This window comes from Liquorilactobacillus aquaticus DSM 21051, assembly GCF_001436755.1.
GTDB classification, from domain to species: Bacteria; Bacillota; Bacilli; order Lactobacillales; family Lactobacillaceae; genus Liquorilactobacillus; species Liquorilactobacillus aquaticus.
Genome location: NZ_AYZD01000033.1, coordinates 1,044 through 58,714, shown reverse-complemented (window position 1 = coordinate 58,714; position 57,671 = coordinate 1,044). Strand labels below are relative to the sequence as shown.

45 protein-coding genes (1 of these 45 only partly in view) are annotated in these 57,671 nt (G+C 35.9%); 3 read left to right on the top strand and 42 right to left on the bottom strand.

Annotated features, from left to right (window positions below; translation table 11 throughout):
- The 15 genes from FC19_RS09875 to FC19_RS09810 form a co-directional block, all read right to left on the bottom strand.
- Window positions 1-635: the start of a TIGR03766 family XrtG-associated glycosyltransferase gene (locus tag FC19_RS09875; RefSeq protein WP_268872822.1), read on the bottom strand. Its footprint begins 916 nt before the window's first position; only the first 635 of its 1,551 coding nucleotides appear in the window; its start codon is at window positions 633-635; its stop codon lies beyond the left edge, outside the window.
- Between the two features lie 38 nt (window positions 636-673).
- Window positions 674-1,045, bottom strand: coding sequence for a 6-carboxytetrahydropterin synthase (locus FC19_RS09870; RefSeq protein WP_057876783.1), 372 nt, complete (start codon window positions 1,043-1,045; stop codon window positions 674-676).
- 3 nt (window positions 1,046-1,048) lie between these two features.
- Window positions 1,049-2,386 carry a TIGR03111 family XrtG-associated glycosyltransferase gene (locus FC19_RS09865; protein ID WP_057876782.1) on the bottom strand — a complete coding sequence of 446 codons (1,338 nt, stop codon included), beginning with the start codon at window positions 2,384-2,386 and terminating at the stop codon, window positions 1,049-1,051.
- The gene (xrtG, locus tag FC19_RS09860) at window positions 2,383-3,003 is read right to left on the bottom strand and encodes an exosortase family protein XrtG (protein ID WP_057876781.1); all 621 of its coding nucleotides are present in this window, start codon (window positions 3,001-3,003) and stop codon (window positions 2,383-2,385) included. The genes FC19_RS09865 and xrtG overlap by 4 nt, the downstream gene beginning before the upstream one ends.
- On the bottom strand, window positions 3,000-4,322 hold the full coding sequence (locus FC19_RS09855; protein ID WP_057876780.1) for a Firmicu-CTERM sorting domain-containing protein: 1,323 nt from the start codon (window positions 4,320-4,322) through the stop codon (window positions 3,000-3,002). The genes xrtG and FC19_RS09855 overlap by 4 nt, the downstream gene beginning before the upstream one ends.
- A gap of 649 nt (window positions 4,323-4,971) precedes the next feature.
- The gene (locus FC19_RS09850) at window positions 4,972-9,180 is read right to left on the bottom strand and encodes a KxYKxGKxW signal peptide domain-containing protein (RefSeq protein WP_057876779.1); all 4,209 of its coding nucleotides are present in this window, start codon (window positions 9,178-9,180) and stop codon (window positions 4,972-4,974) included.
- Between the two features lie 244 nt (window positions 9,181-9,424).
- Entirely contained in the window at window positions 9,425-9,598 is a 174-nt protein-coding gene (locus tag FC19_RS11550) for a hypothetical protein (protein WP_157061316.1), read from the bottom strand.
- A gap of 23 nt (window positions 9,599-9,621) precedes the next feature.
- A complete protein-coding gene (gtfB, locus tag FC19_RS09845) occupies window positions 9,622-10,953 on the bottom strand; it encodes an accessory Sec system glycosylation chaperone GtfB (protein WP_057876778.1) in 1,332 nt (443 codons plus the stop codon).
- 3 nt (window positions 10,954-10,956) lie between these two features.
- The gene (gene gtfA, locus FC19_RS09840; RefSeq protein ID WP_057876777.1) at window positions 10,957-12,462 is read right to left on the bottom strand and encodes an accessory Sec system glycosyltransferase GtfA; all 1,506 of its coding nucleotides are present in this window, start codon (window positions 12,460-12,462) and stop codon (window positions 10,957-10,959) included.
- Window positions 12,463-12,477: 15 nt separating this feature from the next.
- A complete protein-coding gene (gene secA2 / locus FC19_RS09835; RefSeq protein ID WP_235809371.1) occupies window positions 12,478-14,838 on the bottom strand; it encodes an accessory Sec system translocase SecA2 in 2,361 nt (786 codons plus the stop codon).
- Window positions 14,839-14,851: 13 nt separating this feature from the next.
- On the bottom strand, window positions 14,852-15,736 hold the full coding sequence (gene asp3, locus FC19_RS09830) for an accessory Sec system protein Asp3 (RefSeq protein ID WP_057876775.1): 885 nt from the start codon (window positions 15,734-15,736) through the stop codon (window positions 14,852-14,854).
- Window positions 15,737-15,738: 2 nt separating this feature from the next.
- A complete protein-coding gene (gene asp2, locus FC19_RS09825) occupies window positions 15,739-17,280 on the bottom strand; it encodes an accessory Sec system protein Asp2 (RefSeq protein ID WP_083488433.1) in 1,542 nt (513 codons plus the stop codon).
- On the bottom strand, window positions 17,261-18,862 hold the full coding sequence (gene asp1, locus FC19_RS09820; protein WP_057876774.1) for an accessory Sec system protein Asp1: 1,602 nt from the start codon (window positions 18,860-18,862) through the stop codon (window positions 17,261-17,263). Before asp1 (FC19_RS09820) ends, asp2 (FC19_RS09825) begins: the two co-directional genes overlap by 20 nt.
- A 25-nt stretch (window positions 18,863-18,887) precedes the next feature.
- Window positions 18,888-20,123 (bottom strand): accessory Sec system protein translocase subunit SecY2, encoded by a 1,236-nt coding sequence (secY2, locus tag FC19_RS09815; RefSeq protein WP_057876773.1) that lies wholly within the window; start codon window positions 20,121-20,123, stop codon window positions 18,888-18,890.
- A 27-nt stretch (window positions 20,124-20,150) separates the two neighbouring features.
- Entirely contained in the window at window positions 20,151-21,161 is a 1,011-nt protein-coding gene (locus FC19_RS09810; RefSeq protein WP_057876772.1) for a sugar transferase, read from the bottom strand.
- A 504-nt stretch (window positions 21,162-21,665) separates the two neighbouring features.
- On the opposite strand from FC19_RS09810, the gene FC19_RS09805 reads away from it, so the two are divergent.
- Window positions 21,666-21,998: a bacteriocin immunity protein gene (locus FC19_RS09805; RefSeq protein ID WP_057876771.1), complete on the top strand. Its 333-nt coding sequence runs from the start codon at window positions 21,666-21,668 to the stop codon at window positions 21,996-21,998.
- Between the two features lie 148 nt (window positions 21,999-22,146).
- On the opposite strand, the gene FC19_RS09800 is transcribed toward FC19_RS09805, so the two are convergent.
- From FC19_RS09800 to FC19_RS09730, 15 genes are all read right to left on the bottom strand, one after another.
- Window positions 22,147-22,599, bottom strand: a complete 453-nt coding sequence (locus FC19_RS09800) for a cupin domain-containing protein (protein WP_057876770.1) — start codon at window positions 22,597-22,599, stop codon at window positions 22,147-22,149.
- A gap of 287 nt (window positions 22,600-22,886) precedes the next feature.
- Window positions 22,887-25,517 (bottom strand): glycoside hydrolase family 38 N-terminal domain-containing protein, encoded by a 2,631-nt coding sequence (locus tag FC19_RS09795; RefSeq protein WP_057876769.1) that lies wholly within the window; start codon window positions 25,515-25,517, stop codon window positions 22,887-22,889.
- Between the two features lie 20 nt (window positions 25,518-25,537).
- On the bottom strand, window positions 25,538-26,575 hold the full coding sequence (locus tag FC19_RS09790) for a PTS fructose transporter subunit IIC (RefSeq protein WP_057876768.1): 1,038 nt from the start codon (window positions 26,573-26,575) through the stop codon (window positions 25,538-25,540).
- Window positions 26,576-26,578: 3 nt separating this feature from the next.
- Window positions 26,579-26,893, bottom strand: coding sequence for a PTS fructose transporter subunit IIB (locus FC19_RS09785; protein ID WP_057876767.1), 315 nt, complete (start codon window positions 26,891-26,893; stop codon window positions 26,579-26,581).
- Window positions 26,894-26,895: 2 nt separating this feature from the next.
- Window positions 26,896-27,360 (bottom strand): PTS sugar transporter subunit IIA, encoded by a 465-nt coding sequence (locus tag FC19_RS09780; protein WP_057876766.1) that lies wholly within the window; start codon window positions 27,358-27,360, stop codon window positions 26,896-26,898.
- Between the two features lie 15 nt (window positions 27,361-27,375).
- Window positions 27,376-29,241, bottom strand: a complete 1,866-nt coding sequence (locus FC19_RS09775) for a BglG family transcription antiterminator (RefSeq protein ID WP_157061314.1) — start codon at window positions 29,239-29,241, stop codon at window positions 27,376-27,378.
- A 318-nt stretch (window positions 29,242-29,559) separates the two neighbouring features.
- Window positions 29,560-30,942, bottom strand: a complete 1,383-nt coding sequence (locus FC19_RS09770) for a TcaA 3rd/4th domain-containing protein (RefSeq protein ID WP_420805507.1) — start codon at window positions 30,940-30,942, stop codon at window positions 29,560-29,562.
- A 451-nt stretch (window positions 30,943-31,393) separates the two neighbouring features.
- On the bottom strand, window positions 31,394-32,308 hold the full coding sequence (locus FC19_RS09765; protein ID WP_057876764.1) for a uroporphyrinogen decarboxylase family protein: 915 nt from the start codon (window positions 32,306-32,308) through the stop codon (window positions 31,394-31,396).
- Between the two features lie 158 nt (window positions 32,309-32,466).
- On the bottom strand, window positions 32,467-33,321 hold the full coding sequence (locus FC19_RS09760; protein WP_057876763.1) for a transporter substrate-binding domain-containing protein: 855 nt from the start codon (window positions 33,319-33,321) through the stop codon (window positions 32,467-32,469).
- A gap of 17 nt (window positions 33,322-33,338) precedes the next feature.
- Window positions 33,339-34,049, bottom strand: a complete 711-nt coding sequence (locus tag FC19_RS09755; RefSeq protein WP_057876762.1) for an amino acid ABC transporter permease — start codon at window positions 34,047-34,049, stop codon at window positions 33,339-33,341.
- 12 nt (window positions 34,050-34,061) lie between these two features.
- Window positions 34,062-34,733 (bottom strand): amino acid ABC transporter permease, encoded by a 672-nt coding sequence (locus FC19_RS09750; protein WP_057876761.1) that lies wholly within the window; start codon window positions 34,731-34,733, stop codon window positions 34,062-34,064.
- A gap of 35 nt (window positions 34,734-34,768) precedes the next feature.
- Window positions 34,769-35,512: an amino acid ABC transporter ATP-binding protein gene (locus FC19_RS09745; RefSeq protein WP_057876760.1), complete on the bottom strand. Its 744-nt coding sequence runs from the start codon at window positions 35,510-35,512 to the stop codon at window positions 34,769-34,771.
- Between the two features lie 1,123 nt (window positions 35,513-36,635).
- A complete protein-coding gene (locus FC19_RS09740) occupies window positions 36,636-37,979 on the bottom strand; it encodes a M20/M25/M40 family metallo-hydrolase (protein WP_057876759.1) in 1,344 nt (447 codons plus the stop codon).
- A gap of 12 nt (window positions 37,980-37,991) precedes the next feature.
- Entirely contained in the window at window positions 37,992-39,191 is a 1,200-nt protein-coding gene (locus FC19_RS09735; protein ID WP_057876758.1) for a metal-dependent hydrolase family protein, read from the bottom strand.
- Window positions 39,192-39,237: 46 nt separating this feature from the next.
- Window positions 39,238-40,437 carry a metal-dependent hydrolase family protein gene (locus FC19_RS09730; RefSeq protein WP_057876757.1) on the bottom strand — a complete coding sequence of 400 codons (1,200 nt, stop codon included), beginning with the start codon at window positions 40,435-40,437 and terminating at the stop codon, window positions 39,238-39,240.
- A 209-nt stretch (window positions 40,438-40,646) separates the two neighbouring features.
- Here FC19_RS09730 and FC19_RS09725 point away from each other — a divergent pair, with 209 nt between their 5' ends.
- Window positions 40,647-41,822, top strand: a complete 1,176-nt coding sequence (locus FC19_RS09725) for a hypothetical protein (RefSeq protein WP_057876756.1) — start codon at window positions 40,647-40,649, stop codon at window positions 41,820-41,822.
- 495 nt (window positions 41,823-42,317) lie between these two features.
- Here FC19_RS09725 and FC19_RS09720 read toward each other — a convergent pair whose 3' ends face one another.
- The 12 genes from FC19_RS09720 to FC19_RS11725 all read right to left on the bottom strand — a co-directional run bounded on the left by FC19_RS09720 (window position 42,318) and on the right by FC19_RS11725 (window position 56,836).
- A complete protein-coding gene (locus FC19_RS09720) occupies window positions 42,318-43,742 on the bottom strand; it encodes a zinc ribbon domain-containing protein (RefSeq protein ID WP_057876755.1) in 1,425 nt (474 codons plus the stop codon).
- Window position 43,743: 1 nt separating this feature from the next.
- Window positions 43,744-44,643, bottom strand: coding sequence for a zinc ribbon domain-containing protein (locus FC19_RS09715; protein WP_057876754.1), 900 nt, complete (start codon window positions 44,641-44,643; stop codon window positions 43,744-43,746).
- A 610-nt stretch (window positions 44,644-45,253) separates the two neighbouring features.
- On the bottom strand, window positions 45,254-46,210 hold the full coding sequence (locus tag FC19_RS09710; protein WP_057876753.1) for a hypothetical protein: 957 nt from the start codon (window positions 46,208-46,210) through the stop codon (window positions 45,254-45,256).
- A complete protein-coding gene (locus FC19_RS09705; RefSeq protein ID WP_057876752.1) occupies window positions 46,210-46,404 on the bottom strand; it encodes a hypothetical protein in 195 nt (64 codons plus the stop codon). The genes FC19_RS09710 and FC19_RS09705 overlap by 1 nt, the downstream gene beginning before the upstream one ends.
- Before the next feature lie 20 nt (window positions 46,405-46,424).
- Complete coding sequence (locus FC19_RS09700) at window positions 46,425-47,282, bottom strand: hypothetical protein (RefSeq protein WP_057876751.1); 858 nt, start codon at window positions 47,280-47,282, stop codon at window positions 46,425-46,427.
- Window positions 47,254-48,714, bottom strand: coding sequence for a glycosyltransferase (locus FC19_RS09695; RefSeq protein WP_057876880.1), 1,461 nt, complete (start codon window positions 48,712-48,714; stop codon window positions 47,254-47,256). The genes FC19_RS09700 and FC19_RS09695 overlap by 29 nt, the downstream gene beginning before the upstream one ends.
- Before the next feature lie 10 nt (window positions 48,715-48,724).
- Window positions 48,725-49,501 (bottom strand): accessory Sec system protein Asp3, encoded by a 777-nt coding sequence (gene asp3, locus FC19_RS09690; RefSeq protein ID WP_057876750.1) that lies wholly within the window; start codon window positions 49,499-49,501, stop codon window positions 48,725-48,727.
- Window positions 49,494-51,065 carry an accessory Sec system protein Asp2 gene (gene asp2, locus FC19_RS09685; protein ID WP_057876749.1) on the bottom strand — a complete coding sequence of 524 codons (1,572 nt, stop codon included), beginning with the start codon at window positions 51,063-51,065 and terminating at the stop codon, window positions 49,494-49,496. The genes asp3 (FC19_RS09690) and asp2 (FC19_RS09685) overlap by 8 nt, the downstream gene beginning before the upstream one ends.
- Before the next feature lie 16 nt (window positions 51,066-51,081).
- A complete protein-coding gene (gene asp1, locus FC19_RS09680; RefSeq protein ID WP_057876748.1) occupies window positions 51,082-52,638 on the bottom strand; it encodes an accessory Sec system protein Asp1 in 1,557 nt (518 codons plus the stop codon).
- A gap of 20 nt (window positions 52,639-52,658) precedes the next feature.
- Window positions 52,659-53,861 carry an accessory Sec system protein translocase subunit SecY2 gene (gene secY2, locus FC19_RS09675; protein ID WP_057876747.1) on the bottom strand — a complete coding sequence of 401 codons (1,203 nt, stop codon included), beginning with the start codon at window positions 53,859-53,861 and terminating at the stop codon, window positions 52,659-52,661.
- A 25-nt stretch (window positions 53,862-53,886) separates the two neighbouring features.
- Window positions 53,887-56,229 (bottom strand): accessory Sec system translocase SecA2, encoded by a 2,343-nt coding sequence (gene secA2, locus FC19_RS09670; RefSeq protein WP_235809370.1) that lies wholly within the window; start codon window positions 56,227-56,229, stop codon window positions 53,887-53,889.
- Window positions 56,230-56,620: 391 nt separating this feature from the next.
- Window positions 56,621-56,836 carry an LPXTG cell wall anchor domain-containing protein gene (locus FC19_RS11725; protein WP_201782331.1) on the bottom strand — a complete coding sequence of 72 codons (216 nt, stop codon included), beginning with the start codon at window positions 56,834-56,836 and terminating at the stop codon, window positions 56,621-56,623.
- Between FC19_RS11725 and FC19_RS11720 the strand changes: the two genes are divergently transcribed.
- A partial coding sequence (locus FC19_RS11720; protein ID WP_420805509.1) for a hypothetical protein occupies window positions 56,751-57,671 on the top strand: 921 nt, incomplete at its 3' end. The two genes, FC19_RS11725 and FC19_RS11720, sit on opposite strands and share 86 nt — an antisense overlap.

Here is a 57,671-nt window from a genome sequence, read left to right as displayed (position 1 = left end):
AGATAGCCCGAAACGATCGGGAGGACCCATGTATCTGTATAAGGTACAATAATCATGGGAAAAACCAACAGCCAACCGACATGGAGATAAATAGCCGTAGCCAACCTTGAACGGTCAACAATTGCGACACTTATAAGATTAAAAAGCATTGATAGATCAACAAACAACAACGTCAATAAATCAAAGAAAAGCCATGTTTTTGATGCGAACAGTTGAACAAAAAAATTCTGCAGCAGCAATAAAGGCAAGTTATTGTAGTTGATACTGTAATACGCCTTGATCTCCACACTGGTTCGATCAGTTAACGCCTGATGGATTGCTCCTGCATCGAAACCGATTGCTGGATGGACGGTTAAAACAAAGAAAACTTGTCCGCAAATGACCAGCAAAAGTAAAATAGTCGCAGTTTTGAGGCGCTGCTTTATGAAAAGATAATACATGAACCGATTGACTTTCTTGAAAGTCTTGAAACAAATTACAATCGCTCCTAATATGATCAACCATACTGTCGTGAAAAAAGTTGTCCCAGCCCCAGTAATTTGATTATCACCTAAAATAATATTTGATGAAGTCAACGCAAAAAAGAATGTTAGCAAAATAAAAAAGCTGAACAAAATTAAAGTGCCTGAATTCATTATTTTGAAGATGCGCTTAAACATTTTATCACCATTTTCTAGTCACTGATTGTAATACAATACGTCCGGGTAGGCGACTCACTAACCTCAAGCCGCGTCAATTGGACATCCAACTGCTCTAAAGCATGTGTAATCAAACGATACAACCACAACGTAACATTTTCAACAGTTGGATTGCGCTCCTTGAAATCTTCCAAGGTATTTAAAAAGCCCCCAGAAATATTTTCAAATACTCCGTTCAAAGCTTTTTCAATATCACTGAAAATCACTGTTTGCTCGCTTTGGCTACTGAGTTCGCAAATAACCTCCCAAGTGTGCGTATGCTTTTGACCAGTCCCATTCTCCCATCGAATCGCATGGCTCGCATTAAAGTATGATTTTATTCTGTAACTGTAATTGAGTTGTGACATAAACTACCTCCATTTATTTTTTATCGTTTTTATGTCTTCTAAAAACTGGCGATACAGCTTCACTATTTCCTGTTTAAAACGAATCGTATTCCAACTAGACCTTCTTGTCATACTATTCAGAGTACCGATCAATCTGAACCATGAACAGATGAAATTGTAAAATGGGAGTGTGAAAACGACCCACCATGACGCTCTGAAAAAGGCTCGCTCCTCAGTAAATCCTCTTAGAAGCAGCAGAACACAGATGTAGTTCAATAAGCTGACACCGATATAAAGAAAATAGATGAGCAAATAAGACATTAAAAGAATGACCCATGAATAACCTAGAAAAAGCAAAACAATACTGGCGGCTGACCAGATAAGCTTAGGAAACAAAAAAGTATGATCTAACATCATCCGACGGACAAGAAAACTTCTGAAAAATGATTTTAGTTTCAAATCCGATTCGTTTTTATCTACAACCTCTAACTCACCCGTTTGCCAACGTTGTCTTTGGATATAGAGGTCATCCAAACTGTCGATAGGCTCAATATAGAAGATCGCATCTGAACAAATAGCCACTTTGCTCTTTAATCTGTCACGCATTTGAAAAGTCATGTCAGTATCTTCACCGATTGTCCCTGTATTATACAGAAAGGTTTGAAGCAGATCATTTTTACGAAAAGCTGAAAAAGCTCCTGACATGGTAAATAATCGATTGCTACGTGATTCAATTATTCTGCCTGAAAGAAATGCTTGCGCATATTCAAAATATTCATTTCGCTGCAGCAGCCGTAGACTCCTTTTTTTAGAAGATCTAATCAGCTCTTTTTGCGGTAAAATCGTTCCTGTAAGTGCCGCTAATTTCGAGTCATTTTCGAACCGCAAGACCATATTCATTAAAGCATTCTTTTCAAGAACTCCATCACTGTCAATGTTGATAATATAGGTGCCAATACTGCTATAGATTGCTGAGTTCAAAGCTTTAGCCTTGCCTTGTTCAGTTCGGATCAAGCGGAGATTCAAATTGGGAAATTCATTTTGTGCTCGTTCATAGACTGCAAAACTGTTATCTGTACTTTGATTATCTGCCAAAATAATTTGAACTAAATTACTTGGATATGATGAGTCATTAACTGAGCGAATACAGTCATACAAAGTTGCTTCTGAATTATATACAGGGATAATCAACGAAATTACCGGTAGCTTTTCAGGAACTTTCAACTTGACCGGATGCCAATGCTGAACAATCAACCAGATACTCGAAAAGAAAGCCGGTAAAACTTCAACAACTACGGGAATCAGTGCCCAAGTAATCCAAAATCCCATTTTAAAAAAAGTTAAATCTAACCAGTAGCTCACTTCGATATTCTTCCTTTCTTTACTAGACGCTGTACCCATTTTTTACAAGTGAAATACATATTGTGCGAAAGTTGAGAAGAGGTAAATACTAGATAATATAATGCGATTACTAACGCATAGAAGACAAATCGTCCAATCAGCGAATGCGCGATGAAAAACGATTGTCCACCATTAAAATGCACAATAATAATGATCAGCAGCAGACGGATCACATTGGCTAAGTAAATCCAGAGAACCCCCAAAAGAGAAAAGAAAAGTTTTTCATACCGACTATAGATGGGGAAGAAAAAGACCAAACTTAAAAAAGCCAGAGTTTCAATTACGCCCGAGCATTCATAGTCAATTGACATGTTTACCGGCGAGCTTGAATTGAAAATACTGATAATGCTGTATTTCGGCAATGTGCTGCTCATCTGTGTCAGACTCCCGATCCAACCGACGCCTTTCATAACTGCCTGAGTAAAAAACCAAATCCAATAACGATTGCTGAGCGTTATCAAGACAAAGAAGAGTCCCACACTACCCCAGATGAAAGAAAATGCAGAAAGCTGTGTTCTCTTAAGCAAAGACAGGACATAAACCCAGATGACTATCCCGATAATTAAGTAAACACTCATTTAGCTTTCTTCCCCCTAGTTCTATTTTTAAATACGCCGAATTTATAGACGGAAAAAGCTGCAATCAAAAGTCCGGTTCCGGCTAAAATAAGCGGTTTGGTACTACCTCCGGCGACATTCACTTGTCCTGTCCACAAGTTCCGATTCGCTAACGCAATCGTTTGACCTGAAGTATTTGAGCTTGACTTCAATGCGCTGAATGGGACTGCGCATTCTAAAACATATGCTTCTCCCTCCACCGTTGATCCGTCTCCCATCTTCTGTGAGATCTTTTTCTTCGTAACTCCAACTTGATCGTTTAGTGTCACATATGAATTGTCCTTAGCATTATATATTCCAAGTTTCACTAATTTGGTCTGTCCTTCGTCCAGATTAACAGTACTATTTCCGTTAAAGTCAAGATAATAAGTAACGTTACCGACTGTCAGTTCATACCCTGCCGGCTGAAATGTGACGTATCCTCCAGATAACACCGGATGCATTTCAATGTAGAAATAAATATCCTTATCATCAGCTAACAGTGATACGTTTTTAATGTTGTCATTATCGCCTGTAATCTGCATCGCCGATTTCGTTTTATCATCCCAATCAGTAAAACTTCCATCGATTACGACGCCCAAGTTATTTGATTGATTATTCGGATTTGCTTGGGAGGATGATGACGACACTGAGCTCTGCGACCCAGAAGTCGCTTCTGAGCTGCTTGATGAAACTGAAGATGAACTGCTTGACTCTGTAGTACTAGATGAACTACTTGAACTGGCTGAACTTGAATCTGCGTTTGAACTCGAAGAGCTCGAGCTAGACTGAAATGTTGTCCCCGTTACAGTCTGCGAGCCTAAACTCGAATTCGCCAATGTCGTTTCATCAGCCTTTGCCGAAGAAACACCTAACTTTGATAGCGACAATGTGAACTCACCTGTCTGTTTTGAACCATCCTTTTTAATAATTCCTGTCCCAACATCTCCAAGTGATTGCCAGCTGTTGTTCATATCTCTAGCAGTAATCGTCACTTGCGAATCAGAACTGCTAAATGCCAGATTATAAGATTTGCTTCCAACTTTCAAAGTGTAATTTTGTGTTGGAATTGACATATCAGAATTGCCGCCGTTATCGATATAAACCCATAAATCTTCATTACCAACCTCTACGGCCCAATTACCCATATGATAGTAACCAACTTTTGATTTATTAACACCATCCCAATCAGTAAACTGCCCATCAATTTTAATATCTGCCTGATTGTCTGCACGGGCGCATTTAACTGAGAACCCTAAAACGCTCAAGATAGTCAGAGCTATTAAAATCCACTTTTTCATCATCATTCTCCTTTTCACGTTTGTACAACTTTTTTATAAATCCTTAATTTTGTAAATCTATCTTAAAATGAACATTAAATTATTAAAAGAAATAGTTATACTTAAATATATTTCATTTTTGTGAAAATAATGAACTTTATTTTCACCACGTCTAAAAGATACTAGCATACTTTAGAATTTTTTGAAAGTAATCACTTGCTCTCTATCCCTGGATCAGCTAACTTGCATCATTCAGTTCTTTTTAAAAACGATTAATATATAACACTAATATCAAGAATTAGAGATTGCATTTTTGAATACCTCATTCTCACAATAAGCACCACTAAAAAAAAACGACCCATGTTCTTAATGCACACAAACTCAGTTAATCTTTCATTGCTTCATATGCCTTAAAATATAGATTTTCACACTATATACATCAATATTTTACCCATTATAAAATAATGCCTCGCAACTTGGTAATAATATGTTTGTGTAGAGGGTAGATGCGCTTCAAAAACATAGTTAAAAATGAGTAAAAAAAGAACCTAATTCATTTTTGAATTAGGTTTAAAGTATTTGTTGCTCTGTCTGCTGCATGGAAAAATAACAGTAGTAACGTTTAAACTTTATATCTTTTTTTATCTAGGTTCTTTATTAGTTACTTTGACTAGTCTTTCCTTTTTTTAGCCTTCATACCTAACAACGCAGTAGCTGACAAGACAGCTACTCCAAGAGATACAGCATCATCAGATGTTGAATCACCTGTTTGAGGAAGTTTATCTTTTTTTGTCGCCTTGGTATGTTTTTGATTTAATGAGCCTGAATTTACCGCTGAACCGTTTGTACTATTATCGAAGGACTCACCAGTACCGCTTGTACTATTTTGATCTGATTCGCTTGAAGCAGTTCCATCCGTGCTCGTTGAAGCAGATTCGCTTGTACTTGTTGAAGCGGACTCGCTTGTACTTGCTGATGCGGATTCACTCGTACTTGTTGATGCAGAATTACTCATACTTGCTGAAGCCGAACCACTCATACTTGTTGATGCTGACTCACTTGTACTTGTTGAGGCCGATTCACTCGCACTTGTCGAAGCCGACTCACTCGTGCTTGCGGAAGCAGACTCACTGGCACTCGTTGAGGCTGATTCACTGCCACTCGTTGAAGCGGACTCACTGGTACTCGTTGAGGCTGATTGACTCATACTTGCTGAAGCCGAACCACTCATACTTGTTGATGCTGACTCACTTGTACTTGTTGAGGCCGATTCACTCGTGCTTGATGAAGCCGACTCGCTTGCACTTGATGAAGCGGACTCACTGGCACTCGTTGAGGCCGATTCACTCGCACTTGTCGAGGCCGAACCACTCATACTTGTCGAAGCTGACTCACTGGCACTCGTTGAAGCAGATTGACTCGCACTTGCTGAAGCGGACTCACTTGTACTTGATGAAGCAGATTGACTCGTGCTTGTCGAGGCCGATTCACTCGCACTTGTCGAAGCAGACTCACTCGTACTTGTTGAAGCCGAACCACTCATACTTGTTGAGACCGACTCACTCGTACTTGTTGAAGCAGATTCACTCGCACTTGTCGAAGCTGACTCACTTGTACTTGCTGATGCGGATTCACTCGTGCTTGTTGAAGCAGAATTACTCATACTTGTTGAAGCAGATTCACTCGTACTTGCTGAAGCCGAACCACTCGTGCTTGTCGAGGCCGATTGACTCGCACTTGTCGAAGCGGACTCGCTGGTACTTGTTGAAGCGGACTCGCTGGCACTCGTTGAAGCAGATTCACTCGCACTTGTCGAAGCCGACTCGCTGGCACTCGTTGAAGCAGACTCACTCGTACTTGCTGAAGCAGATTCACTCGCACTTGTCGAAGCAGATTCACTCGTACTTGCTGAAGCAGACTCACTCGCACTTGTCGAGGCCGAACCACTCATACTTGTCGAAGCTGACTCGCTGGCACTCGTTGAGGCTGATTCACTCGTACTTGTTGAAGCAGAATTACTCATACTTGTCGAGGCGGACTCACTGGCACTCGTTGAGGCTGATTCACTCGTACTTGTTGAAGCAGATTGACTCGCACTTGTTGAAGCAGAATTACTCATACTTGTCGAAGCTGACTCGCTGGTACTTGTTGAAGCAGAATTACTCATACTTGTCGATGCGGACTCGCTGGCACTTGTTGAAGCAGATTCACTCGCACTTGTCGAGGCCGAACCACTCATACTTGTCGAGGCGGACTCACTCGTACTTGTTGAAGCAGATTCACTCGCACTTGTCGAAGCTGACTCGCTGGCACTCGTTGAGGCTGATTCACTCGTACTTGTTGAAGCAGATTGACTCGCACTTGTTGAAGCCGAACCACTCATACTTGTTGAGACCGACTCACTCGTACTTGATGAAGCAGACTCGCTGGTACTTGTTGAAGCAGATTGACTCGCACTTGTCGAAGCTGACTCACTTGTACTTGCTGATGCGGATTCACTCGCACTTGTCGAAGCTGACTCACTCATACTTGTCGAAGCCGACTCACTGGTACTTGATGAAGCAGACTCACTCATACTTGTCGAAGCGGACTCGCTTGTACTTGCTGAAGTGGATTCACTGCCACTCGTTGAAGCTGATTGACTCGCACTTGTCGAGGCCGAACCACTCATACTTGTTGAAGCAGATTGACTCGTGCTTGTTGAAGCAGAATTACTCATACTTGTCGAACCTGACTCACTTGTACTTGTTGAGGCACTTTGACTGGAAGATTGCGACTGACTGACACTCACAGGATCCTTCTTAAGGGTTATGATAGTGTCCTTACCTAGTTTAGCTGGAACTCTGCCATTTTTTATGTCGGTCATATTAACAGTATTACCATCAGCATCCTCCGCGGTCATAATATAGCCTGGCTTGTCTTTGACAGATGGATAATATGCTTTTGATGCATCAGTTGTATCGTTAACGTACTGTTCTTGGCTAATTATAGTTCCATTTTCATCCTTAACTATCAGATTGCCTAATTTATGGTATTGATATTGAATATCCTGTGTTTGTTTGACATAAGGATTGACAATAGTATATGTTGACCCACTATGGCCTTTATAGGTAGTACTTCCAGATACTGGCACAGACACAGTTTTTGCCAGATATTCTATACCACCGTTCGAATATCTATCATAAATTTCGACCTGCATTGTTCCATTCGCGTCAGTTTGAGTATAAACAACTCTTACGTAACCATCATGATAATTCTTTTCATATTTGGCGTCAATTTTCCCAAATTGTGACATTTTACCATTACCATTTTGATTCGTATCACTTGTATAATAGCCAGTAACAACTTTACCGGCTGAAGTTGTGTAGTCTTGACCTGTCCAACCAGATTGAGTTACAGGATCTATTCCTGAAATTGAATTTCCATCCTCATCAACATAGGATGTTGTTTGACTAATTTTTTTAGGAACGAAATTAGTGATCGTCCCATACTTATTAGATCCGGTAGTATAGTTGACATAGTCATTTTCCAGCCCATAGCCGTTGCCTTTAATAACAAATGAGTAATTTCCATCCACATTGTCGTAATAGTATGTCAAGCCACCAAATGATTTTGAAGAGGCCGATGTAGCATCTACTGTAAGAGTTAATTCATTCGTAGTTGTCCCCTTTGTCTCCTTTATATAGAGAGTTCCACTGTCATTACGATCTATTGAGACCACAATACTCCCCTGTAAAGTGTTAGAAGAAGAAGAATTATAAACCTTAACCCATTCAAAACTGTATCTATTTGCGTTATCTCCATTGCCAGGCATTCCATTTGGATAGGTCGGATCACTAACTGAAAAACCAGTATTGGCAGCTTGGAGGCTTTCTTTATTTTCGCTTACTGTCGCAGCTTTTAGCGCAGTGATACCCTTATTATTAGCAACTATTGCCCGCTTTGTAATGTTCTTAATTCCAAAGTTTGTATTTTGTTCATTTGCGACTTCAGATGCTGTTTCACTGGTTGAAGCAGTATTTCCGTTATTTGATACAATGTCACTTGTTGAAAGGCTATCATTTTCCGATGCTGCACTTTCACTTGATGCTGTACTACTTGTTGAGGATCCAGTGTTAGTAGCCGATATAACATCTTCGCTATTTGTACTTGTGCTGCTTACTGAAGATAAATCGTTAGCAGATGTAGCGCTCTCGCTATTTATATATGTACTATTTTTCGAAGATGCGGCACTTTCACTACTTGCAGTTGTACTACTCATCGAAGACGCAGCACTATTTGATGAAACACTCTTTGTTGAAGAAATTTTAGCAGCAGATGAAGAATTCGATGCTGGAACTGATTCGCTAGTTGCAGCACTTGAGTTGCTTAAACTCTCACTAACAGAAATACTTTCACTTTGCGAGCTGCTTTTATATGTAGATGCACTTTCACTTGCTGAAATCGATTGACTTGCAGATTCTGAAGTAGTATTCGATTCACTGCTTTGACCTGTTGTCGATGCTTCAGAGGAACTGTTGGCATTGCTGCTTAATTGAGCAGTGTCTTTATTAGCTAAGACAGTATTTGCAGATACTGTTTTAGTCTTGCCTGCAATTTGGTCAGCAGACACAGCACTGGATGAAACAAAGACACCACCAGTAAGTGCACCTAATGAAGCCAGTAGTTTCAGAGCATTTTTGCTTCCAGAATCCAAAGATTCTTTTCTCTCGCAGTCAACTTCTTGAACGTTGATTTTCGGTAAGTCCTTGCCTCGAAAAATTTTTAAAAGTCCAATACTCGATATTAACGAACTTACCCACGATTTACCCGCCTTATACATCTTTACCCTAGTAGTCCTATCAGTTTCTGAATAATTTCCCTTATATTTCTTTTTCATAATTTACCCCTAACTCAAATATTCAAAAAATAACATAAACAATTTAATTCTTATATTTTCACTAACAATGATTATATTATGACACATTTAATTTAAATACAAGAAATATGTGTATTTTAAACATAAAAAAGAGTAATATGATAAACCTAAAATAAAAAAGAGCAAAGAACTTGCTCTTTTCATAATTGTTCTATTAGTATTAGCATGCAAGTTAACAGTTAGTGCTTCAGAGTAAGATATCACTTTACAGAACACTAATTAGTGATATCAATATCCCTATTACCACTATTGTACTGATAATGATCGCTGCTGTTTGTCCTTTATTTTTCTTATTTTCCTTTTTTCCACTCGAATAACGCGCGTCATTTAAACGTTTGTTAATATTATCTTTTAAAAGATCTTCTTCTTTTCTCTTCATTTTTTCACCTGTTTAAAACATATTTATTTCAGTAAATTTTGATAATCTAGCACTGTTGCTTCATTTGCTGAACTCTTTTGAGCTTGGAGAAGCTGCTGCAAAAGAACATCATTCTTCAGAGACTTATTTATTTTTTCTGACATTCGTCGGACATCTTTAGGATTATAAATATTTTCTGCAGCTAAATACTCTTTATCGTGTAATATATTGGAAAATGATAAAATTAGCAAATTATTAAGAAAAGCTTTTCTAACCGCGTTCATTAGCTCTCCTTCATGATTAATATCAAGATAGTAATCACATTTTTGCCAAAGCATCTCAACCGTCCTATGCGAAATATTAGGAAATAAAGTAACGTTAGGAAATAGAGCTAGTTTGCCTAACTTAGGCGACATTTCAGTAATCGCAGCTATATTAAAGTGCATCTTAGGCACGTTTTTAATCAAATAATCAATTTTTTCGATGTTATCAGAATTAGTTATGATCAAGGCATGACTTCCATAGTTGCTTGAGCGTTCAAATTCATAAACATATCCTAATAGTAAAAACATATTAGCGGACGGCTTGCACCATAGCTTCTTTGCATGCTCGAAAGTACTTTTTTTATTAAAAATAATACTGTGTGTCCTGCTAGCTTGGCCATTCAAAATAATCTGCATGTTACCAGGAATTTCATTGCCAAGCGGTTCTTGCCAGAATAGAATATCTTCTCCTGCTTCTTTTATGTTTAAGGATACAAAAAATGGATAAGACAAAGAATTATAAAAGATTCGATCTAACACATATCCCTTAAGTTCAAGGTAGAATTGTACAAACTCTTCTTTTGATTGAAAATCAAAAATCTGATGCTTATAATTTAGAATAATGTCGTTTGTCACAAAATTCTCTACAATAACTTCTGATTCCTTGAAAGAATAGTACGTTTTTGTGATTACTTGACCATCTATGTTATATATTGTTCCTGCAAAACGCCTTCCAAACTTATTATAATGGTCCACACTTCGAACTCTTTGTTCTTTATCCAGCCATTTTACTTCCTTGACCAAGCGTTTATCCTTAGGTGATGCATAAATTATCTCAGCAGCTTTCCTATCGTAATCAAATACTGCTGCACTATTATTGTCACCCTTGATCTCCCAAAATTTTGGGACACATACTTGATTAAAGAAAAGTGGTTTTCTTGTGTCTTCCGTGGTTGTTCTGTCGTTTAAAAAAAAGCTGTAGGGAGACTCTATCTCAACAGGTAGCCATCCATCATCTTCAAGCACCACTGTTGGGTGCGTATAACCAGCTGCAATTAATGATTTATAAAGGTCGAGCATACTTTGAGTATTTCTGTCGAATAAATTAATCATCGTCTATCCCTCCAACAATCTTTCCCACTTTTGTTCAACTTCATGCTCCAAATATTTTTTCCCAATGAGGTAAGAACTTTTGCTAAACGAATGAAGGTTATCGCTTTTAAATAATTTAAGTATTTTAGCTGAAATTTCATCCGTTATCTCTGCCAAGCTTGGGTTTCCCCTATATTGGATCAAAAAACCATTTTGACCATTTTCAATGAAGGTCTGGTTTCCATAACGTACATTCAAGCCAATTAGTGGTAGCCCCGAACCAACCGCTTCTAATAGGGTCAGCCCAAATCCTTCACTTGTTGAAGCCGTAATATAAGCCTCATAGTTTTTATAAACTTCTGTTAGATCCATGTGTCCTTTCAAGTGAATATAGCTTCCAGCTTTATTGTAATTTATCAAGGCCAGCAGCTTGTCATGTTCACCGCCACTCCCGTAAATATCAAGCACCAACTGTGGGATACTTTTATGAGCCTTGACAACAGCTAAAATCAACCAGTCAATATGTTTTTCTGAGGCGAGACGAGATGCTGTTATCAAGGTCCGTGGTTTCCGCTTCTTCTCGGGATAACGCAACTTATCCAAACTTCCGACCGGAATTGTTACTACATCAGGTACATAAGTACAATATTTTTTAAAGTGTTCTTTCATAAGCTTGTTCTGCACGTCTGTCGCAGTAATGAAAAAATCAACATAGCGTGCATAATCAAATTGATACTCATAGTAATTATTCCAGAGTATATTTTTATCATCACTTGCGTTCTCGCTAAAATGCTCAGCATGGACAACGACACCTAGTCGGGCTGCCCCTCGATTGCGAAAAACAGATTGTCCCATGCTGGTAGCTCGATCCAGCAGCAAGACATCTTTTGAAGTTAGAGCTAACTTTTCAAGAAAATAATTAATTAGTTCGATTTTAGAATATAAAATTCGATCCTTCATTCGATAAAATTCGTTAGTTCCATCGACTATCTGTTCGTAGGCAATCGACCCATCCTCGTTGAAAAAACGGCGTTGATAAAGATATGCTCGATTGTCACGTGGTGTATAATATTCCGAAAGCAGTTTTGTATATGTAAAATAGTCTTTGCGGATTAAAAAATCATGGGATACATGTTCAACTCGCTCAACAATATTGCTGCTGGGCTCTTTCAGAAAAGCAGTTACAAATTTATTTTCTTTTTCAAAATGATAGCGTACTATTTTCGCTCCCTCATGTTCGATAGTTCCTTTTCTCTTTTTGAAATTTATGCTTTTTTCTAGTTGTTTCAATGTATAAGTTGTTGGTGAAATTTTGACGTCCGTAAAGTATTGATACAACCATATAATTTCATTATCCGTAAAACCAATGTTCTTGGTCATGTGCTCGATATTTTCATTTAAAATTAAATCAGTAAATACAAATTTTGCAGATTGTTTTATATTTCGTAGTAAGCGTGCTCGATAGGCTTGAGCATATTCAACTCCACTGCTCGCCCAACCGATACCTAAATTAAAATTATAAACCGTCATACCAATTTCACCTTTCTATGAGAAGTAAATGGAACGGGTCCCATCCTCGTTTTCTAAAACAGTACTTAATAATAAGTTTTGCACCGCTTGTTTTTGAATATTTCTTTTCATCTTTTTGAAAGAATGTGCAGCCTCACGATGATACTCAAAGATTGGATTTCTCTGTGCGTACTGACGACTGGAAACGACTGTCCTAAGCTGTTGCAAATTATCTACCTCTTCTATCCAACAGTCATCAATAGCTTTCAATAAAGATAGTCTGTAAAATCTGCTTATTTCTTTTTTATCAATTAACTTTATTTTTTTCTCATTCAATTCTTTTCGACAGATTTCTAATAAAAGAGCCCTCATTTTCTTGGGCTCACTACAATCTGTTTCTGCGGGTAAACCACTGTACTTGTAACTTAAATTATCAAAAACAAAACGTGAAACTTTAACAGAAGTCAAAATCTTATTTTTTTGAATAAATTTCTCAATATATTTTTCAAATAATTGACTTATATCGTACTTACATTCATCTGTCTGCCTTATCAAATTATTTCTTTGCTTATAAACTAATTCTCTTTGAACTCTGACGCTTTCATCAAATTCAAGTGTGCTCTTTCTCTGCTGAACGCCACTACTATCACTATATTTTTGTGCCCTTTGAATTGCTTTTCTCACTCTAAATGAAGTTAATTTTTGGGGTTTATCGAGCGCGAAATTTTTATGTTTTTCATAAAATGTATGCATCCATCTAGCCCCGTATTTAATGACTAGCTCATCTTCAAATGAGACAAAGAACTTGCTCATCCCCGGATCTCCCTGTCTTCCAGAGCGTCCTCTCAACTGCAATTCTATACGTTCATTAGCCATCTTTTCTGTTCCTATTACTGCTAAGCCGCCAAGTTTCGCCATACCTTTTCCAAGTTTGATATCAGTTCCTCGTCCAGCCATGGACGTAGCAACAGTCACACGTCCTCGCTGACCTGCTTCTGCAATGATTTCAGCTTCTTTAGCTGCATTGTATGCATTCAAAACATTGTGCGGTATTCGTTCATGCAACAGAAGCTCAGAGTATATCTCAGAAATTTCAACTGAAGCTGTGACCAATAGGATAGGTTGTCCTTTTTCATGCAATTGCCTAACTAACTGCATTGAAGCCAAAATTTTTTCAGGAAGAGTTGTATAAATTTCATCTGGAAAATCCTTACGAATAACTGGCTTGTTCGTAGGGATCTGGACAACTTTCATATAATAAGTTTCAATAAATTCATCCTCGGCTGTTTTAGCCGTTCCGGTCATTCCACCGATTTTTTTAAACATTCTAAAAAGATTCTGATACGTAATAGATGTCATCGCTCGCATATCAGGTGTCAATTCAACATCTTCACGCGCTTCTAGCGCTTGGTGTTGACCTGATTGTAGTTTTGTCATTTCAAGAATACGACCGTTTTGAGCATCTAAAAGTTTTACTTCACCATTTTCGACAACATAATTTTTACCGTTTTCAAATAATGTATGTGCCCTTAAAGCTAACTCAAGTTGACGTACCAATTCGGTATGAGTTCCATCATAAAGGTTTTCAAGAGAAAAGTAGTGCTCTGCTTCATCTATCCCCGCATGTGTCAACCAAACATTCTTCTTCTCTTCATCCATTCTGTATTCCACATTCTCAGTGAGCAACTGTACAAAGTTATCCGCTAGTTTATACATATTTGACTGGACGCGAGGAGCACCGGAAATAATAAGTGGCATTTGAGCACTATCAAGCAAAACCGCATCCGCTTCATCAACTATTACGTATCCAAAAGGACGCATATATTTTTCCGCTGCACTATCTGCTAAGTTATCCAGCAAATAATCAAAACCCACTGCACTGTTTGTCGTATAAACAATATCGGACGCATAAATCTTTTTTTTGTCTTCCGGTTTTAATTTAACACTCGGGTCGTTTACCACACCACAAGCAACTGTCAATCCTAACCAACGGTAAACACGACCCATTTCTTTCGCATCGCGCATCGCCAAATATTCGTTTGTTGTAACTAGAATGGTGCTCTCCTCTGTTAGTGCATTCAAATACAATGGCATGGTTGCACTTAAAGTTTTTCCCTCACCTGTTTTCATTTCTGCAACATTTCCTTGATGGAGAACTATCCCAGCTAAAACTTGAGTATCAAATGGAAACATTCCCAATACACGTCTATCCGCTTCACGAACAACAGCAAACGCTTCAGGTAAAATGTCATCTAAAGAAGCACCTTTTTTTAATAACTTCTTAAAAAAAGATGTTTTGTCTTTTAACTGACCATCTGAGAGTTTTTTCATTGTTTTAGCGTAACTATCTACTTTGGCTAAAATTCTTCGCAGTTTTTGCAACTCTAAAGTATTCATTGACAAAGCCATATTAATCACTTACCTTACTTGCATTTTCTAATCTGTCTTTATTTGTTTTTTCCTGCAATGAACTTAGAACAGTAGAATTATTAAATAAAGGTGTGGCAAAGCTCTTTTCACACCTAGGTAAGGATTTTCTAAGGCAGATCTTGCTGCCGTGAAAAAGTTTGACGTAATGTTTTGCAATCATATTTGAGAGCGATCCATTTCCCCAGAATATTATTTTTTTATAATCTTTACTGATCCTTTCGATCCTTTTCATAGTTGTTTCTGCCGTATATCCCCTTTTATCTGAGACAACACTTTCGACAAAAACACAATTTTTAAAAGATGCATTGATTTTAGGACCCGGAATAGCACATGCATTGAGAAGCGGTTCTTCAAAAATTACATTTAACTCACCCGACGCTTGAACATTATAAAGTTGAGAAACAAATACCTCCGTATTTCTAATTGAGGGAAGTTCTGCTGCCGAAATCATCATATACTTGAATTTTAATCGAGTGCAGCCTGCGTTTAAAAGATTTATTGTGTAGTAGTAAGCATTGTCTGGATATTCAAATAATTCTTCCATTTTCTTAATAAAAATACGGTTAATTACTTGACCACCTCGGTCATAAAAATCGATGCGCAAATAAAGTGAGGCTTCTGGAAAACTATGTGCTCTGAGTAAAAGCCGATAACTGGCCCCCTTCCTTAAAATAGGCAGCTGAGGGCTAAAACGCTCAGCTTGATAATTAGTTTGCGAATACCACGTATTAATTGTTTTTCCTGGAGACATCAACTTATTCTCAAAATCCACCTCACCATTTTGATGGAATGCAACGTCAGACCCATAAAGATATGTTGAAACAGCAGATTTCCAATAAATAACGTTAGCCGTATATCCTATCATTTCTATTTCCTTCCAAAATCATTCTTCAAAATGTAACGGTATTGTGTCAGAAACCAGTTAACGATAGCAGATGTATTGTCGTTATGTCTTCCAATATAGCCTCTACCAATTACCTTCACATTTTTCCTTTGCAGTTTTTCCACAAGTTCTCGAAAAGCATAACGATCATAATCGTCATTTTTCATATAAGCAGCAGCAACAATTGTATCCTTGAAGTCTGTCTTAGAGAAAGCATCCCAGAAACGTTTGTTTAATCTATCAGCTGCCGCTTGAGAACTTTCACCAGATATCAAGCGTAGAAGATCCAGAGCAGTATCAAATTCCTGGGGACGTAGAATTCTGCCATTCGTTGCAATTGTTCCCACATTAAGCAGTGGTTTTCCAGCAATAATGGCATGTGGTCTGAGCTTACTGCCATAATATAATGCACCAAAGGTTCCCATTGATATTCCCGACAAAATTAATTGGCTATTGTCAAAGCCAAGATAATGTAGCGAATCGGTAATAACAGTCTTAATCTTCTTTTCAAATTCTTCCGACCCAAGATAGAAAGCCCCTCCTTCAAGACGCGGATCGCTTAATAGAATAAAGGGAGCATTCATTTTTTTCATCATGAAATATCCTTCAAACCCCTCGAGCGAACGATAACCTGCAAAATAAACGTTAAGAGGTGGTTTCATATCGCCAGGATTAAAATAATACATGAATTCTTGTCTTTTACTGTCTGCATAACGCTGACCACCAAGGAGAAATTGACCCAGTCCTAGGCGGGACCACCTGTAATGAAGAGAACCAATTTTAACTTTGCCAGATCCTTTCGCGTAGATAATAACATTTAGAAAAGATCCACTTGTTTCGTTATGTGTTCCACCAATGACTATAGGACTTTCAAGCCCTTTTTCGTTGACTGACCAGGAGCTTTGCTTTGTGTCAGTTGAACCATTTATTGTTTCAAAAAAAGATATCTTTAACTCACAGTCAGCTGATTTTACAAATTCTGGCCAAACTTCGATTTTTTTGTTCGGATCAACATATATATTTTTCTGCCAGAAAGCAAGTGGTTCAAACTCTTTACCGAATTCCCCTTCCAATTCAAGATATGCATTTCCTTCATACTTGCAGCTCCCCCCGAAGGTAGGTGCAATTCTTATCATATTTATTCCCAGCTTGATCCCACTTTGATTATCGAAAAAAGCATACACAATTTGCTCCAATAGCAGCTTCTTATTCTTTATTGAAACGGCTTGTGCTAACTTCAATTTGAGAAAAGCACGTATTGCTGGATCATTAGGAAGAGTTTCTTGCGTAAATAAAACAGCATAAGACTGACCTATGTCATTTAAGCAATTAATATTATGAATACCTGAAAAATCCGTAAATAGAATCGCATCAAAGGTCTGAGCAGATTTAGTATCTTCAAACGTCAAAATTCGTTCTAAGTTACTGGAAGGCGCAAAATTCCAATCAAGCTGCTTAGGAATAGATTCAACTTCATCCCAATTTGTTGTGCCGATCTGTAGCACTTTAATTTTTTTTTGCACCATCTTCGTCCTCCCCCTCAATTATTTGTCTCCACTTACTGATCAATTTACTGCCAGAATATTCAGAAATTTTGTTTGCAGCATACATCAACGCTTCATTCCAATGCGCTAGTCCCACAAGATAATACTTGACTGCCTCGGAAAGATCGTTTAGCTGGTCAACTATCAAGCCATTTTTATGATCCTCAACATAACTGGTCCTGACTGTATTGATTTGCGGAACCCCTGCGCTAATACCAGCAATTTGCAAAAACAAATCAGGTTGTGGACATAGATCTACTATTAAACGAACATCAGTCAACATTTTTATAATGTCATCTTCAGTATGAATAGTGTGCCAGCAGATGCTTCTCTTATGTTCGGCACTTTCGCTCAATTCAGACACCGTTTTCGTTTGATCACTCTTATTAAAAGTAAAATGTGCGGCTAGGTCATTTTTTTCTATTGTTTCATTTACGACCTGTGCAACCGTCTCTGTATTCAGTTTGTATTCTGAATATGCTGCAATGGTTAGTTCAATTCGCTCATCAGTTTCCATTAAACTCAACAATTGCTGCAGTACAGTCTGAATCACAGCTTCATTTAACCCTTCAATTAGCCAAAAAATTTTCAATTCTTTAATACGTTGACTTTTACCCAATCGTAAGCGACTATCGAAAGGAGTTATTTGCTCTACTTTTTTAGTTGTTTGATCCTTAGATATAATTTTTTTGATTTTCATATTAGTATAGTCAGTATCTGTGACACAAAAATCAGCGTTTGTTAGAATACAACATAAGCTCTCCGTTTCATCAAGAGGATAACGATTGCTAAAAAATGACAACATCATTTTTATGTTGTGATCAATTCTTAGAATCAATTCATCACGCTTCTTTTCAGCCGCAATCACCAATGCGTCATCTTGACACATTTTTTGAGCTAAAAAATCATGAAATTTTTCAACGATTAAATCTTCAATATTTTCGTAACTGATGCGCTTAAATTGTTCTTGGCATTTAGGATTGACTTCAACTTGCTGCGTTGCTGTTAAGTAATTAACACGAATTCGCCAACAGCCAGCCAAATCTAAAAATACCTGACTAATTTCATGTTCTTGCTTATTGAAATGAATTACGCTTGACAAAAAGCCACGATCATCAAAAACAAATCTTTGAGTTACCTTGTTATTCTCTAAAAAGTCAATTCTTAACAGCGCTCCAATGTTATCAAATTCTATCCGGGCTATAACTTTTCCTCGATTTCTTGCAAGAACTAAAAATGGTGTATAACTAAAGTCTGTGCCCAATGGCCAATCTAAACTCATGAAGTCAAAGGGGCGCATATGCTTGCTCGAAATGTTTTGAATATCGTCAAAAACACTATAATAATCTGTCTCATAGATATCTTGGCGGTGCAAAAAGCTGCGAAGATTAGGTGAGTATTCTAACACCAATATTTCAGAATTTTCATGTGTCCTATTAAACATCCTCAGCTGATTAATGGTGTCATCAAATTCTATTTTTTGATCATTACGATACCACGGCAGTGCCGCATTATCCCATTCATGCTCATTATTCGAATGCCAAGATGGTAAAAAATAAAACATCTGTTAACCTCTTTCGCTATAAGTTTTAGTCCAACAGCTCCTGATAACTATGCAAGATTTCAATTGCCTTTATCTGCTCTATGACCATCAGCATCATTCCAACCGTCATCATCAAGAATCCTGGCAGCATTAAGATCGCTGAGTAGTTAGGATAGACGACTCCTAGATAGAGCGGGGCTCCAGCAATTAAACTGCTAAAGACTGCTCCCACGAATGAGAGCTGACTAACATGCTTTTGTAAGTAATCCCGCGTAGGTGCTCCCGGACGATAACCGTTAATATAGTCACCACTGTTTCTAAGGTTCTCAGAAATTTTTTCGGAATCGACATTTATCGAGCCAAAAACAAAAGACAATCCAAAAAGTGTAGCGATGTACAATGAAACTCCCCAGTAGGAACTGAGACCGATATTTTGTGAGAGCCAATATAAAATGTTGCTGCTGGAGAAAATACCAGCAAGAACTTGAACCACATAGTTTGGAACCATCAAAATCGATAAACCAAACATTATAGCCATCGCACCACACGGGTTCAGTTTTATTGGCAGGTATGTTTGATTACCGAAACTATTATTAACCAGTATTCGATTAATCTTTATTCTATATTCCGATCTTTCAAACATTATAGAAATAACTATTATAAAAATAGCAATTAGAAAAATACCCAGTGCAATTAACAGCGGATATGGTATTTTTGCCCAGGAATTTTTAAAAACTCTGATAAATGTTTCTTCCATGCTGCCAATCATTCCAAAAAATACGATCAAAACAGAACCGCCTATCCCGAATTCACTGTTTATATTCGCCAACCACACCAAGAAAAATGTGCCGCCACTCATAATAACGACCAATATCGTTAAAACCAGTGGAGTTTTTTCTGTTAAGTTAAAACTAGCTAGCATCCCTAAAGCTTCAATTATTGCTATACCAAGAGTCATTATGTTTTTATAAAAATCTGATTCTCTTTTATTCAATTTATCTAAATTAAAGCGTTTGACCATGACTAAGAGCTGCCAAATAATCATTGCAGACATCCACGGTCCCAAACCAAGTGAAAAAAGAGCAATTTGAGATAGATTTGCACCCGTGGCTCCACCTGATAATACTAAAAGGAAGCTTTGTTTTGAACTTTGGAATATATCATCGTAATTAACAAACGGTAGAGGAATATTCCTGCCGAACATATATATGATTAAAATCAGACCACTCCACAAGCTCTTATTAATAAAAATATGTTTCTTATTTTTTTTAATCCTTAACAATTTTTTTACCTCATAACTTTGCAGCATCTAGAAATCAGTATCATCACGCAAAAGTGCATGCACAGAATCTAACAGTACTTTTTTGGTGAAGTAACCTTTTTTCAAAAGGACCGAAAAACGTTGTACATTCTCTACCATTCTGTGATAATCTTCTGCTGACATTTTTTCTACTTTTTCAATTGCTTCGTCCAAAGAATCTACTATCAGTCCCAAGTTATTGTCCTTGATAAGCTTTTCATTTGAGATTGATGTGGCCACTATCACAGGAATACCTGCTGCTAAGTAAGTACTAAGCTTGTATGAAACGCATAACTCCATATACTTTTTAGTATAGTTTTCCTCCGCCCATACTAATCCAAACCCACCTTGAGATAGTTTTGAAATCAAGTTGGTAGTATGCTGCCAACCTTCAAAAATAATGTTTTTTTCAAGATCATCTGACTTTTCCGCAAATAATCGCAATGCCATATCATATTTCCAATTCTTAACAAAATTAAATTTTTGAGGACTCCCAATAAAATTTATGTACTTTTTAAATGTAGGTTCTTCTAAATACGCTTCCGTTGGATAATCCCAGATATGCTGAATAATAATTTTATCAACCGTCAATCCTTCTTCTTTCAAAAGATCCGCCATTTTACGCGATGGAACAATAATTAAATCTGCTCGATTATACATATCAATTAATTCAGGGAGCAGGTATCTATTAGATTCGAACATCAGGGGAGCAACGTCATTAACAAAAAGTGCAACTTTCACATTCCTATAACCCTTCAATTTGTTTATAAAAATTTTGTCGTACATCATACCATTCCATGTAGGCGATTGAAAAAATACAATATCACCATTTGCAACTCCTGACATAATTCCGTCTATACGTCTGCTTAACTCATTCTCGCTATCCGTATTGACATCATAGAAATAAAGACTAATCTCGTTAAAACCTAATTCTGAAGCAATGCTTGTTGTCATATTCTGTGCAATCATAGCAATACTCTTTGCAGATTGACCATAGAGATTCGTAATATGCAGTCTCAACTTGAATACTTCCCTTCGTCCTATGTATTAAAAACTATTATTATCTTAAAGCTAATTTTCATTTAAAGTTTACTATATTACTCTTTATATTATATCAAACAGTAAGAAAAACCACTAAGCATTTCTAATAATAAGCAAAATACGTTGTCAAATTGACATTTAGTAGAAAAAGGCCAAAAAACATAAGTCTATTATAGAATACATTTATTGCTATTGCGAAATAAAATATTGAAATTCAAATGATAAAAATAGGCAGCTGAATGCTACTCAACTTCAAGCAGCGTTCAATTGCCTAATTTAAAATATTGTTTACTTAGTTCACTTCAGTCTTTCAAAAGCAAAGATCAAAAGGATTCCAAATCTATTATACTTTTATTTTAAGTATTTAAAGCTTTTAAAAAATTGCTGAAATCAAATCAAGAGAGTATATTGGATTTGCAGTATTGCTTTCTAAAAAAAATCACGCACTGAATTTATTAAAAAATTTTAATCAGGAGAATAAAAATGACAGAAGAAAATTCAGAAATACTTTTAAACAAGATGAGTAAAGCCTATATGGATCCTGAGGTTGAAAAAATACCAGAACTCAAAAAAATTTTATTAAAACACGCTTCGGAACTTAATGAAAATATGTCATATATCCAGGTCGTTACTGGTTTATCTAATGAAATTTCAGCCTATTACTTGAAACACCACAGTATTCCTGAAAGTGTTTTAAATGTTTATAATCATATTAAGTCAGAGGTTCGTTCAGGCAAAATAGATGCTGATGAAATGAGGAAACACGCGCTAGCAGCTGGAATATTGTCCTTTCCTATCAACTTTGGTTCGCTTTAAAATCAAAAATAGAACCAATATCCCTTTTGGAATTACTTTTGTTCATGCTCGTATTTTTTTTTAATAACCGAAACAAGCTCTTTTAGAATATACAAAAAACTCTGACAAATGAATTGTCAGAGTTTTTTGCTAGACAGTAACTAGACTTCTATTCGCCAGTTCCTTCTAATGGTCCCTCTTGCTTAATAGCATCTTCTTTAGTTGTTTCTGTAACCCCGTGTTCATGCTTGACTGGTGAATAAATCGAGTAGCATTTCATAACTTTATCGCCAGCATTGATAACATTGTGCCAAGTATTATCTGGAACAACGATAGCTTCTCCAGGATAGACCTCGCGATCAACTGTCAGCTTATTCTTATCTTTGCCCATCTGGACGTGACCAACTCCATCAACTAAATAAATAAACTGATCATTGCCATGGTGAATTTCCATTCCAATATCGCCGCCATGCGGTGGAATTGCCATTAACGTAACTTGAAAATGATCGCCCGTCCATAAAGTTGTTCGATAGTTATCATTTTGTTTGGCAGCCTCTTTCAAATCAACCGCAAATGGCGCTGCACCATAATCTTTTAACTCGATTTTTTCCTTTTGCATCATACATGACCCCTTTCAACTTTCATTATAACACATATAAAGGATTACCTAATAGAATTTTATGGTGCACCAAACAAAAATAATTACTTTCAGGTTAATTGTTGGAATACTTTTAGTTTTTAGAATCTGTTTCTTTAGCATACATATAAGAAAACCGTACTTTTTGCATGTTAAAAAGATGTGTTTCTTGAAATATTGCTTCAACAAACACATCCCATACTACAAGCGCACGTTGCTATATCTCTTAGCATATACATTCTCTGGACTTAATTACACTTCAGCTTTTACCATTACAAATCCAAATCCTTTTTCTTAAAATTTATTGGAACATTGCCTTTGAAGGTTGCATATGAACTTCCGCGTACAATGCTATTTTCTAATATTTCATTTTCTAAAATATCAGTTCTTACAAAACTCTCGGGTATTTTGCCTGCCACATCGATTGATTCACTCAAAGGATTGAATAATCTTATCAGAAATTGTCCATCATCTTTCGATGGATAAACAGCAGATACAATCAATTCACTAGCGATCTTTAATATTGAAATGCTCCTTGGAATATCAGAAACAAGCTCTGTCGGCCATATTTTATTATCCAGCCTATTAGTGAAAAGATTTAATAACTGCTTTTGATAGCTAACACTTTCATCAAAGATCATATTAATATTTTCTGCAAGTACTCGATTCGATTCTTCGAGATCATCTAAGGTCATCCCTATCTCAAAACTCCATTCACCATGTTCCTGTGCCAATGGAGTTGGCATCATGATATGACCTTCATTAGTAGTATCGCCCGAAGCTCTTCCCGGCCGCCAAGCCAGATTGGGTTTTCCCAGCTGACCAGTTGTCGCCAGCAGCGTAATATATAAATACTTTTTGTCGAATTCAAACTCTTTAAGTCCTTTTGGGTATAGGCTGAATGAACAATCACGACTTTTGATATTTAACAACTTATCAAAATTGTATATATTAACCGGTTTTTCATCGAATTTCTCTTCCCACTCTGGGTCAACTTCTAGATTGCTAACGTTTACAAACCCGCCTTGAATACCTGTTTTTACGTTTGCGATATCGCTGTTGGGATTGATCCTGAGTCGTAACCGATGTGAATCAATATTATTATTAAAATTCAATTTAAAGAAGACATTCTTTGAAATTTTATTTATACAGATGGTCAATTCATATTTGAATTCCGTATCCTTTTTACCATCTATTCGTTTTTCAAGAGTCTGGGGGAGTTGTGTCGACCCTTGGAGTATCAACTTTTTAAATAAGCCATCTTCACTAGATCTGCTATCTGTGAAACTTAAAATTTTTTCAATTTCTTCACGCATTGGAGAATAATCATATGTGTCACCATCATTACCGGCCTCTACTAATGCGATAAAGTCATCATACACCGAACCATCGTTAGTGAATCTGACTTTGTTTTCTACAAGTTCAAACTTCATCTTGTCTACTGAAATATTGTGATTACTTTTCGCTTCAACTTCTTCATTATTTTCATTATCTTTTTCAAACTTTAAAACCTTATAGCCGAACGCAGGAATATGAACATCAAGCGTACATTTCAATTCAAAGTATTTCGGTTCATCAAAGTATTCTCGTCCCTTTTCGGTCATCCGCAAAACGTGTTTTCTGACGGGATAATATTTTTCTAAATTGATCACTTGGTGCTTAATCCCTCTAAATTTAATATTTTCACAGCGGGACATCACATTAACTTGTTTAGTACCTTCAAAATCATGCAAATCAGTATTAAAAAGCAAAATTTCATCTTCATTCAAATTGAGAAAATCTGCAATTTTTTTCTTAATAAAATTTTCGATTCCATCAGCCAGTTCATTGGCTTCTTTGAATCTATGGTTGATATCCTCCGCAACATTGTCAGATACACTGCCTCCTAATGAATCATGGGCTTGACATTCAAGTACCTTTTTCCAAAGTAAGTTGAGCATTCCCTTACCTATCTTTATTCCCACACTCTCAGCTATTACCATGAGTGGTTCCACACGCTTTAAAATTTTTTGCTCAATTTCAAAATTTTGTTTTTTGATCGATTGTCGCACAGAACCAATTGTCCGATGAACACGCGCATATGTTGGAAGCCTCAGTTCACCAGAATAATCTGGAAGGTCTTTAGTTTTTAAAATGTCAATGAATTTTTGATAGCTGCTGATACTTGTCGTGTGCTTACTCTTTACATTAATATCTCCAACTGTTTTCGCCATATTATGCACAATATTCATTTGATCAATACCTGATGGCATCAAGATATCATCATTCTCGCCGTGCGTCTTTAAAAAATCAATAGCTGGATCATACCTGTCGTTGACAAAGCTTTCCATTTTTTCTTTTGCATCTATTCCAATTTGTCCAGTAAAATATCCATATGGAAAGTTAGCTGCAATTACAGAATCCTTACTTAATGAATGCCAATTAAAGTATGGGGACACCACTTGTGTGTCAAAATTTGTTCCGCGCCAGAAAACGATACTGTCTATTCCGGCCTGGTTCAGCAGCATGGGCATCTGAGCATTAAACCCGAAAGTATCTGGTAGATATCCGACCATCATTGCTTTCCCATACTTCTCCTTTGCTTCGGTAATACCGATAGTTAGGTTTCTCAAAATCGATTCAGCATCAGGAATTAGTGCATCTGTCTGTGTATACCAAGGCCCGACAAACAAACGATTTTCTTTTACTAGTTTCTTTATTCGGTTTAGTTCTTCAGGATGCGTAGCTACATATTCATTAAGAATGGACGTCTGACCATCTAGACAGAAATTTGCTTCAGCGTGCGTGTCCAATTCATCTAATATTTCTGTAAAAACTTGATCAGCCAGTACTTGAGAATCCATAACTGTGAAATACCATTCTCTATCCCAATGTGTATGGTTTACTATATGAGCTTTTGCCACTTTGTACCTCCTATAAGTTGTTATCTTTCAACGTCAATGTTTTTCTTAGTGAATTTTTTCAAAAAGTTAGCTAGCAATGCGACTGTAAATACACCGACCAAGATCGCGATTGTATATAATATCCAGTTAGATGAAAATGGAATCGCCATTACTGTTGAAAGTGCCGTTTTTTGATAAGTTCCAAATGCACCATTGACCGCGCATCCTAACGATGTTCCCACAATGATACTTGGGATCACTCGTATCGGATCAGCAACGGCAAATGGAATAGTTCCCTCAGTAATACCAACAATTCCCATCACTAAAGCTGATCTGCCGCTTTCAATTTCCTGTTCAGAATACAGTTTTTTTCCACCTAGTAAAGTAGCTACAAACATGCCTAATGGTGGGATTCCAATAGCCATCAGCATCGCAGTACTTGCTTGATAGCCACCAGAAGTAAATGCAGCCATTCCGAATGCGTATGCAATTTTATTGATTGGTCCGCCCATATCAACGGCCATCATTGCCCCCAAGACACCTGCCATTAGAATTGCATTAGCTCCACTCATGCCTTTTAGCCACGCTGTTAAAAAGGTCGTCATAACTTGAATAGGAGCTCCTATTACATATATGAGTAAGAGACCGATTATCAATGTCGCTAAAAACGGAATAATGATCAATGATTTAACAGACTGCAGGTTTGCAGGTAAAGGTATCTTTTTAAGCCATTTTGCAAGATACCCCACCAAGATCCCCACTAACATTCCACCTAAGAAGCCTGTTCCCATATTGGCAGCGATCAAGCCAACAATAAAAGCTGGTGCGAGTCCAGGACGATCTGCAATTGCGAATGCAATATAAGCTGCGATCATCGGGACAATAAAATTCAATCCAGTTTGTCCAAGTAGTCTGATGTTCCCCCAGATAGTGGAGGTCTCATTCCAAACTCCATTTCCACCAAAGATAACCGCAATCGAGGTTAATAACCCAGCGGCAGTAACTAATGGGATCATGTATGAAACGCCCGTTTGAAAGTATGCCGCTAATTTTTTCATTTCCGTCTTAAATCCGGCCATTGTTTATTCTCCTTTCGCTAATCTGGCAGCTGCTTCAATTGTTTCTCTGCCATCCTTTACGACTTTTGATGTCCCAACTTCCAAAATCTTTTTACTGGTGAATCTTTCTTCATTTTGAACTGTTGTATCTACCGCAAAAATGACTACGTCAGCTGCATCGATCTCTGCCTGAGACAGTTCATTTTCAATTCCCATTGCTCCTTGCGTTTCAACCTTGATATCATAGTTCTCTTTTTTGGCGAATTTTTTCAAATTTGCAGCTGCCATATACGTATGTGCAATTCCTGCTATACATGCTGTTACTCCGACTATTTTCATTTTTATTTCCCCTTTTTTTGTAATATTTTTAATATTTCTTTTTTTGAATCCGCTTTCTTTATTGCCCTGACAAAATCATCATCCATCAGTTCACCAGATAAAGTTGCCAGCATCTTCAAATGTTCATCTCCTTTATCCTTGAGTGAAACTGCCATTAAAAAAATACACTTTACACTAGAACCGTCTAATGAGTTCCATTCTAGACCTACATCGTTTTTTGCAAGCAGCATCGTCGTCTGTCTAACGTGTTCACTTTTACTATGGGGGATTGCCATTTCATTTCCGATTCCTGTTGTTGAAGCCTTCTCTCTCTCTAAAACATCCTTTTGAAAATCTAATACATTATCAATATAGCCGTTTTTTTCCAAAACTCGTGCAAGCTTCTGAATTGCATCTAATTGACTTGAGGCCCCCAAATTCAAAACTATATTTTTTTCTGAAATAAATTCGCTTATGTTTTCATTCATTTCTACTACCCTCTTTTATCTAGTTTCAATTTCTTTGAGAACTTCTTCTGAATTTTTTGCCCTTATTATTTTATTGATTTTTCTTTTGTCTGTGACTATTTCATTCAATAATTCATAAAAATCATCAAGATACGGCTTAATATCATCTGTCAGCAACAAGAAAAACAATACCTTTACCTTTTCGTACTCCTTGGATATTCCTTGTTGAGAAACGAAAATGAAGAGAGAAGATTTTTTGACATATTCCTTGTTTGCATGGGGAAGACCTACTTCCTCGTAAAAAGTTGAAGAAAGATTCTCTCTCGCTAAAATAGCTTCTGCGATTCCTTTTTTGGCTAACTTCATTTTAATGGCTTTTTTACTCACAATACTTACCGTGTCTTCAAATGATATTTTTTGATCAATCACTATAACATTTTCGTCTCTAATCAAATCGTGTATGTTGAAAACCTTATTTTGATTCGACAATCTATTCAAGCCGTGCTTTATTTCGTCAATTGCTCTAACATCTAGAAATGGGTTTATAACAATTACTGGAATACTCCTTTCTGAAATATTAATTGTAGAAATTACCAAATCTGCCTTTTTTAGTTCTCGTTCGCTAATGTTTTGATATTCGTTATTTGACAGCACTTCTAAAACTTCTATTTGACTTGAAAAATTCTGCAAGATCCTTTGTTTCAAAAGCTGTGCCGTTCCCATGCCTGAACTACATACGAGATAGATACTAAAAGTTGCCTTTTTTCGTTCAAAGTATGCCTGAAAATGTAGCGCTATATATGACGCTTCGTGCTCATCAAATTTAACATTGTACTTTTCACTAACTAGATCGCTTAACTTCAGTGCCTCCTCATACGCTCTGACAAAATTTTTCTTCACCTCGTCTTTTAAAGGATTTCTAATACTCAAGCCCAGAGCCGTTCTTTTAATTGCCGGTGTGAGATGGAGCACCAATCCATTTAGTAAACTTTGGTCATATTTATCAATGTTCTTCATCAGGAGTTCCGATAACCCAGGATTTGAACTGGTGTTAATACTCTTATTCTTATCAGCTTTCACAGATTGAATGTGAATATCCAAATAGTTTGCTTCAGTATTTGGGATCTTTATTTGAAACTCATTTTCTAACTTATTTATTAAAAATAATGTTTCTTCACAGACCTCTTTTCCTTTGATTTTATTTTGAACTTCTTTTTTTTCACTGATTCTTGATAACGAAATGGCAAGATGGATCACAAGAGATTCTTTTCCGTAGTCAGTGAAGTTTAAATGCGATTCACCTATGAATTCATCTGTAACTCTAAGAATTCTCTCGAATAAGTTTTTATCAATTATATTGGATAATATTTTCTCAGCAAAAACCAGTTCATCGCTTTGGGTGTTCCAAAATTTATACAATAAGTCCGCTGCAAATTTTCTTTTTTGCTTTGATGTTCCCGTGATTTTCAATCCCTCATGACCTTTAGTTTCAAGCTCAATCTCATATTGATCTAATATTGGCTTAATTTTCTGCAATTTCATTTCAATAGCAGTTCTACTCAAAAAATATACGTCAGCTAAATCTTGGATCTTCAAAGGGTGATCAGAAAATGTAAGTTTTGATAATAACGATAATGTGACTTCATCATCCCCAAAGTACATTTTTCTAACAGAATTAATTTTCTTTGTATCGCCTTTAATTTGAATACCTACCCCCCTCTTTCTAGTCAATCTAACTTCGTATTCTTCAAGAAAATCTTCAATATGATTTAAATGATTAGAAATCGTCTTTTTTGAATAACCCGTTTTTTGAGAAATATCCTGATAGTGAACGATTTCTTGCTGTAAAATCAAACTCAGAATTTTTTGATCCTTTGCATCTAAATTCTGTTGACTCTCCATTGAAAATCAGCTCCTCCTTGAATACGTTTTCATTATATTGTATAAATCTTGCCTATCATACTTATAAAAGTAGACTAGCTTTAGTATACCTGAAAAAAATTTAGTTCCGTTATTATTAACGTCTTAAAAAGACATACCAGCCTGCACGCGTGGAATATTGATAAAATTGGACTTATACTCACATTACTAAATTAGTTAAGATCAAATCAATTTAAAAACACGTCACAAAAATGCAGCCTTATAAGATTACTAGTCTTACAAAGGCCGCACTTTTATAACGTACCTACGATAACGGTTACCACTTTACCTATTTTTGTATTACTCGCCATATTCAGTCGCAACAACTTCATTCGTTATAGCATTGCGCAAATGACCGTCAGCATCGATCACAAAAGAACCGACACCAGGGTTATGATCAGGTGAAGCATTCTGTGCTCGCATATTCTCACTGGCGTGGTTTTCGCGAACATTAATTTCTAACAACCCTTCATCATTTTTCTGTTGTTCAAAAATAAAATCGTCCTCAGTGACCGAAAAATCATAATTTGCTTTAAGATGTACAAGAATCCAATCATTAACTTGCTCCGTAGTCAGATTCTTAGTGTCAACTTGTGAATTAGCGTTTGCATCTGTATCAGTCGTATCTGAACTTGAATCTGAACTTGCATTCGCACCCGAATTCGAACTAGCCGCAGATGTCTCATCCCCATCAGATGAAAAATAGAAATGGTGAATCCCATCTTCCAAATCATTGCCTATATCAACCGTCTTGGATTTCTTCTTCGAAGAATCTATTGCGTAGACCTTTAACTTACCTTCAAATGGATAATCGTTGAATTTCATCTGCCCTTCAGCGTTCAAAGTTCCAGCTTTTTTATTATTCAGATAAATTGTTGACCCTGGATCACCATGAAGTGTAAAACTGACTGTTTTTAAATTCAAAACAAGGTTTTTAGAACCGCCATATATAGTTGTAGTTGTACTATTGCTTAGTTTTCTGCCGGAAACGACTTTCATAGCCTTGAAAGTATAATTTCCAGGGAAAATAGGTCCGATCTCCTTGATAGAGTTGCTTTTGCTCGTTTCAGCAACTTTTTTATTATCTTGGAAAAGCTCTACCCCTGAACGATTGATATGCAGCTTAACGTAAGCCCCCTTGATATTCACCTTGTAACGTGGAAAGAATAACAATGCATTGCCGTCCTTTTTAAAGGAATAACTGTTCTTATAGACGGATCCTTGCTTTAAGGCTGTTTTCAACGCTGCTAGCTTCTGTTGGTCCTTTTTGAAATATTTTTGTGTTGGTTTCAAATTTTGATCTGAGATATCATTTTGTAAAGTGGGGTCATCAGTAGTGACATATTTAGCTAGCCCCACACTTGGATTCCCAATGGCCGCTGCTGCTCTATCAAGCTGTTTTTGCGGTTGATAGTAACTATTCAAGCCAAAATATCCACCAGCCAGAACCACTACAATCAACCCGATCAAAACACCCAGCTTTTTGTTGAACGTTTTAGGCGGCTGTTCTGATGTACTGCGCTGATAATTATTCTGTGTATCAACATTTTCAGATGAAGAAGGCCCATCATTCAAATCTTCAGCACCATCTTGTTTATTGTCTGCAGTTGCTTCCAATCTTTGACCACAATTTCGGCAAAAGATCTCCCCCTCTTTGACTTCAGCACCGCATTTGGAACATATTAACTGTTCATCCATCCTTTTTTCCCCTAACATTCATAAATTTAACTCCCTAAATTGACCATCCCATATCTCTAATTAAACCAGAATTCTGTTCAATATGTATAGTAAAATATATTTATTTCACAGATATTTTTATAATTTCTTCTACCTAATAAAGTCCTCTAAAGAAGAATTTACATCGTGAATCTGCACTTTAGATATTGATGTGCACATAACAAACTTCTGTGTCGTTATAGCATCGGTTTTCTTATTATCCATCATCAGACTAAAAAATGAGGTCAACTGACTAACTCAGTTGACCTCGCCCATCACTATAATCTTTTCTCATTGCAAGATCATCCACCAGCTCAACCTCTAACGCTTTATAAGCACTAGTACAATTTGCTGAAAATTTTAGAACAACTGCATACGAGATCGCTAATTTTTTTAACCTACATGCTTTTAAAAATGATTATTTATTTTGTTTCTTCCTCACCAGATAACTGTGTGCCGCTTCGGCAGCCCATCTGATATGTTCAACCGGCGTTTCGCGTGGAACTGTACAGTCAGCGCCAATAATAACTCCCTTTACTCCAGCTTCAGCAATAAGATCATCGATTTCTGCCTGAATCTGTTTTTGATCTCCTTTGAATAAAACGTCATTTGTGGTGTTCCCAAGTCCACCAAAAACCACTTTATCTTTAAAAAGTTTTTTGCCTTGTCCTAGTAAGTAACCATCAATTTTAGTTGCCCAGTTAACGATGGGCAATTTGTAGTCAACAAACCATGGTAAATGGTTTGTCGCTCCATCAAAACCGCAAATGTGAAGAATTCCTGTTTTAAAATATTTATTAATTTCATCAATTAATTCTGTATCTAGCTTTTTTTGTGTCTCATTGAAAAATGATTGTCCAATTCTTTCATCCTGAATTTCTTGAGTACTAAACAATACCCCTTTTACCCCAGCAGCATGTTCTACTTGAATTTGTTTCTTTATATCATCTTTAATAACATTTAACGCGTTTATAACAACTTCTGGACTTTCAGTGTAGAGATCTGCAAAAAGCTTATCCGCCTTACTTAAGTCTTCATCAGGCGAGTCAACTACCAGCGCCCACTTAAACAAAGTGACTGCGGAAAAAACATTGCTGAGCGTAATTGCCGACCCATCCAGATCATTTAGTTGTCTAGATATCAACTTAAATTGGTTTTTTAACCATGGATCATCATCATCGATTGGCTTTATCTTAGCCAAAGATTCTAAATTCTTGGGATCTTTAACGTTACCAAATTTGTAAGTGAAATAACCATCATTCATTAATTTTATAAAATCAGGCTCCACACTCTTCACATACTCGGGTTCTTTCGCAACATCTTCCTCGAACATTCCATTATTCTCAGTTGCTTCTACGTGCTCATTAGGTGTGAAATGATGCCAAACTGAGAATGGTACTTGTTACTCATGTTCATTGTTAAATGCTTTTAGTACTTCTGCTTTTTTCATAAATTTTCGCTCCTAAACAAGATTGTTTAATACATTCGTTCTTATCTGCTTGGCTTAGCATTGAATGCTGTAGCGGCATTTGGTAATTTGAAAGTATCTTCATATAAATACTTTTTAGTGATTTTCTCTAAGTATCCGTTTGCTTTTAGCTTCTTTAAATCTTTATTGATCGCCTTAACTAACTTTTTATTTTGCGAACTCTTGCTTAAAAGGAAGTAACTGTTCTCCAACCCGATTGATTTCGAAGTAGCTAGTTTTTTGCCTTCTGCGGTCTTAGCAACCGGTTTGTAAGCAGCATATGGATAAATTGCTACATCATATTTCCCCGTTGAAACTTGCTTCAAAGCATCCCCTGCAGATTGATCCCCGATCCCTTTCAAATCAATTTTATGTTTAGGATTTTTTTGATTATAAGTTTCAATAACGTTGTAACGAGCATCATCAGTCGAAATTGGAGCTAATTTTAATTTTTTAGTAGCGATATCCTTCAATGAATTGGCTGTTTTACCACTTTTTTTGGTAATTAAGCGTAAATCATCCAATCCCGTTGAAGTAGTATGCAAATATGTCTTAAATCGGTCTTTAGAATACCACCAGTTTGAAACAGCTAAATCATACTTACTAGATTGCAAACCAACAAATACCGAATTTTGCGAGGTAGTACTTTCCGCAAATTTGTATTGTACCAAGTCTTTATCCAATCGTTTTAGTAAAGCACCATAGTACCCACCAATACCGGAATTTTTGGGATATGTATATGGTCGATTATTATTAGGTGCTGCTACATTGATAGTTGTTGCAGCAGACACCTTAGTTGGATAATTCGCTGTTACTAATAATCCAATACCAAGTGCTGAAAAAGCTGTTAAACCTCTTAAAATATTTTTTAATCTCATAATGATATTCCCCTCTATTAAATAGTTTTTTGTGTATGAAAAACATGGTTTCGAGCGATAATTTCACCAATCTGAAATAACTTTGCAAAGATCCAACAAATCACGATATAAATTACTAATGCATCTAAATAGGTCTCAATGTACTTAAAACCAATGGACGATATAATGTTGGCCTCGGCCATGATCTCAACAATTCCGATGTTGTAGACTATAGCCGTGTCTTTAATCAAATCTAAAAATAAATTTGAAAAGTTTGGGATAAAGTTAGCTATCAGCTGAGGAATAACAATGCGCGTCATAGCTCGACTGGGCTTCATTCCAACAGTAACTGCTGCTTCATACTGTCGATGGTCAACAGAATGATACGCTGAGCGAATACTCTCAGAAATATTGGCAGAAGCATTAAGTGAATAAGCCGAGATGGCAATCACCATTGCAGGCAATCCATTAGGATCTGTATTGAATCCCATTCCCTTCAATGCGACCAGCAATTGTGGTAATCCATAGTAGACTACATACATTTGAACAATGATCGGTGTCCCTCGAATAAAAGAAACCAGTGTCGCTACGATCGGATTGAGAATTTTAATTTGACGCTCCCGGACAATTACGATCAATACTGCGATCAAAAAACCAATAACTGTAGCAACTATCGCCAGATAAATCGTTGTTGGTGCCACTGCCAAAATCTTAGGAAATGAACCTAACGCAAAATTTGAATCAAACATGAACACACCTTCTTAAACTGTAACGTATTGATAGTGTTTCCTGAAACGTCGAAAACCCCATTCAATTAATAAAACGACCACCCAATAAATTAGCGCCAATATAACAAAGATTTCCAATTGGTAAACCCCTTGGTTCTGATTAGATAGATCTACCGCCGTACTATACATATCCACAATACCGATCACATAAACTAAAGAAGTTGCCTTTACCAAACCGATCAATAAATTTTCAATATTAGGCAAAGCAATTAAAAATGCCTGTGGCATGATAATTCGCAGAAAAGCCTGTTTAGTATCCATTCCGACGACCAAAGCAGCCTCATACTGCCCAGCATCAACCGATAAGTAGGCTGAGCGAAAGGCCTCAGCTAAATAAGCACTCCAGCCGATCGCTAAACCAGCGATCCCAAATATTAATTTAGCCCAACCATTAATATCGATCCCGACTAATAAAAATAGTTTTGGCAGCCCATAGTATGCTAGTAATAGCATTAATAGAGGTGGAGTTCCACGCACAAGACCGAGATATCCTCGAGCAAATCCATTTGCAATTGGATTCCTACGTAGATATAGCCAAGCTAAGCCCAAACCGATCAAATTAGCAAAAATAAAAGAAAATGCTAATAAGATCAGCGTTGTAGGTAAGCCATGCAACAACGATATAATAACTTTGCTAAGTTTCAATAGATGCTTACCTCCTTATGATTTCAAATGTCTTTTCAATAATCTTCTGCAATTGCTGATAAAAACTGTTGTGTTCTCTCATGCTGCGGATGATCAAAGATTTCATCTGATCGTCCCTCCTCAAGAATTTCACCATCTGAAAAAAAAGCCACTCGACTAGCGACATTCCGAGCAAAAGACATTTGATGAGTAACTACGATCATGGTTTGTCCCTTATCGGCTAGTGTCTTCATATCATGCAAAACCGTCCCAACTAGTTCTGGATCCAGCGCAGAAGTTGGTTCATCAAACAAAACAATGTCTGGATTTAAAACTGTGGCACGTGCAATTCCAATTCTTTGCTGCTGACCACCAGACAATTGAGATGGATAAAAATCTTTTTTCCCCAATAAGCCTACCTGATCAAGAGCCTGACAAGCTAATTCATCAGCCTCAGTCTTACTCTTATTTTGACCGAAAACTAAACCTTCTGAAATGTTTTTCAGAGCGGTTTTATTTTTAAATAAATTATAATTTTGAAACACCATTGCCATATGTCGTCGTGCCCATAAAATTTGTTTTTTAGTAGGCTTAGCTAGATCTATCTGCTGCTCTCTAAACAACATTGATCCTGAATCAGCGGTCTCCAAAAAATTAATGTTTCTCAACAAAGTGGTTTTACCTGACCCAGAAGGTCCAATAATAGCAATCACCTCACCCTTTTCAACAGAAAGATCAATACCCTTTAAAACGTGGTTGTTTTTGAATTGTTTTTTTATGTTCTTAAGTTCTAATAACACAATTTTCCTCCTCTCCTAGCTAATTGTCTGTTCTAAACTAAATTTCAATTTTCGTAAGCAGAGTGACTGTAAGGTGTTGCCAAGGCTACACTAGAGTATTAATACCATTTATATGTCCTTTCCTATAAAAATAAAAAAGCACTTCCCTCCCTTTCTATTACTAGACAAGGACGAAAGTGTTTTTCCGTGGTACCACCTTTATTCGCGCTGATTACAACGCCTCAACAGTACTTATTATGATCATAAATACCTGGAAGATAACGGTTCCTGCCGAGCATTCAGCTAATAATAGCCAAATACCTCTTAGTTTCAAAGCTCATCTTCACTATCTTGAACAATATCTGCTTTCAGCAATACCAGATTCTCTACAAAAGCTCAACAACAGCTACTCTTCTTCTCAAAAGATTATAATAAATTAAATTTTAATTAGTAACACTTTCCATATTTTAATCTTACGAGAATAATCTGTCAAGCTCTAGTTATTTTAAACGTTCTCTTATATAAAAATAAGCTTTTAGGTAACTAATCTTGAAAGCCCACAATTGTGTGGAATATCAAAAAGGCTCAATTCTTTGATAATAAGTAATAAGCTTCGTTAATCTGAGACAAGTTTTGAAACACATCAAATTTTGTGAAGTGACAAAATTCAGAAAAAACTTCAAAATTATTAATATGTCTTTTTAAGATGATCCCAAAAATTTGCATCAATCTTCTGCTGTTTGATTTAAAAAATGAGAAACATGAGAATAGCAATTACCATCTATTGTTAAAAATTTACCAATATATATGAAACGATTACTAAATGCACTTTTTATTTTTTGAAGATCCAGTGTCAATGTTAAATCATCACATTATTTTTTTATAATATTTATTGATTGATAATTTATTATCATAAAAAATCAATACTTATTTAAAATTATTCAAAAAAACATAGTGATGTTTTATAGACAGTATTCCCTTTTTCAGAATGTGAATCCAATTCAACTTTTTATTATTGACCTAACACTGTATGTTAACGAGAAAAAGTAAAATAAAAAGACTAGGTTTCATAATACATAACCTAGTCCATTATTTAGTTCATATACTAACTTTCATACTCTTAAAAGCTAATATACATACCTGACTATTTGATCTCATTACCATAGGCTTCTAAAAGCTCTCCTAAATAAAGAGTTGCCTGTTCATAATCAGAAAGTCTGATATTTTCATTTGGAGCATGGGGACCACTTCCTGCATAGTGAATCCCAACCATTACAATCGGCACAGACAGCTCGTCAACAAATTGTTTTGCAGGGCCGCCGCCAGGCATATTAGGAACTACAACGTAGTTTTGATCACCGTAAACTTCTTTAGCTACGTCTACATTTAACTTTATAAATGGGTCATCTAGCTTTGTTCTAAATGCACGTTCACCTGTATTGTACTTTACTTTGACGTCCTCATAGCCATTCTTAATTAACTGTTTTTGAACAAGTTTAGCTATTTTTTCTGGTTCCTGATTGGGAACAAGTCTGCAGTCCAATTTAGCAACTGCTTTTCTTGGGATTACAGTCTTAGTTCCACTTCCTTCATAACCAGAAGTAAGTCCATTGATCGTCATCGTTGCACTGTTCACTAAGGCTTCCGCTGGATTTTCAGATACAAAAGGCCGCTTTATCCCAAACTCTTTTCTTACTCGTTGCGCATCGAATTTAATGTCCTTGATAGCCTTTTTAGTCGGTTCATCCAATGGAACAACATCATCATAAAAACCGTCTACTAAGATTTCTCCATGGTCACCCTTCAATGAGCTTAAAGCCTGCACTAATCTCCATGCAGCATTGTCTGCATAGCTGGCAAGCGAAGAATGAAGATCACTTTCAGCCGTAGTGACTTCTAGATCAAAACTGGCAATTCCCTTCAAACCACAGGTAATCTGAAATTGCTCACTTTCATTTCTGCCTCCGCCTTCCCAAATACAAACGTCGGCTGCCAATTTGCCGGCATGGGCATGTACGTAAGAATCTACATGCGGACTCCCCAGTTCTTCTTCTCCTTCTATCAGAAACTTAATATTTACAGGCAGGCCGCAATTTTCTTGAAAATATTTGATTAGAGTCAGACGGGATATCAACTCGCCCTTATCATCACAAACTCCGCGTGCAAATAATTTTCCGCCAACAATAGTGGGTTCAAAAGGAGAGGTTTTCCATTCATCTAATGGTTCAGGTGGCTGAACATCATAGTGATTGTAGAAAAGGACCGTTTTAGAAGATTGCCCCTTCAACTCAGCAAAAACAACGGGATTGCCCCCTTGATCATTCCAAACTTCTACCACAGCTCCAAGCTCACTAAAAGTTTTTTCTAGCCATTGAACAGTTTCTTTTATGCCAGTATTTTGAGCAGAAACACTTGGAATTTTGAGGTAATCCGTGAACAAATCCAGTTCACTCTCGGCAAAATTTTTTAGTTTTTGATTTTCAATCAAAAAATCACACCCTTAATCTATTTTTTTGCCCCTTTTATAAACTGATTTAATACTTTCTATTGCGTTAATGTTTTCTAATGGATTATCGTCTAAAATCAAAAAATCAGCGTATTTGTTTTTCGCCAAAGATCCATAAAAATCATCTATTTTAAGCAACTCGGCTGCATACTTTGTTGCTCCAAACAAAGCTTGTACAGGTGACGCACCTAACTTCACTATTAATTCCAGCTCATTCCAAGTACCATTATTGAAATAATTGAAAGGCGTTCCAGCATCTGTACCAACAACTACTTTGACGCCCTTCTTTATTGCCATAGATACGTTTTTAAAGAAATCTGACTTTACCAGATCATTCTTGCGTAGCATGTAATCTGGCAGCTTTTCACGTCCGTACTGCGAAATAGCGGATGGTGCATTCAACGTTGGTACGAGAAAAATATTATTATCTTTCATAAAGGCGGCCTGTTTTTCATCAACATAAATTCCATGTTCGATGGAATCGACACCTGCATCCAAGGAATTCTGAATTCCTTTGTTTCCTTGAGCATGTGACGCTACCGTCATGTGTTTGGAATGAGCTTCCTCAACAGCCACCTTCAATTCAGCAAGACTTAATTCAATGTCATCAACTTCATCAGTTGCTGACATTACACCGCCAGTAGCCATTACTTTTATGTTTTTAGCGCCTCTCTTGAATTCTTGACGAACTGCTTTGCGCATTGCATCTTCGGAATCTGTTAAATGCCCCCAAGTAGCCTCTCCGTAAATTCCTTCAGTAAAATCACCGTGGCCGCCTGTCATACTCATCGGACGTCCTGAAGGCAAAATCTCTGTTCCGTCCAAAACTCCTTCTTGCTGCAGTTTAGCCAACTTAACATCTACGTCAAAAGCGCAACCGCAATCCCTGATATAGGTAACACCCGATTTAAGCAAATCATGCAGGTTATTTAAAGCTGTTACTGTTGCTTCAGTCTCTGAAAGATATTCCAACTTATTCGTAACAGGATTCATCATAATATGCGTATGTGCATTAATAAGACCAGGAAGCAGATATTTGCCTTGCACATCAACCGTTCGTTCAGCTTCAGGTACGATACCCGAACCCATTTCTGTTACTTTGCCAGAAACATCATCTATTTCGAGCCACATATTTTTTTGAAGTTCAGAATTCTTTCCATCGAAAAGGTTCGCATTTTTAAAAATAGTGTTCATTATTTTCTCCTTCTAAAGTTATATCTCATTCTTATAATTTCTAACATTAGAATTTCTTGATACCTTTTTTGTAAACACCCTTATCTTCTTGTTGAACTGCCTTTATATTTTCCAGAGGATCTGTATCTAACACGATAAAGTCAGCATACTTGCCTGCTTCTAAAGATCCATATTCGTTGTCGATATGTAACAATTCAGCAGCGTTTTTAGTAGCAGCAAACAGTGCTTGTTCGTTTGATGCACCCACACCTGTCAAAAGTTCAAGTTCAAAGGTCGTGTCTTTAAAACCATTAAAAGGTGTTCCTGCATCTGTACCAAATGAAATCTTAACACCTGCTTTAATGGCAGCGCCTATTCTTTCAAAATACTTATCCATAAATGCACTTGCCTTATCCAACATGTATTGTGGAAGTTTTCCTTTACCGTACTTAGGAATTGTGTAGGCTGCGATCAAAGTTGGTGTCAAAAAGGTTCCCTGTTTGAGCATCAGTTCAATATCTTCATCCGAAACATATGAACCGTGCTCTATAGAATCTACCCCAGCTAAAACGGCGTTGTGGATTCCTTTTTCACCCTCTGCGTGTGCTGATACAGTCATATGCTTAGAATGAGCTTCTTCGACAGCTGTCTTCAATTCCTCTAGTCCAAGTTCTATATCATCAATCTGGTCTGTAGCGGACATTACGCCACCAGTTGCCATTAATTTTATATTTTTCGCACCGATCTTAAAAGCTTGGCGTACAGCTTTACGCATATCATCAGTTGAATCCGTCAAATGGCCCCAAGTTGTTTCTCCGTCCCAACCTTCAGTAAAATCACCGTGGCCGCCTGTCATACTCATCGGACGTCCTGAAGGCATAATTTCCGTGCCATCAAAAACTCCCTCCTTTTGCAGCTTAGCCAACTTGACATCTACATCAAAAGCACAACCACAATCTCTTATGTATGTAACTCCTGATTTCAATAATTCTTTTAAATTTTGCAATGCCTGATAAGCAACTTCTGTTTCAGAAAGGTACTCTAGCTTATTAGTAAGTGGGTTCATCATGATATGAGTATGAACGTTTATTAACCCCGGCATGACATATTTACCTTTAAGATCCGTGCTTTCCCCCTCTGTACTTTTTTTGCCACCACCAATTTTTACTATTTTTCCACTCTCTTCGTCTACTTCCATCCATGAGTCGGATGTGATTTTAGCTTCAGCACCATTAAATAAATTAAAATTAGTAAATAATTTAGTCATAAAAACATCTCCTTAATTAATTAAATCTATAAAGTTCACATTAAAATATAATAATGTTGTACAACCAGTAAGCCCAACTTAACACCAAAAAGGTTAAAAGTCACTATTGAAAATTAATTTATTTTATAATATCATAATATCTAATTCTGTTTTTATCATCTTTCTTTAATTTTACAGAATTTTATTTTAATCTTATGGAGGTTCATCTTATGAATTATATTATCTTTTTTACAATCGTCATGCTTTTCATGCTGATTGGCGAATGGGTTTCTGCTGCAACTAAAGCATATATCCCTTCTATTTTTGTAACTGCTATTCTTTTTGTGGTCGGCTTTTGGACTGTAATTCCCAAAGATATTGTTGCACAAGCATCATTTGGTACAAACTTTGTTACAATCTGTGTATCTTTATTGCTGGTTCATTTAGGAACTCTCATGAATTTGCGTGAACTAGTCGCTCAGTGGAAAGCTGTCTGTATTGCACTTTTGGGTGTTGCTGGAACACTCATACTAACACTTGTAGTCGGAACTTTGATTTTCAACTGGCACACTGTTGTTGCTGCCGTTCCTCCGTTAACAGGTGGTCTCGTAGCTGCACTTTTAATGACAAATGGTCTTAAAGCTGAAGGAATCACTACTCTTGTAGCTTTGCCAGTCTCAATGTTCGTTTTGCATTCAGTGATTGGATACCCGTTAACTTCATATATGTTGAAAAAAGAAGGTAGACGACTGGTTAAAAAATTCAGAAAAGAAAAAATTGAAGTTGATGAGAACTCACCATTAACTACTCTTTCAAGCGAGAGCCCTAAGATTTTCAATCTTCCAAAAGAATTTCAAACACCTGCCTTTATTCTTGTACGAGTAGCACTCATAGCACTCTTAAGTAATGGCTTTGGCTTACTGATACACAACGTTATCAATCCTAATGTAATTTGCTTGATTTTTGGTGTTATAGCTCATCAACTCGGTTTCTTAGAAAGCAATGCTCTGAAACAAGCAGGTGTCTTCAACTGGTTGATGTACGGTCTTTTAGCTTATGTATTTGAACAGTTGAATTTAACAACCCCAGCTATCATGGGTACGATTATCTTTCAAATTGTTGTTTTAATTTTCCTCGGTTTACTGGGAATGTTTATCGCTTCTTGGATCCTTGCTAAACCATTTGGAATGAGCAGACATATGGCATTCTCCTGCTCGCTGACTGCTTTATTTGGCTTTCCAGCTGATTATATTCTCACAACTGAAATATGTCATAGCGTAGCTGGAAATAAAAAAGAGGAAGCGTACCTTTTAGAAAATATTCTTCCTAAGATGCTCGTTGGTGGATTCGCAACTGTTTCAGTCGCTTCAGTTATCATTGCTTCCGTCTTCCTCAAGCTTTTATAATATTAAAGTTTGCATTATCTAGGTTAGATATATCAAACTTGATTCATCTAAAGTTTTAATTTAAACTTTGTTGAAAATCGTTATGTTTTCGGTAAGCAATAAGGAGCAGTGGCAAAAATATATCTTGTCGCTGCTCCTTATTTGTGATTAAAACCCGCATACTATTTTTTCGCAATTATAATGGTTTTTGAGTAATAACTAATAAGCAAACTACTATCTTTACAGCAGCTAAAAGAACTTATGCTCATAAATACCTAGCCAATATCTAAGTTTTTGAACAGTTGAATTAATCGAGCAATCAGTAATACCGAACAATTGTAAACAAAAAAGACTAGGCGTTATCATAACCTAGTCTGTCGTGCTGTTCGTATGTTATATAATACTTCTTTAATATATCATACTATTTAGATAAAGTCATACTTATAAACTTTAATTTCAAAAATCGTGTAGTGTTATAGTTTAAAAATATTTTTTCTAATAAAAGCTGCGCTACCCTTAATTATCATCCGAATAGTTTTTCTCCCAATCAGCTGACTTAGTAACACCGATCGTTTTAATCTTGTAATCGCCATTCTGTTTGACAATTTCTGCATTGGGATAGGTAAACTGCTGAACCTTGGTTGAGTCTCCAGCATCACCACTATTGTTAAAGGTATATTTAACTGAATAGGAAACCGTTGCTTTGTTTTTGCCTGTAGGTGTGACTGAATTTACTTTTGAAACCTCAGCATTATAATCTTCAATATTATCATTGGTTTTGAAAGAATTATAGAATTTCAATAGATCATTATAGCTGGAATTATCTTCTTGCCCCACAAAAAGATCAGCGGTGGTCGAATCTTCAGTACCTGACTCTGCCCCTGAAAAGGCACTTTCCAACAATTCTTCTGCATCCGATTTAGAAACTACACCTTGAAATGCAGGAGAAATACTGTGCTCTCCATACGCCAGCTTGTCTTTGATATCAACAGAATTGGACTTTACAGTTTGTCCTGAGACTTGGATCGCAATGTAAGCTTTCAGATCATTACTGATTGGATAATCTTTAAACTTCAGCTTTCCATCACTATTCAACTTACCAGCCTTTTTGCCATTAAGATACACATCTGCACCTTGACTACCCTTGATGGTAAAGGTCGCTATTCTTAACCTCAAAGACACATCCTGGGCGCCAGAGGTCAACGTGTTAGTTGAGGTATTCGTCAGTTTTCTTCCGGAAATCTTACCGACGGATTTGAAAGTATACTTCCCAGGAAAGAGCGGTCCAACCTTTTTACTATAATTGCCGCTTTTCGTCGTCCAGATCTTCTTGCCATCCTGATAGAAAGCCACCCCAGTATGGTTGCTGGACAAAGTTACATACGCTGCTTTAACGTTCAACTTATAGCGTGGAAAAAACAGCCATGCATTGCCGCTTTGTTCGATCGAATACGTATCATTGTATGCTGATCCCTGCTGAAGTGAGCTTTTTAACTCGGCTAGATCCTGTCGATTACTCTCAAAGTACTTCTGAGTAGGTTTTAAATTCTTTTTTGTCAGCTTGTTTTGCAAGGTCGGATCATCGGTCTTGACATATTTAGCCAAATTCTTATCAGAATCACCCAGAGCTGAAATAATTCGATCAAGCTGTTTTTGAGGCTGATAGTAATCCTTCAAACCTAAATAGCCGCCGACTAACACAACAAGAACAGCCACAAGTGAGATAAGTAAAGGCTTATTGAGTGGCTTTTTAGGTTGAGCAGGTACACTGCGTTGCATGGTTTGATTAGATTCCGCGGAAGCTGTAACCTTTTCTTCGTTCTCCTCATTAGATGCAGTCGCTTCAGCTGTTGGATTTAACTTAGCACCACAGTTGGGGCAGAAAACTTCATCAGCTTTAACTTTTGTTCCACACTTAGGGCAAAACATCTCTTCAGCCATTTTACAGACCTCCCCCGAACATTGATGAGATAAAGGAGCCAGCTGTATCCCCTAATTTAGAAACCACTAGGGAAACTGCAATACCTTCAATGAGCATACAAATAACGCCTGTAATCACAGCTCCATAAATTCGATCCAGCTGACCGCCATTCTCAAGCTGAACTACTCCGCAGATGATAGTTATCGTCCAGACAAGTGAGATCAAAATAAGGAGAATGCTAATAACTAACATTGAAACAAGGCCAACTGACCCAGATATAGCAATCAAGAAAAATACCAGCGTCAACAATAAGATCGAACTGCTGTAATGAGCCAGACGATTTAAATAGTCGATAAATGTTTCAGTTACTGCTGCTCCGCCGACTGCGCGACGAATTAGAAAAGCAATCCCGATCATTGCAACAGCAGCAATTAGGATTATTAAAATAATGGCAAAATAAAAACCAAAGCCAACAGAATAAGTTGAATTGTAAGTTGATGAATTAGAGCTAGAAAAAGCTCCTAAAAAACTATTGGCTGCATTCGTTGCTGCTGAAGTCGCTTTTTGGGTACCATGACCGATACCTAAAGTAAAAAACAAACTTTCTAAAAATAAAGTCAGGATTCCCGCATACTTTGTTGTCTTCTGAGCTTTAAAAGGACTTTTCCATGAGCCAAGCAACCATGACCAATATCCCTGAAGTGCACTTTGGATAGCTTGCGTATCAATACTCGTCTTAGCGGCTTGCGCCTGCTTGGTATTATTTGTTTGCTCCGAGCCGTCAGTACTGTTACTTTGTGACTGCTGCTGTGCAGTATCGACTGTTGCTTGTGGTTCAACATCAGTTAACTTCGTACCGCACTTGGTACAAAAGTTAACATCGTCTTTCATTTTTGAAAGACACTTTGGACAAATCTTCATTAATTATTCCCCCTAAGGACCGTTATATATCCATAATACAACTTAAAATTATAACTTCAATAATAATCTAAAGAAATTCTTTATAATTTTTGCTTTTTAATACCCGAATATTCACTATTTTTACGAGATTTTAGTTGTTATAGAAGGCGATATAGTAAAATATGAGAAATTAAGCAATTTTATGCTGCAATTTTCTTGCATTTTATTAATGTCCTTTGCATGTTTTTTATCCCTGCGGTTTAACACTATTTGATAATTTAAAAACTATCTAAATATTGTAAATAAAGGCCGAGTTTGTAATAATTGTAAAAAAATAAATAAGAATCGAGTCCATTACATGAACCAAATTCATATTCATTATAGAGTGAAATTTTATACTCTTTTGTTAGACATCTTCATTTATAATTTATCATGACGTTCTTATTAATATCTAGATTCATTCTTAATATAGAGGAGTGTAGCACAAGTTAGTAAATTTTAGCATTAACGTGGAATTACGAACACCGGACATCCTTCCCTTTTGCTCCAATACATAAGTTATTCTTTTTACATCAATATCTCAAACAACACAATAGTTTTAGAAAATTAAAAAATAAAAAGGATAGTCCTATCAACTGTTTGCACGTTGAATATATGTTTGATAATTTGACCAATACAGTATTTCATCTTCTGAAACAGTACCCGTCTGCTTTATTATCCTAATTAATTTCTCAAAATTCGTATCTTTTTTTTGAATTGCCTGGCTCAGTTCATTATCTAATATTTTAGAATACTCGTCTGTGTAACCACTATTTATCATTAAATCAAAAGACTTGTTTAACACTTCCAGCGCCATTTTATTTTTATTAATTAAAATGAGGTTTATCACAATATCGATTATAAATCCATGAAATATAATTACTTCTGAAAAATCATCAAGTTTCATTTTTTCTAACAACTTGTTTATGAATGTAACATTTAAGTTCTTCTCAATCTGATATCCACTCTCTAACTGCTTCAATTGTAAAACTGCAAAGTTCAAAAAAAGATCAAAATCAGTTATACTTTCGATTGATTCAAGATACTTATCAAGTTTGTTAATATAAATATCAATATTTTTTTCCTCTTTTTTTTCAAAAAAAGCTTGTAAATATAATATAATAAACTTGAAGGGGTACTTTTGATTTTCATTCCTATACTTCTTCACACTATTCATAATTATTGATAATTTATTATTTTTATCTGAAAAGGAACTAAAGTACATTGCTAAAGCTAATGTATCTAGCACCTCATCTGTTGAAGGTAAAATCAAAGAGAGAAATTCATTATCCGATAGTCCAAGTAATTTTTTTAGACCTACAGTATATTCAAAAGGCAAGTCTACATCGTAGTTAATCCATCTGTAATATCTCGATTTGCTCAATCCAAGTTTTTTTTCAATCACACTGAGCTTTATGTTTTTCCCTTGAATAATTGTTGCCATTTTTTCCCTATCAATGCCAACAGCGACAACACTATTTTGAGGTAATAACTTTTTTCGACACCTAAGGTCGATATATCGAATAATACCTAATGAAGATAAAATCATTATCTTCCCCCCCATAAACTTAAAAAAGTATAAAATATACTTATAAAAACTACACTAACCATGACAATAGACATGAATACTGTAAAAAAATGTTTTTCATGTGGTTCCTTGACTGGATCGACAACATATTTTTCCTCTTGTTTAAACCGTTTTTCAATATCCCTATTAATTTCTGTATCTTCCTTTTTTTTCATCCCGTTTACCTCGTCACCTTCTACTGAACAATGCTTACTTTTTTCATAGGAGCTCCGACAGAGATCAGTTGTTGAGCATAAGTTCTATTCATTTCTACTTTCTGAATAAATGGTATATCATCTCTCAATATTCCAATTAAATTTCCCTTCACTTTACCAATTTCATCTAGTGGTGGTTCCTCCAAATAAAGCGTATTTTTAGATTTAGATAATGCTAACGCTGAAAGTTCTTCCCCCATATAATTGATACCAACAGTATCTTCTTCTTTCAGAATCTTCCCAACTTCTACTGCTGAAAAAGAACTAAAACTGTTATATTGTGCTTTTACATCTAAATGTTTAGAGTTTCCAATTGTAATCAAGTTTAGTTGACCCATATAAAAATAAAAACGCACAATAGCCTGCTCTTCATCATTATAAAAATCTATCCTTTGAGCTTCATTCCTAGTATAAAAAATATTACTGAACTTCTTCCCATCACTCGCAAATTCTTCAATAAAATCAATTTGATTATTTTGGTGAACATAGGTAACATCCTTCACATGTCGCCGTGTATTTTTCCATAAACTAACATGACCAATTACATCCCCATTGGCAATAATATCAATGCTAAAATCCTCGTTCATAAAAATCTCGGCACCTGTTACAGTAGGCAGCCTATTAAAATACAAAAAAGTATCTTCATTGTAGTCAATGGTTCTTCCAGTTATTTTATCTATCAAATTAAATCCTTTTATTTTTTCACTAATTAAAGTATCTCTCAGTCCTGGATTGGGCGCTAAAGTTAACAGCATCCCCTTTTCGTTGCAAATTCTTCTTTTTTGCTTGTTCCAACTTGGATTGTTAACATCAATTGTGTTTGTTATTTCGTAATGCATATACAAGTTCCCTCCACTTATCTTCAATAACATGGTCTTTAAACTTCAACATAGAGTTTTGTGTGGCCTTCCGAATAGCTGAATAGTCTGACTCCAAAAGTCTTCTTATACCATTTTCCAAACTTTGTACATTGAATGCCAGATGCTGATCTCCAGGCTTAAACTCCTGCAAAAATCCATTAATTCCATCTTGTATCATCTCAAGAGAACCGAATCGTGCAGCGTAAGAAACTACAGGTAATCCAGCATTTAGCGCCTCAACGGTGGTTAAACCAAAGCCTTCAGACCATGAAGCCGTTATAAATGCATCATACTTAGGATAAATTGAATCTAAATCTTGCGATAATCCCTTCATCTTTATGTACTCTTCGGCTCCAACTGTTTTTATAGTATCGCGAAGATGCCCCTCCTCGCCGCCTGCACCATATATATCTAGGTATACCTCTCTTCCTTCGTTTCTTATTTTTGCAACAGCACGAACAGCTATATCAATATGTTTCTCACCAGCCAGTCTCGAAGCCGTTATTAAATGTAGAGGTGGTATTTCTTTTTTATGTATCTTTTTATCACCATCTCTCACACCACCGACAGGTATTGTGACAAATTTTTTCTCTTGGCCCGGGAAGTCAATTAAAAGATCTTGTGTTTGTTTTTCAGTCCCTGAAACTAGCTTGTCAATTTTGTTAACGTGAGTTAGTGCATATTCATAGTAATTGTTCCATAAAGGATAGCGTTTATCAGTTCTATCAGATAGATGGTCTGCATGTATTACCTCAATAAACTTGCTCCCTGGAAAACTTGAATAAAGAAGAGCAACTTCACTTTCCTCTCCTCGATCTAAAAACCAATTACTCTCGTTCCCATATGCCTCATCAATCTTTTTCAGAAAATATCGTTGCAATTGTATTTCATTCCAAAAGAAAAGATGTTCTCCGTTTTGATCAAATAAATGAATATTTCTGATAACAACACCACCTTTCATATTGTCATAAAAATCAAATAAGACCTTTCTTTCACCGGTTTTACAACTATATATCTCTACATTTGAAATACTTACAAGTAAGAGTCCCTTTTTCTTCCTGCTTTCATATTTGACCGCAGTTTCAACAATTCGCATACCAGAAGTAGTAATTGTTTCTACCATTCTATTGGTCTTGGTACTGTCAACAATTACTTTCTCTTTTGCTTTATAGAACTTTTCAACACCATTTGTTAAATAGCTGTCTCCTAACACAAAATATTCATACATATTGATAACTTTCTTGTTATCAATGTTCCACACATCCATGGCAGGGTGTAGTTCCTTTATTAACTGTACAAAGACAAAACGATAAGGGATCTCTGCTTTATCAAAAAGTTTAGCCCTGTAAAACTCTGCATGCTCAACACCTGAGTTCCCAAATCCCATAGCCCGATTTACAAAAAAGTTCATAGCTTGTTTTTTATTCTTTATCAATTTCAAAGCCTCTATTCTTGAGTATTTCCCTAACCTTTCCCACTAAATCTGGTAGCGGATATCCAAATGATCGGATATCAATTTTAAGCTTTTTATACATGTCGTTGCTGTTCAATGCTACACAAATTTTATCTGTTAATTCTTCAACTAATTTTTCTGTTTTCAATAATTTTAAATTAATGCGAAAAAAGATTTGAGCGTGAGTATAATTTACAGGTACAAGCCAGCTGGTGTCACTACCATGTCCAATATATATATCTAATTTTTGGGCTTTCTTCGTAGATAACTTAACCACGCTGCGATTATCAGCTAAACTAACATCAAAATTATCAAAAATCTTTTTTTCACCTAATACTATCCATCTAAAATGAACAACTTTACTCGTTGTTGTTATTAAACGCAAAAAATAACTTTTTGCATTCTTTGGATATTTAAATACTCCGCCTCTTAGGGTCAAGTACTGTTCATCGATTAGTAACCCAGCAGTATCAAATATTTCAATCTTGAAAAAAACAGAATTTTCAGGAACCACACTCAAATCAGTCATTATTTGATATTCAGTATCTTCTTTGAGAAGTGGGAGCTGTCCTTGCATCCGATGATTTTGAAAACTCATCTCTGATTTCCAAGAATAAATATCTGTGCCAGGTGGTAGAAGTGGGGCCGAATATGTTACTTCCTTATCCGAATAAGTTATGTGTGCACCATGATTTTCATTAGTAGCCAAATATTGGTCCCACAGAAGAATTGTTACATTATTCAATATTGCTGCTCCTCCTATCAAATCCTTCTTCCATTATGTTTTCAAATTGCCTCATAAACCAATTAACAATTCCGACAGTATTATCGTTGTGCCGCCCGACAAGACCCTTGTAGGTGATTTTACTATACGGATATTTATTCTTTAAGAATTTAAATAATTCATCGAATGCTGTTGAATCATAGTCATCTTGCTTCATATAAGCAATTGCAAACATAGTATTTTTGAATTTGCCTTTCCTGAAAGTACTCCAAAATCTTTCATTAAAGTGTTGCTGTGCATCGTAGCTAGTTGTCTTCTCATTTAGTAGCAACAAATCCAGCGAGGTTGGAAATCCATATGGTCTGTCTATTCTCTCATTTGCAGCAATGGTTCCTAAGTTGACCAAAGGTTTTCCAACAATAACCGCTTTGGGACTTAACATTGAGGAATAATAAAGAGCTGCTGTAGTTCCCATGGAAATACCTGACAAAACAAGTTGGTCTTTAGAAAAGCCTAGATATTTCAAATATTTGCTTATTGTACTTACGACTTCAGCTTCAAACTCTCGGCTGCCTATGTAAAAAGCCCCCCCTTTAAGTCTTTCATCAGCGATTAGCAAATGGGGCACGCCTCCCCCTCCAACTTGGTTCATTATTCCGGCACCTTCGAACCCTTCAGCAGTTCTCCAACCACTAAAATAAACATTCAAGGGCGGCTTAAAATCTCCAGAATCAAAATAAACAGCTAATTGCCCATTGCAGTGTTTTCTATCAGCTATCATTGAAGAATTAACCATAAAATTCCCATGTTTTGCTCTACTTTTTCTAATATGAATCTCTCTTATTGAAAATTTCTCTATGCTCCCCTGCAAAAAAGCAGCCACATATAAAATTGTTCTATTTTCACCCGTTTTAAACAAAAATGGCTCTGGGGTCTTTTTATTAAAAATTTCATAAGTCTTAATAGGTATATATGAGACAGCATCAATAATGTAAAGCTTGAATATAACCTTTCCTTTCCCTTTTAATTCATATTCTGGCCAGAACTCAAATAGTGAGTTGGCGTTCAAGGAAATGGTCATTCTCCAACTAATTGCTTGAACTTGTGATACAAGATTTACATCCTTAATATTTATTTCACCACGACCAAATTGCTCAATTTGATTCTTCAATAACGGAGAGATATCGATTTTTTCAAAATCTAGTCTTAGCCCATACTGACCCCCAAAGAAAATTTCATTTATAATAGTATGAGCTTCTTCAAATTTTATGGGTTCTGCACATTTTTTCTGCAGCAGTTCAACCAAATCAACTGTTAGATTTTCATTTTGACTGTATATTATTCGATTTGAAGGTAATTTTTTAATCAAATTGGGCATTAAAAAAACATAAGAGTCTAATCCTAATATAAAGATTGAACTTCTATACTTTAATTTCAAATTATCATTGCTTAATAGTGTCTCTTCTGCTGTTACAACTTCTTCTGGTTCACCAAGCGGAAGATAATGGAATCTGAAACTTTTATCCAATTGTTTCTCAATGCCCAACTTATGACCACCAAGCTGTATCACGTCCGTATAGTGCATTCAAATTCCCCTTTCCTTAAAATAGTGACTCGATTTGTTGAACTATGCTCTCTCCTGAAAAGATTTCAATTTTTTTAACATTATTAACCAATGCTTTATTCCAATTACTTAGAGAATCTAAAAAGAAATTCAGAGCATCTATTATATCGTCTTCTTGTTCTAAGACGATCCCATTTTTAAAATTTTTAACATATCTAGTTTTAACTGTATTAATCTGCGGTATTCCAACACTGATAGCTCTTGTTTGCAAATATATATTTGGATAAGTTCCAACATCAATGAGTAGCCTAGACTTTTTTAACCTTTTTTCAAAATAAGCTGGCCTGCTGTCAATTTCTATTGAAATTCTGTCAAACGCTTCGCATGCTTTTACATTTTGTACCCATTCAGTGGACATCTTTTTTATTTTTGCCATATTTTCTAACTCAATTGTTACTTTTTTCTCTTTTTTAGCAATTAAATAGTTTCTCGTCCAATTGAAATCTTCTGAGTCTGTTGATACTTCAAATGTTTCCTCAATCATCCTTTTTATGATTTCATGAATAAATGTATAAAGATTGGCATTTCCTAAATTTATTATAATTTTCCTATCATTTGATTTTATTACTGTTTTTAAAATTAAATTAATATACTTTCTTATAGAATGTTCTGCAACATCTTGGACATGCCAAAAAATAATTTGTTCACTTAAACTATTGCTTATACCTAACTTAAGTTCAGTTGCATACGGTGAAATTACATTTTTTTTTGAATTATTTTCTGCAATAAAATTATCACTGGGAAAAACAATCACCGATCTGTCTGCTAACAGCCTAGGCAAAAAAATTTTTTTAGTTTCTAGATTATTTTCTTGCACAAAGTGAACAGTTTTTAATTTTTCTTTAGCCTTTTCTGTATAAAACCAAATTCTTTGATCAACAGGTGCAATTAAGTTAATCTTTTCTTGTTCTTTTGCTAAAAAATTATTTGTAACTTCATAAATCAATTCATGCATGGATGCATAATTTTTTTCTTTAATTGTTTCAGAGTTGCAATTTAAAATTTTCACTCTATCATTTTTCTCATGATCAATAATCAGCACTGTTTCACCAAATGGATTAAAAAGTTCTGTAAAACTCATTTTGTTATCTTCGCTATAGTGAACACGTTTCGACAAAAAACCGCGAGCATCAAAGATATCAATATGAGATATATTTTCTGAATTATAGTATGTTGCTTTACTTAAAAATCTATCTTCAAACATCTCCAGCTTACAAATTAACCTTCCCTGTTTCATTATAAGAACTCCCTGTGGATGATAAACTTTTTCCACACTTGAATCATTGATTATGTCATCTATAGAAAGTGGGTTACCCACATCAAAACTCACATTTTGGATGACGTCGTATACTTGCCATTTTGGTATATTCAACAATCCAAATTGATTTAATTGGTATGCCAAATTAGGTAAATACGTAATGTTTAATATTTTTATTTTCTTGTTTTCTTTCTTGAACATTTGAATAATCTTCAAAATAAAATCATACTCAATACGCAGTGTATTACTACTCCAGGATGGTATAATATAAAACATAATTCACCTCATTTAAATTATTAAAATATTCGATACTGACCCTTTATAAGCAATGCTCGAATCTCTTGGTAAATCGTATCTAGCATCGTTATCAAAATTAGTATAGATCCAAAGAGAAATGAAAAGTTTGTTACTACAGGGATATACTTACCTATAATCAGAGGAACGAGTGATATGAAGAGCAAATAAATATTTCCTAAAAAAGTCATAGTGTATATCTTATGTTTCAAATACTCCTCAGTTTCTTGTCCAGGTAAAATATTAAGAATATAATCCCCATTTTCTCTTAAGGACTTTGCTATTTTGTTTGGTCGTACATTTACGAATGCAAATCCATATCCCAATAGAAGAATAATCAAACCATACAAAAAAATACCTTGCCATGTATGGTATGAAAATGCACTTGAAATAATTCGATATAGGGCACTATTTATTTTAAATCTAGATAGTATTAGTAAAGGGACAGAATAAAGAGATAAAGCAAACATAAAAGGCATTGCACCTGATACAAGTACTTTTATTGGTATATATGAATTGGTAAGTTCATTTTCAATATTAATCCGTTCAATCCTGATCCTTAGTTCTGCACTATATATGTATATTGAAGTAAAAATGAATACAAACAAAAATATTAATACCAATCCCCATGTAGCTGCTGAAAAAGATATTGGTTTTTTTAAGCCGGAATTCAAAACGGTCGGTAAGTTTTTAATTAAGCCTGGTATTATCAAGACACTTGTGCCACCTATTCCCTTTTTTGCGTTCAAATCCGCTATCCAAACTACAAACATGCCTCCAGCAATTAAAATTGTCACAATTATCCAATACATATCACGACTCTCAAAATTTCCTATACTTGGCTTATATTTCAAAAATAAAAAAGATATTGCAAAAGCTTGAATAAGTGCTATTGCAAGAGTTATTACTTTTTGCCAAAATCCAGCTGCTTTTTGTGTCATTTTTTGAAATTTCTCTTCATTCGTTATGGTTATCATTTGCCAGACAATCAATGCTGTCATATACGGCCCCATTCCTAAAGCAAACAAACTTGGGACAGTTATTTGACTTCCAAAATTACTAGAAACAATATTTACATATGCATTTTGTTTAAGACCATTGACATAATCTTTAAAAGGAAAACCTGGCAGCAAGATAGTATTACCTACTTCAAAAACTACTAAAATACATACCGTCCAACTTACTCTCCTAATCAATTGTTTCAAAATATTAAACTCCCTGTTAATAAAATTATGGAAATATTATATCCATCGTTCCATCAGACTTATAAACAATTTCTGATAATAAAAAATTTCTTAATACCGATAAATATATTCCTTTTTTCATATTTCTGAATGAAGCCCTTGCTTCATCTTGATATTCATATATGGGATTATGCTGTCCCCAACTCCGACCACTTACAATTCCCTTCAGTTGCTGTAAAGCATCAACTTGTTCAATCCACATAGCATCTATCGATTTTAATAAAACAAGTCTTTTATAATATTCAGCCTGATCGCTATTAGAGAACATTTCCTTAACCTTATTATTTCTTTTCTTCACAATTTGGAGCAAATATTCAATAACCTTTTTCTTTCTTTTGATCCAGTTTTGAGGCAGTGCATTACTATTTGGCACAAACGAATAATCTATATTATTAAACACAAAATTATTCAAGTCTGATTCATTTTTAACATTTTGACAAAAGTTGTTTAAGGCTTGATAAATGGACTTATTGAGCCACTTGTCAATATTTTCTGCTCTCATGATTCTGTTTCTTATTTTATACAGATAATTACGTTGGATCTTCATAACTTCATCGTATTCAATTGTTTGAGACCGTTCAGAAACTTCAGCATTTTTTTGAACTTTTTGCGCCTTATCAACAATTTTTCTAAATCTTCGCTTTTTAATTTGTTTCTCAGTATTATTTTCTTTAGTTGACTGCATGCTTTTTCTATAGTTTTTTACCCATTCGGGCGCATTTTCAATTATTATTTTATCTTGGAGTGATACATAGAAAATACTTTCTCCAGGTTCTCCCTGTCTACCTGCTCTCCCTCTTAACTGATTATCAATTCTTGCTGAGGACATTCTTTCCGTTCCAACAACTAATAGGCCCCCATTTTTTAATGCTTCAGGAGAAATCTTAATATCTGTTCCTCGGCCTGCCATTGATGTAGCCACAGTAATTGAATCAGAATTTCCCGCTTCACTAATTATCTTATTTTCCTTAGCAATACTTGTAGCATTTAAAACATTATGTGCGTATCCCATAGAAAGTAGTAACCGAGAATACAAATCTGACATAGATACAGAACCTGTTTCTATCAGAATCGGTCTTTTTTGCTTTTGTGCCCTTGAAACTTCTTTCAGCGAGGACTCAATCTTATCTTGATTATCTACATATATTTTATCTGGATAATCTTTTCTGATAACTTTTTTGTTTGTTGGCACAACAATCGTATTTAAATGATATATATCACGAAATTCCTCAGCATCAGTTTTTGCAGTCCCAGTCATGCCTGACATTACTTTAAATAAACGAAATAAGTTTTGATATGTAATACTTGCCATTGCTCGTGTTTCTTCCGTCAAGTCAACATGCTCTTTTGCCTCAAGTGCTTGATGCAAGCCTGACTGCATCTTTGTTCCTTCAAGTTTTCTTCCGTTCATTTTATCCAACAGAACGATTCTATTATTTTCAACTACATAATCACGATCTTTATTAAATAAATAATTTGCTTTTAATGCAATTACGATATGTCGATAAACCTTTTTATATTGTTCACCTAGCAATTTTTTTATTCCCAAATATACTTCAATGTGATGAATACCTTCAGTTGTTAACCAAACATTCTTCAAATCCTCAGATAAGTGAAAGTCGATATTTTTTTTAAGCTGGTGTATTATTCTTTCAGATGTCTCAAAAAGATTTGACTGGACTCTTGGTGCACCTGAAACTATTAATGGAGTTTGAGCCTGATCTAATAATATTGAATCAATTTCGTCAATAATCACAAAATTAAAATTATGTAAATATTTCTTATCCAATGTAGTAGCTAGGTTGTCAAAAAGATAATCAAAGCCCAAACCACTATGCGTGGTGTAGACAATATCAGCACTATAAATTCTTTTTAAGTCGCGTTCAGAATCATCATCACCCTCAGCAGAGACCCCTACCTCTACTGTTAGCCCTAACCATTGATATACCCTACCGATATTTTTAACATCTCTTTTTGCTAAATACGGATTAGCAGTAATTAAAAATACACCCTCTCCCAATAATCCATGCAGATACAAAGGCATAGTTGCAGTCAGCGTTTTACCTTCTCCTGTCTTCATCTCAGCAATATTTCCATAATGAAGAATTAAACCACCAATAATCTGTGAAAAATATGGACTCATTCCTAAAACACGCCTATCTGCTTCACAAACTGTTGCATATGCTTCAATCAATATTTTTTCTAAATTTTTTCTACTTTCGAGTTTTTTTCTTAATAAGGCAGTCTGCTTTTTCAACTGATCATCACTTAAATATTTAAGCTTTTTTACTCTTTTTTGTATTTTTTTCGCAATTCTTTTATATCGCATTATCATTCAAAAAACACCTATCTACTATTTTTAATGTTATTTTTTTATTAAATAAGACGACTATATTATACATTTATGATGTTTTTTTGTAAATTTTTATGAATTTTAAAAAAATGTGTCCTGCTATATTATGCCTAACCTAGCACATTAAAAGCATTATTAATATCAAACATTTTAATTATGTCTAAGCTCTTTATGTATCTGAAAATAAAGTTTTTTATTAAATTTTACACTTAATAAAGCAAGACAAAAAAACCAGGTCAAAAAGTTGAATTTTTGACCTGGTTCTCCTATTTATTCCAAATGAACGTGTTCCACAAATCAAAGTTTTCTGTTTAACTTCAAATTTTATCGATTTATGTCATACTCCATTATTATAATCAATTATATTTTAGTTATTTCCTTTATTATTTTTATTTTTCTTTCGCAGTCCTAAAACACTCAAGAAAGCCGTTAACATTCCAACAACGTTCCATGCAAAATCTGATTCATCGCCAGTTTGAGGTAATTTCTCCTTATTTTTGGATACTGAATTTTTTTCGGAGGAAGAGCTGCCTGTAGCTTTTGAAGTCGAGGTACTACCCGATAACGAACCACTCGTGCTCAAGCTTGATGAAGTCGAGGCGCTATTTGACAACGAATCACTTGTACTCAAACTTGCAGAAGTTGAACCACTATTTGATAATGATCCGCTTGTACTCAAGCTTGCAGAAGTTGAACCACTATTTGATAACGATCCGCTTGTGCTCAAACTTGATGAGGTTGAAGCACTATCTGATAACGAATCACTTGTGCTATTTGATAATGATCCGCTTGTGCTCAAGCTTCCAGAGGTTGACGCACTGTTCGACAACGAACCACTTGTACTCAAACTTGATGAGGTTGAAGCACTATCTGATAACGAATCACTTGTGCTTAGACTTGATGAAGTCGAGCTGCTATTTGATAATGATCCGCTTGTGCTCAAGCTTGATGAAGTTGAGCCACTATCTGATAACGAACCACTCGTACTTAAGCTTGCGGAAGTTGAGCCACTATCTGATAACGAACCACTCGTACTTAAGCTTGCGGATGTTGATGCACTGTTCGACAATGATCCGCTTGTACTTAAGCTTGCGGAGGTTGACGCACTGTTCGACAATGATCCGCTTGTACTCAAACTTGATGAAGTTGAGGTACTATCTGATAACGAATCACTCGTACTCAAGCTTGCGGAAGTTGAGGCACTATTCGACAACGAATCACTTGTACTTAAGCTTGCAGAAGTTGAGGCACTATCTGACAACGAATCACTCGTACTCAAGCTTGCGGAGGTTGACGCACTGTTCGACAATGATCCGCTTGTACTCAAACTTGATGAAGTTGAGGTACTATCTGATAATGAACCACTCGTGCTTAAGCTTGCAGAAGTCGAACCACTATTTGATAACGAGCTGCTTGTA

Excerpts from the sequence above, each read along its gene's own strand:
- FC19_RS09780 (WP_057876766.1), bottom strand. The coding sequence starts at position 27,360 with ATGAATGAAAACATAAGCGAATTTATTTCAGAAAAAAATATAGTTTTG.
- FC19_RS09775 (WP_157061314.1), bottom strand. The coding sequence starts at position 29,241 with ATGGAGAGTCAACAGAATTTAGATGCAAAGGATCAAAAAATTCTGAGT.
- secA2 (WP_235809370.1), bottom strand. The coding sequence starts at position 56,229 with ATGCGATATAAAAGAATTGCGAAAAAAATACAAAAAAGAGTAAAAAAG.
- FC19_RS09855 (WP_057876780.1), bottom strand. The coding sequence starts at position 4,322 with ATGAAAAAGTGGATTTTAATAGCTCTGACTATCTTGAGCGTTTTAGGG.
- FC19_RS09755 (WP_057876762.1), bottom strand. The coding sequence starts at position 34,049 with ATGTTTGATTCAAATTTTGCGTTAGGTTCATTTCCTAAGATTTTGGCA.
- asp2 (WP_057876749.1), bottom strand. The coding sequence starts at position 51,065 with ATGCACTATACGGACGTGATACAGCTTGGTGGTCATAAGTTGGGCATT.
- FC19_RS09725 (WP_057876756.1), top strand. The coding sequence starts at position 40,647 with ATGAATTATATTATCTTTTTTACAATCGTCATGCTTTTCATGCTGATT.
- FC19_RS09785 (WP_057876767.1), bottom strand. The coding sequence starts at position 26,893 with ATGAAAATAGTCGGAGTAACAGCATGTATAGCAGGAATTGCACATACG.
- FC19_RS09735 (WP_057876758.1), bottom strand. The coding sequence starts at position 39,191 with ATGAACACTATTTTTAAAAATGCGAACCTTTTCGATGGAAAGAATTCT.
- FC19_RS09800 (WP_057876770.1), bottom strand. The coding sequence starts at position 22,599 with ATGATGCAAAAGGAAAAAATCGAGTTAAAAGATTATGGTGCAGCGCCA.
- FC19_RS09700 (WP_057876751.1), bottom strand. The coding sequence starts at position 47,282 with ATGCATTACGAAATAACAAACACAATTGATGTTAACAATCCAAGTTGG.
- FC19_RS11550 (WP_157061316.1), bottom strand. The coding sequence starts at position 9,598 with ATGAAGAGAAAAGAAGAAGATCTTTTAAAAGATAATATTAACAAACGT.
- FC19_RS09760 (WP_057876763.1), bottom strand. The coding sequence starts at position 33,321 with ATGAGATTAAAAAATATTTTAAGAGGTTTAACAGCTTTTTCAGCACTT.
- FC19_RS09850 (WP_057876779.1), bottom strand. The coding sequence starts at position 9,180 with ATGAAAAAGAAATATAAGGGAAATTATTCAGAAACTGATAGGACTACT.
- gtfB (WP_057876778.1), bottom strand. The coding sequence starts at position 10,953 with ATGATTAATTTATTCGACAGAAATACTCAAAGTATGCTCGACCTTTAT.
- FC19_RS09765 (WP_057876764.1), bottom strand. The coding sequence starts at position 32,308 with ATGTTCGAGGAAGATGTTGCGAAAGAACCCGAGTATGTGAAGAGTGTG.
- FC19_RS09715 (WP_057876754.1), bottom strand. The coding sequence starts at position 44,643 with ATGAAGATTTGTCCAAAGTGTCTTTCAAAAATGAAAGACGATGTTAAC.
- FC19_RS09695 (WP_057876880.1), bottom strand. The coding sequence starts at position 48,714 with ATGAACTTTTTTGTAAATCGGGCTATGGGATTTGGGAACTCAGGTGTT.
- asp1 (WP_057876748.1), bottom strand. The coding sequence starts at position 52,638 with ATGTTTTATATTATACCATCCTGGAGTAGTAATACACTGCGTATTGAG.
- secA2 (WP_235809371.1), bottom strand. The coding sequence starts at position 14,838 with ATGAATACTTTAGAGTTGCAAAAACTGCGAAGAATTTTAGCCAAAGTA.
- FC19_RS09710 (WP_057876753.1), bottom strand. The coding sequence starts at position 46,210 with ATGATTTTATCTTCATTAGGTATTATTCGATATATCGACCTTAGGTGT.
- FC19_RS09730 (WP_057876757.1), bottom strand. The coding sequence starts at position 40,437 with ATGACTAAATTATTTACTAATTTTAATTTATTTAATGGTGCTGAAGCT.
- FC19_RS09870 (WP_057876783.1), bottom strand. The coding sequence starts at position 1,045 with ATGTCACAACTCAATTACAGTTACAGAATAAAATCATACTTTAATGCG.
- FC19_RS09805 (WP_057876771.1), top strand. The coding sequence starts at position 21,666 with ATGACAGAAGAAAATTCAGAAATACTTTTAAACAAGATGAGTAAAGCC.
- xrtG (WP_057876781.1), bottom strand. The coding sequence starts at position 3,003 with ATGAGTGTTTACTTAATTATCGGGATAGTCATCTGGGTTTATGTCCTG.
- asp3 (WP_057876775.1), bottom strand. The coding sequence starts at position 15,736 with ATGATAGGATATACGGCTAACGTTATTTATTGGAAATCTGCTGTTTCA.
- FC19_RS09720 (WP_057876755.1), bottom strand. The coding sequence starts at position 43,742 with ATGGCTGAAGAGATGTTTTGCCCTAAGTGTGGAACAAAAGTTAAAGCT.
- asp2 (WP_083488433.1), bottom strand. The coding sequence starts at position 17,280 with ATGGTGCAAAAAAAAATTAAAGTGCTACAGATCGGCACAACAAATTGG.
- FC19_RS09790 (WP_057876768.1), bottom strand. The coding sequence starts at position 26,575 with ATGGCCGGATTTAAGACGGAAATGAAAAAATTAGCGGCATACTTTCAA.
- asp1 (WP_057876774.1), bottom strand. The coding sequence starts at position 18,862 with ATGTTTTATTTTTTACCATCTTGGCATTCGAATAATGAGCATGAATGG.
- gtfA (WP_057876777.1), bottom strand. The coding sequence starts at position 12,462 with ATGACGGTTTATAATTTTAATTTAGGTATCGGTTGGGCGAGCAGTGGA.
- FC19_RS09705 (WP_057876752.1), bottom strand. The coding sequence starts at position 46,404 with ATGAAAAAAAAGGAAGATACAGAAATTAATAGGGATATTGAAAAACGG.